General features: G+C 43.7%; 50 protein-coding genes and 1 tRNA gene (1 of these 51 running past the window's edge). 26 read left to right on the top strand and 25 right to left on the bottom strand.

What is annotated here, in order from left to right; all coding sequences use genetic code 11:
- Both V7K97_RS17065 and V7K97_RS17060 read left to right on the top strand, forming a co-directional pair.
- Positions 1-971: the final stretch of an Rne/Rng family ribonuclease gene (locus tag V7K97_RS17065; protein ID WP_334802209.1), read on the top strand. 1,195 nt of this gene lie to the left of the window's left edge; the window shows 971 of its 2,166 coding nt (coding positions 1,196-2,166); its start codon lies off the left edge, out of view; the stop codon is at positions 969-971.
- 8 nt (positions 972-979) lie between these two features.
- Positions 980-1,636: a ribonuclease HII gene (locus V7K97_RS17060; RefSeq protein ID WP_334802208.1), complete on the top strand. Its 657-nt coding sequence runs from the start codon at positions 980-982 to the stop codon at positions 1,634-1,636.
- Positions 1,637-1,644: 8 nt separating this feature from the next.
- On the opposite strand, the gene V7K97_RS17055 is transcribed toward V7K97_RS17060, so the two are convergent.
- Positions 1,645-2,232, bottom strand: a complete 588-nt coding sequence (locus V7K97_RS17055; RefSeq protein WP_334802207.1) for a DUF1997 domain-containing protein — start codon at positions 2,230-2,232, stop codon at positions 1,645-1,647.
- Positions 2,233-2,864: 632 nt separating this feature from the next.
- Between V7K97_RS17055 and pheA the strand changes: the two genes are divergently transcribed.
- Entirely contained in the window at positions 2,865-3,740 is an 876-nt protein-coding gene (pheA, locus tag V7K97_RS17050) for a prephenate dehydratase (RefSeq protein WP_334802206.1), read from the top strand.
- Positions 3,741-3,913: 173 nt separating this feature from the next.
- Here pheA and V7K97_RS17045 read toward each other — a convergent pair whose 3' ends face one another.
- The 10 genes from V7K97_RS17045 to V7K97_RS17000 form a co-directional block, all read right to left on the bottom strand.
- Complete coding sequence (locus V7K97_RS17045) at positions 3,914-4,561, bottom strand: LON peptidase substrate-binding domain-containing protein (RefSeq protein ID WP_099099764.1); 648 nt, start codon at positions 4,559-4,561, stop codon at positions 3,914-3,916.
- Between the two features lie 197 nt (positions 4,562-4,758).
- Positions 4,759-5,076 (bottom strand): 30S ribosomal protein S10, encoded by a 318-nt coding sequence (gene rpsJ / locus V7K97_RS17040; protein ID WP_008232935.1) that lies wholly within the window; start codon positions 5,074-5,076, stop codon positions 4,759-4,761.
- A gap of 169 nt (positions 5,077-5,245) precedes the next feature.
- Entirely contained in the window at positions 5,246-6,475 is a 1,230-nt protein-coding gene (gene tuf / locus V7K97_RS17035) for an elongation factor Tu (protein WP_334802205.1), read from the bottom strand.
- A gap of 23 nt (positions 6,476-6,498) precedes the next feature.
- Positions 6,499-8,577, bottom strand: coding sequence for an elongation factor G (gene fusA, locus V7K97_RS17030; RefSeq protein WP_334802204.1), 2,079 nt, complete (start codon positions 8,575-8,577; stop codon positions 6,499-6,501).
- 137 nt (positions 8,578-8,714) lie between these two features.
- Complete coding sequence (gene rpsG, locus V7K97_RS17025) at positions 8,715-9,185, bottom strand: 30S ribosomal protein S7 (RefSeq protein ID WP_094331156.1); 471 nt, start codon at positions 9,183-9,185, stop codon at positions 8,715-8,717.
- Positions 9,186-9,762: 577 nt separating this feature from the next.
- Positions 9,763-10,146, bottom strand: coding sequence for a 30S ribosomal protein S12 (gene rpsL / locus V7K97_RS17020; RefSeq protein WP_045868172.1), 384 nt, complete (start codon positions 10,144-10,146; stop codon positions 9,763-9,765).
- Positions 10,147-10,254: 108 nt separating this feature from the next.
- Positions 10,255-10,581 (bottom strand): HesB/IscA family protein, encoded by a 327-nt coding sequence (locus tag V7K97_RS17015; RefSeq protein ID WP_334802250.1) that lies wholly within the window; start codon positions 10,579-10,581, stop codon positions 10,255-10,257.
- A gap of 140 nt (positions 10,582-10,721) precedes the next feature.
- Positions 10,722-10,970, bottom strand: coding sequence for a hypothetical protein (locus tag V7K97_RS17010; protein ID WP_334802203.1), 249 nt, complete (start codon positions 10,968-10,970; stop codon positions 10,722-10,724).
- A gap of 70 nt (positions 10,971-11,040) precedes the next feature.
- Positions 11,041-11,460, bottom strand: coding sequence for a cupin domain-containing protein (locus tag V7K97_RS17005; RefSeq protein ID WP_334802202.1), 420 nt, complete (start codon positions 11,458-11,460; stop codon positions 11,041-11,043).
- A 258-nt stretch (positions 11,461-11,718) separates the two neighbouring features.
- Complete coding sequence (locus V7K97_RS17000) at positions 11,719-13,782, bottom strand: phosphodiester glycosidase family protein (protein WP_442936876.1); 2,064 nt, start codon at positions 13,780-13,782, stop codon at positions 11,719-11,721.
- A 779-nt stretch (positions 13,783-14,561) separates the two neighbouring features.
- Between V7K97_RS17000 and V7K97_RS16995 the strand changes: the two genes are divergently transcribed.
- Positions 14,562-19,277, top strand: a complete 4,716-nt coding sequence (locus tag V7K97_RS16995; protein ID WP_334802200.1) for a glutamate synthase-related protein — start codon at positions 14,562-14,564, stop codon at positions 19,275-19,277.
- Between the two features lie 379 nt (positions 19,278-19,656).
- Here the strand turns inward: V7K97_RS16995 and V7K97_RS16990 are convergent, their stop codons facing one another.
- A complete protein-coding gene (locus V7K97_RS16990; RefSeq protein WP_334802199.1) occupies positions 19,657-20,565 on the bottom strand; it encodes a polysaccharide deacetylase family protein in 909 nt (302 codons plus the stop codon).
- A 1,519-nt stretch (positions 20,566-22,084) separates the two neighbouring features.
- Between V7K97_RS16990 and lepB the strand changes: the two genes are divergently transcribed.
- Positions 22,085-22,657: a signal peptidase I gene (gene lepB, locus V7K97_RS16985; protein ID WP_334802198.1), complete on the top strand. Its 573-nt coding sequence runs from the start codon at positions 22,085-22,087 to the stop codon at positions 22,655-22,657.
- 626 nt (positions 22,658-23,283) lie between these two features.
- Positions 23,284-23,445 (top strand): hypothetical protein, encoded by a 162-nt coding sequence (locus V7K97_RS16980; protein ID WP_334800391.1) that lies wholly within the window; start codon positions 23,284-23,286, stop codon positions 23,443-23,445.
- An 80-nt stretch (positions 23,446-23,525) separates the two neighbouring features.
- On the opposite strand, the gene V7K97_RS16975 is transcribed toward V7K97_RS16980, so the two are convergent.
- Both V7K97_RS16975 and V7K97_RS16970 read right to left on the bottom strand, forming a co-directional pair.
- Complete coding sequence (locus V7K97_RS16975) at positions 23,526-24,059, bottom strand: ComEA family DNA-binding protein (RefSeq protein ID WP_334802197.1); 534 nt, start codon at positions 24,057-24,059, stop codon at positions 23,526-23,528.
- Positions 24,060-24,073: 14 nt separating this feature from the next.
- On the bottom strand, positions 24,074-24,448 hold the full coding sequence (locus V7K97_RS16970) for an NINE protein (RefSeq protein ID WP_334802196.1): 375 nt from the start codon (positions 24,446-24,448) through the stop codon (positions 24,074-24,076).
- Positions 24,449-24,721: 273 nt separating this feature from the next.
- On the opposite strand from V7K97_RS16970, the gene V7K97_RS16965 reads away from it, so the two are divergent.
- Together V7K97_RS16965 and V7K97_RS16960 are read left to right on the top strand one after the other, a co-directional pair.
- Positions 24,722-25,654, top strand: coding sequence for a J domain-containing protein (locus V7K97_RS16965; protein ID WP_334802195.1), 933 nt, complete (start codon positions 24,722-24,724; stop codon positions 25,652-25,654).
- A 126-nt stretch (positions 25,655-25,780) separates the two neighbouring features.
- Positions 25,781-26,104: a DUF1825 family protein gene (locus V7K97_RS16960; protein WP_334802194.1), complete on the top strand. Its 324-nt coding sequence runs from the start codon at positions 25,781-25,783 to the stop codon at positions 26,102-26,104.
- 61 nt (positions 26,105-26,165) lie between these two features.
- Here the strand turns inward: V7K97_RS16960 and V7K97_RS16955 are convergent, their stop codons facing one another.
- Entirely contained in the window at positions 26,166-28,091 is a 1,926-nt protein-coding gene (locus V7K97_RS16955) for a transglycosylase domain-containing protein (RefSeq protein WP_334802193.1), read from the bottom strand.
- Between the two features lie 173 nt (positions 28,092-28,264).
- On the opposite strand from V7K97_RS16955, the gene tyrS reads away from it, so the two are divergent.
- From tyrS to gmk, 5 genes are all read left to right on the top strand, one after another.
- A complete protein-coding gene (gene tyrS / locus V7K97_RS16950) occupies positions 28,265-29,455 on the top strand; it encodes a tyrosine--tRNA ligase (RefSeq protein ID WP_334802192.1) in 1,191 nt (396 codons plus the stop codon).
- Between the two features lie 21 nt (positions 29,456-29,476).
- Complete coding sequence (gene pyrF / locus V7K97_RS16945; RefSeq protein WP_334802191.1) at positions 29,477-30,208, top strand: orotidine-5'-phosphate decarboxylase; 732 nt, start codon at positions 29,477-29,479, stop codon at positions 30,206-30,208.
- Positions 30,205-30,924 carry a hypothetical protein gene (locus V7K97_RS16940; RefSeq protein ID WP_334802190.1) on the top strand — a complete coding sequence of 240 codons (720 nt, stop codon included), beginning with the start codon at positions 30,205-30,207 and terminating at the stop codon, positions 30,922-30,924. Before pyrF ends, V7K97_RS16940 begins: the two co-directional genes overlap by 4 nt.
- A 426-nt stretch (positions 30,925-31,350) precedes the next feature.
- Positions 31,351-31,617 carry an extracellular matrix/biofilm regulator RemA gene (remA, locus tag V7K97_RS16935; RefSeq protein WP_334802189.1) on the top strand — a complete coding sequence of 89 codons (267 nt, stop codon included), beginning with the start codon at positions 31,351-31,353 and terminating at the stop codon, positions 31,615-31,617.
- Positions 31,618-31,787: 170 nt separating this feature from the next.
- Complete coding sequence (gmk, locus tag V7K97_RS16930) at positions 31,788-32,387, top strand: guanylate kinase (RefSeq protein ID WP_334802188.1); 600 nt, start codon at positions 31,788-31,790, stop codon at positions 32,385-32,387.
- Between the two features lie 59 nt (positions 32,388-32,446).
- Here the strand turns inward: gmk and V7K97_RS16925 are convergent, their stop codons facing one another.
- The 3 genes from V7K97_RS16925 to V7K97_RS16915 form a co-directional block, all read right to left on the bottom strand.
- Positions 32,447-32,968, bottom strand: a complete 522-nt coding sequence (locus V7K97_RS16925; RefSeq protein ID WP_334802187.1) for a photosystem I reaction center protein subunit XI — start codon at positions 32,966-32,968, stop codon at positions 32,447-32,449.
- A 434-nt stretch (positions 32,969-33,402) separates the two neighbouring features.
- Positions 33,403-33,552: a photosystem I reaction center subunit IX gene (psaJ, locus tag V7K97_RS16920; protein ID WP_334802186.1), complete on the bottom strand. Its 150-nt coding sequence runs from the start codon at positions 33,550-33,552 to the stop codon at positions 33,403-33,405.
- A 39-nt stretch (positions 33,553-33,591) separates the two neighbouring features.
- Complete coding sequence (locus tag V7K97_RS16915) at positions 33,592-34,086, bottom strand: Photosystem I reaction center subunit III (RefSeq protein WP_334802185.1); 495 nt, start codon at positions 34,084-34,086, stop codon at positions 33,592-33,594.
- Between the two features lie 279 nt (positions 34,087-34,365).
- On the opposite strand from V7K97_RS16915, the gene tsaD reads away from it, so the two are divergent.
- Positions 34,366-35,415: a tRNA (adenosine(37)-N6)-threonylcarbamoyltransferase complex transferase subunit TsaD gene (tsaD, locus tag V7K97_RS16910; protein ID WP_334802184.1), complete on the top strand. Its 1,050-nt coding sequence runs from the start codon at positions 34,366-34,368 to the stop codon at positions 35,413-35,415.
- Positions 35,416-35,564: 149 nt separating this feature from the next.
- On the opposite strand, the gene V7K97_RS16905 is transcribed toward tsaD, so the two are convergent.
- A complete protein-coding gene (locus V7K97_RS16905; RefSeq protein WP_334802183.1) occupies positions 35,565-36,476 on the bottom strand; it encodes an alpha/beta fold hydrolase in 912 nt (303 codons plus the stop codon).
- Between the two features lie 88 nt (positions 36,477-36,564).
- Positions 36,565-37,284: a hypothetical protein gene (locus tag V7K97_RS16900; protein ID WP_012410214.1), complete on the bottom strand. Its 720-nt coding sequence runs from the start codon at positions 37,282-37,284 to the stop codon at positions 36,565-36,567.
- Between the two features lie 520 nt (positions 37,285-37,804).
- Here V7K97_RS16900 and V7K97_RS16895 point away from each other — a divergent pair.
- The 12 genes from V7K97_RS16895 (at position 37,805) to V7K97_RS16840 (ending at position 52,296) form a co-directional block, all read left to right on the top strand.
- Entirely contained in the window at positions 37,805-38,356 is a 552-nt protein-coding gene (locus V7K97_RS16895) for a GNAT family N-acetyltransferase (protein WP_334802182.1), read from the top strand.
- A 299-nt stretch (positions 38,357-38,655) separates the two neighbouring features.
- A tRNA-Pro gene (locus V7K97_RS16890) sits at positions 38,656-38,729 on the top strand.
- 485 nt (positions 38,730-39,214) lie between these two features.
- Positions 39,215-40,021: a Tic22 family protein gene (locus V7K97_RS16885; RefSeq protein ID WP_334802181.1), complete on the top strand. Its 807-nt coding sequence runs from the start codon at positions 39,215-39,217 to the stop codon at positions 40,019-40,021.
- A gap of 25 nt (positions 40,022-40,046) precedes the next feature.
- Positions 40,047-40,937, top strand: a complete 891-nt coding sequence (gene prmC / locus V7K97_RS16880; protein WP_334802180.1) for a peptide chain release factor N(5)-glutamine methyltransferase — start codon at positions 40,047-40,049, stop codon at positions 40,935-40,937.
- A gap of 1,054 nt (positions 40,938-41,991) precedes the next feature.
- Positions 41,992-43,356, top strand: a complete 1,365-nt coding sequence (locus V7K97_RS16875) for an aminotransferase class I/II-fold pyridoxal phosphate-dependent enzyme (RefSeq protein WP_334802179.1) — start codon at positions 41,992-41,994, stop codon at positions 43,354-43,356.
- Between the two features lie 330 nt (positions 43,357-43,686).
- Positions 43,687-45,573 carry a fatty acyl-AMP ligase gene (locus V7K97_RS16870; protein ID WP_334802178.1) on the top strand — a complete coding sequence of 629 codons (1,887 nt, stop codon included), beginning with the start codon at positions 43,687-43,689 and terminating at the stop codon, positions 45,571-45,573.
- A gap of 124 nt (positions 45,574-45,697) precedes the next feature.
- A complete protein-coding gene (locus V7K97_RS16865; RefSeq protein WP_334802177.1) occupies positions 45,698-47,305 on the top strand; it encodes an acyl-CoA dehydrogenase family protein in 1,608 nt (535 codons plus the stop codon).
- A gap of 32 nt (positions 47,306-47,337) precedes the next feature.
- Positions 47,338-48,297: an acyl-CoA desaturase gene (locus V7K97_RS16860; RefSeq protein ID WP_334802176.1), complete on the top strand. Its 960-nt coding sequence runs from the start codon at positions 47,338-47,340 to the stop codon at positions 48,295-48,297.
- A 25-nt stretch (positions 48,298-48,322) separates the two neighbouring features.
- A complete protein-coding gene (locus tag V7K97_RS16855) occupies positions 48,323-48,583 on the top strand; it encodes an acyl carrier protein (RefSeq protein ID WP_334802175.1) in 261 nt (86 codons plus the stop codon).
- A gap of 202 nt (positions 48,584-48,785) precedes the next feature.
- Positions 48,786-50,021, top strand: a complete 1,236-nt coding sequence (locus V7K97_RS16850; RefSeq protein WP_334802174.1) for an acyl-CoA dehydrogenase family protein — start codon at positions 48,786-48,788, stop codon at positions 50,019-50,021.
- A gap of 626 nt (positions 50,022-50,647) precedes the next feature.
- The gene (locus tag V7K97_RS16845) at positions 50,648-51,256 is read left to right on the top strand and encodes an L-threonylcarbamoyladenylate synthase (RefSeq protein ID WP_334802173.1); all 609 of its coding nucleotides are present in this window, start codon (positions 50,648-50,650) and stop codon (positions 51,254-51,256) included.
- A gap of 98 nt (positions 51,257-51,354) precedes the next feature.
- Positions 51,355-52,296 (top strand): sensor histidine kinase, encoded by a 942-nt coding sequence (locus V7K97_RS16840; RefSeq protein WP_334802172.1) that lies wholly within the window; start codon positions 51,355-51,357, stop codon positions 52,294-52,296.
- Here the strand turns inward: V7K97_RS16840 and V7K97_RS16835 are convergent.
- From V7K97_RS16835 to V7K97_RS16815, 5 genes are all read right to left on the bottom strand, one after another.
- Entirely contained in the window at positions 52,259-52,753 is a 495-nt protein-coding gene (locus V7K97_RS16835; protein WP_334802171.1) for a GNAT family N-acetyltransferase, read from the bottom strand. The genes V7K97_RS16840 and V7K97_RS16835 overlap by 38 nt on opposite strands.
- A gap of 49 nt (positions 52,754-52,802) precedes the next feature.
- Positions 52,803-53,216 (bottom strand): hypothetical protein, encoded by a 414-nt coding sequence (locus V7K97_RS16830; protein ID WP_334802170.1) that lies wholly within the window; start codon positions 53,214-53,216, stop codon positions 52,803-52,805.
- Positions 53,217-53,290: 74 nt separating this feature from the next.
- Entirely contained in the window at positions 53,291-54,268 is a 978-nt protein-coding gene (gene secF, locus V7K97_RS16825; protein ID WP_334802169.1) for a protein translocase subunit SecF, read from the bottom strand.
- Positions 54,265-55,683, bottom strand: a complete 1,419-nt coding sequence (gene secD / locus V7K97_RS16820; protein WP_334802249.1) for a protein translocase subunit SecD — start codon at positions 55,681-55,683, stop codon at positions 54,265-54,267. Before secD ends, secF begins: the two co-directional genes overlap by 4 nt.
- A gap of 246 nt (positions 55,684-55,929) precedes the next feature.
- Positions 55,930-56,913: an alpha-ketoacid dehydrogenase subunit beta gene (locus tag V7K97_RS16815; RefSeq protein ID WP_334802168.1), complete on the bottom strand. Its 984-nt coding sequence runs from the start codon at positions 56,911-56,913 to the stop codon at positions 55,930-55,932.
- Positions 56,914-57,671 lie beyond the last annotated feature (758 nt).

The raw sequence follows: 57,671 nt of genomic DNA, 5'->3' as shown, positions 1-57,671 counted from the left end.
CCTGTGGCGGTTTAGGACATACTGTGCGTCTGCCTGGAGAAATCGAAAACCGATTACCAATACCAGCAGAGACACCAGACCGTGAGCGTTTTGTATCCCTACCTCACCGAGAACCACGTCAGCCATCTGCCCGTACCCCCGAACCACGAGAAACTTATGATGGATTTGGGGAAGCATTTGATGGCGACCCGGAATTGAGTAACCTAAATCTGATCAATCATCCTAGTTATCAAGAGCTTAATGATAAGCGTCGTACCCGCACTCGCCGCAGTCGAATTGGTGTCAATGGCTTAAATGGGAAAGATGAAACTCGGATTGTTCCCAATCCCCTGACTTTTGTCAATGAGCCAGATTTAGATATTGATGTAGAACCAGAAATAGGAGTTGCACCAGAGATCCCCTCACCAACCCTTGGTAAACCAGGTTGGAGTGAAAGAGCAGAGCGCACTAAAGTTATCAAGGCAGAGCCAATCAAACCAGTGGTAGAACCACCGGAAATTAGAACTGTAGAAATGAGCCTCCAAGAACAGGATATGTTTGCCTTGATGGGAATATCTCCCTTGGTGAAGTTAGAGCAAGAGGTTAAAAATACCAAGTCTGTGATTATTAATGTGATTCAGCCTGGTCAATTGCCAACTACCCCAGCAGAATCAACTATTGTCCAAAAAGCAATACCTGAAATAACCCCTATTGTCCAAAAAGCAATACCTGAAATAACCACTATTGCTCAAAAAGCAATACCTGAAATAACTGTAAGCAAAATACTCACACCAAAAGTTATTGAACCAGAACAAAAATCTTTGCTCGAAGAGACAACCGAAGCATCGGAGTTGACTGTGAATCCTTCGGGACGCTTGGCGGCAAAAGCCGTCGCCAACGAGATCGCCGATGAAAGTGAAGCTGAAGCTAATAGCAGCGCTACAGCCAGCCGTCGCCGTCGTCGTCGTTCCTCTGCGATCGAGGATAATTAATTTGCTTTATGGTAGAAACATCGCCAACGCCTTTGGAACAATCTAGTTGGCTGGAGTTTTCTACCTTGTCAGGGATTCCAGGATTGGTTGCAGGTGTGGATGAAGTCGGGCGAGGTGCTTTATTTGGTCCGGTGGTAGCGGCAGCAGTGATCCTACCAGATCGCGCTTTGCCAATACTAATGGCAGCTAAAATTAAAGACAGTAAAAAGTTGTCTAGTTCTCGTAGAACTCAGCTAGCGCAGCAAATTTGTGAGCTAGCTATAGACTGGAAAATTGGGTTTGCTTCCACTGCCGAAATTGACAAGATAAATATTTTGCAAGCGACGCTGTTAGCAATGAAGCGGGCTGTGCTGAAGTTAAAGGTACAGCCTGCCCTCTGTTTGATTGATGGCAATCAGTTAATCAAAGACTTGCTATTGCCACAACAAACAATAGTTAAAGGAGATGAGCGATCGCTCGCTATTGCCTCTGCTAGTATTGTCGCTAAGGTTTGGCGTGACGATCTAGTAATGCGTTTAGCATTAAAATACCCTATGTACAACCTGGAGTTTAACAAGGGTTATGGTAGCCAGCAGCATTTACTGGCTTTGCAACAATACGGGTCTTCGCCCTTACATCGTCAGTCTTTTCGTCCTTGCCAAATCAAACGTCTGAGTGTTGAGTGATGAAATAATTACTCAGCATTCAGGATTGGGAATTCAGTACTATCACCGTCAAGTCCTCTATCTTTGGTTTGTGATATCACCCAGTAGCGATAATCCGCCAAAAGTTGATTTAATAACCTTTGTTTAACTGACAACAGTACGCTTTTGAGCAAACCATTGCCAGTAGCTTCTAAAATTGGCTTAGGAGTGAAGGAAAATGGCGGGGGGAAATCTACCAGCACTTCTAAATCAGCCCTTCCTTGCAGGCGAGTGCCAGTACTAAACTCTTTTGGAGACAAATACCCTTTTAAATTGAGAGTAAAGCGCTGGTTAATATACTCGAAACCCAGAATTTCACAGCCTAGCGATCGCAAATAAATTATTCCATTTGATTCTGCCCAGACTCTCATATCCACAGTAGGTTGAATACTTAGTGACATAAAAGTTAGCGGACGCATTTTCAAGCGAAATACTTCCTCAGAAAGCTGCTGAATCCGGCTATTCTCAACTAAAGCCTTAACCAGACGTTGAGGCTGACGCAAATAGTGCTGAATGGGAATAGGCTGCTCTGGAACAGCGATTTCAACCGATTGAGAGGCAGTAAACCGGGTAGCCATGAGCGGATAAAAATATCTGTTTCTTAATTTTAATATTTTTTAACAACTTAGTTCTGATTATTAGAAAAGTACGAAATTTATCGACCATAAAAATGATTGTTGCTGATCAGGTATACATCATTGGCAAAAAGTTGGTACGCTCATTACTATATTTATGGAACTAAATATAGATTAGGATTCTCTACTTGACATAAAAACAAAAATATGATTTTTATCTAGGTAGAAACTAATAGAAATCTTCAGGAGAAGATAGCAAAAAACTGCCAATAAATCTATCTGATAAAAGATTGATTTGCATAACTTATTTTTTTGGATACATATTTTGGTCTATTTGTTTAGTGCGTAAATTTTATACCGGGAGCATCCACTTTTGGCGGATCGCCCTCAGACTAGAAGTCTGGGGCTATACAAACTAAACCCGCCTGCGCGGGTTTCAGAGAGTCCGCGTAGGCGGACTTCGTTTGTGTAGCCGCGATTTCCAATCGCCCGGTGTTTCTTCCAAAGGTGGATGCTCCCTTTTACATCTAACAGTGTTAACAGTGTCTAGTAGGATTAGATATTGGATATATTCGCCAAGACCAAAATATCATACCTCTGTTTACCGATTAAACTCAGAACTCAAGGCTAAAAGCATGACTATATCCATCGCACATTTAGGACCTCCCGGCACTTACACAGAACAAGCAGCTGTTTTTTATGTCAACTGGCTAACTAAAAGTACGGGAGTTGAAGCTAGGTTATGCCCCTATCCCAGCATTTCCCAATCGCTGCACGCCGTTGCTAACGGTTTAGCCCAGTTAGCTGTTGTGCCAGTGGAAAATTCTATTGAAGGGAGTGTTACCACAACACTGGATACACTTTGGCAATTGGACAGTTTGCAAATTCAGTTAGCTTTAATATTACCCATTGCCCATACGTTAATTTCCTGCGCGTCTAGCTTAGACAGGATAAAAAATGTTTACTCTCACCCGCAAGCTTTGGCACAATGCCAGGGATGGTTAGAGCGGTTTCTCCCAACTGTACAAATTATTCCCAGCAATTCCACAACGGAAGCACTACAGGGATTAGAGCAAGAGACAACAGCAGCAGCGATCGCTTCTAGTAGAGCTGCTCAACTATACAACCTGCCGATACTTGCTAGTGGGATCAACGACAATCCAGAAAACTTTACCCGTTTTTGGGTAGTAAGTCAGGGTGAAGTGAAGGCTGGATATCAGGCATCAACAACACGTACCAGTCATACATCGTTGGCTTTTAGTATGCCTGCCAACACACCCGGAGCATTAGTCAAACCTTTGCAAATATTTGCTCAATTAGGGATTAACCTCAGCCGGATTGAATCTCGTCCGACGAAGCGATCGCTAGGCGAATACTTATTTTTCATGGATTTAGAAGCGGATGCCAAAGAAGCACAAATGCAATCTGCTTTAGCAGAGTTAACTATCCACACAGAGATTTTAAAGATTCTTGGCGCTTACAATGTTTTGCGGATTAGCGCTATTACTTGATAAGTTAGGAGTTAATAATTATCAGTTAGGATTTACGAGTTATCAGTTATTAGCTAGGGAATATAAATTATAAGTTGTAAATCTTTTATTTTTTGTTTTTTCTTCCTAACCCCTAACTCCTAACTCTTGTACAGACGCGATTAATCGCGTCTCTACTCCTAACTCCTAACCCCTCACTTTTCACTAAATGTGTCTTTGAGAACAGCGCGAGCCGCCAAGTGATTCCGAGTAGAAGTTAAAATTTCTGCTTCCCGCTCTAGACGAGTTACAGTATCTTGCATTTCTAGCAATAATTGCTGCTCTGCGGCGACACCATAAAGATTACTAGCTACCCAATAAGATAACTCTGTTGGTAGATCAGGCAAATCTTCTGGCAATTCGATATTTTGTTCGGTTAATTTAGCTGACAGACGCACAACATCTCGCAGTAGTTGTTCTACTTCAGAAGATAAAGGTCGTAAATCTTTAGTTGGTGGTTGGTCTTCAATCCACTCCACTAAGCCAACGCGGTATGGCTTTTCACGAACATACTCTAATACACGAAATCTTTGCTGCCCTAAAGTCATCATCTTGATCCGATCATCTGGCAGCCTTTGGTGATGAATGATTTCGGCACAGCAACCAGTGTTTGCAATTGTACCTTTAACTGGATCGAACATCAAAACACCGAACCTGCGATCGCTCTCCAAAATCGTGTTCATCATGATTCGGTAGCGAAATTCAAAGATGTGCAGGGGTAATGGCCTGGTAGGAAACAGAACTACTTCGGGTAACGGGAACAGAGGGAGTTCACGAACTGCAATTTTAGAAGATGATGTCATTGTTACTTTGGTATAAACTTAATCTTAAAAAATAATTTTTCTCTGCTTTTCCCGCACTTTATCTATATTCTATCATTTGTTTCCTAGCTAAATAAAAGCCCTGAGATATATTTCTTCAGGGCTATGTAAATATTCATACTAACGTCATTTGTCATTTATCCTTTGTTAATGACCAATGACTAATGACTAATAACTAATTAAAGTTTGACTTCAATATCTACACCCGATGGTAGATCCAATTTCATCAGGGCATCTATAGTCTTAGAAGAGGGCTGGTAAATGTCAATAATCCGGCGATGAGTACGGGTTTCAAAGTGTTCCCGTGAATCTTTATCTACGTGAGGCGATCGCAACACACAATAGATCCGGCGTTTTGTTGGTAAAGGAATTGGACCTATGGCTGTAGCGTTGGTGCGGTTAGCTGTGTCTACAATCTTCTCGCAAGATGTATCTAATAAGCGTCTGTCAAAGGCTTGTAAGCGAATTCTAATCTTTTGCTGCTGTAGAGTTGCCATCTTTAATTTTCCAGGTTCTGCGTAATTAGGGGAGTATTTAGAGGTTAAAGGTTACAGAAAACTATTACCTGTCCCCTGTAACCTATTACCTTATTTATAGAGGGAAGAGAAAGGAGCAGAGAGGCACAATCAAGACCATCTCTGCTCCTTTGTTATGAGCGAAAAGGTGCTACTTGATAATTTTGGAGACGACACCAGCACCGATGGTGCGACCACCTTCGCGGATAGCGAAGCGCATTCCTTGTTCAATAGCGATCGCGTTGATCAATTCTACTGTCATCTTGATGCGATCGCCTGGCATTACCATTTCTACTTCTTTACCTTCATCAGAGGTATAGGCTTTGATGGTACCAGTTACATCCGTTGTCCGTACATAGAACTGGGGACGGTAGCCAGCGAAAAATGGAGTCTTGCGACCACCTTCTTTTTCTGTTAGGACGTATACTTCACCTTCAAATTCCAGGTGAGGTTTAATTGAACCTGGTTTGGCAATTACCATACCGCGTTCAATATCAGCCTTCTGGATACCCCGGAGTAGTACGCCAGCGTTATCTCCAGCCATACCTTGGTCAAGACTCTTCTTGAACATTTCAATACCAGTTACGGTAGTGGCGCGAGTATCTCTGATACCCACTAGTTCAACGTTATCGCCAACTTTGACAACACCCCGCTCAATCCGACCAGTGGCGACAGTACCACGACCTGTAATTGAGAATACGTCTTCTACAGCCATCAGGAAGGGTTTATCAACATCCCGCTCAGGAGTGGGGATGTAAGAATCTACAGCATCCATCAGTTCATAGATTTTGTCTACCCAGGGATTTTCACCGCGTTTGGTTTTGGGATTCTTGGTCATTGCTTCCAGAGCTTGCAGACCAGAGCCTTTGACGATGGGGATGTCGTCACCAGGAAAATCGTAGCTGCTTAACAGTTCTCTAAGTTCTAGTTCTACCAGTTCCAAGAGTTCTGGGTCATCCATCAAGTCTTCTTTGTTCAAGAAGACAACCAGACTAGGAACGCCAACCTGTTTTGCTAACAGAATGTGTTCGCGGGTTTGGGGCATAGGTCCATCGGTAGCAGCAACTACGAGGATACCTCCGTCCATCTGGGCAGCACCGGTGATCATGTTCTTCACATAGTCAGCGTGTCCTGGACAGTCTACGTGAGCATAGTGCCGACTTTCGGTTTCATACTCTACGTGAGCGGTATTGATGGTAATACCCCGTGCCTTTTCTTCTGGGGCATTATCAATTTGGTCGTAGCCCTTAGCTACAGCCTGACCCATAGCTGCCAAGGTCATGGTGATGGCTGCTGTCAAGGTAGTTTTACCGTGGTCAACGTGGCCAACTGTACCGATATTAATGTGGGGTTTATTCCTTTCAAACTTTGCGCGTGCCATGAATGCTCATTTCCTTATTTTAACTAAGCGTTCCCTTTGCTTTTTGCAATGATAGTTTCAGCTACGCTGCGAGGCACCTCTTCGTAGTGGCTGAACTCCATCGTGAAGATACCCCGACCTTGCGTTTTTGACCGAATATCAGTGGCGTAGCCAAACATGGTCGCCAGTGGAACTTTGGATGCGACCTTAGCAAGTCCCTGTTCGGTGCTTTGGCTTTCAATCTGACCTCGGCGGGAGATGAGGTCGCCAATGACGTTCCCGATATAGTCTTCAGGAACTTCAACTTCAACTTTCATCATAGGCTCTAAGAGGACGGGTGAAGCTTTCAGCACAGCCTCTTTCATCGCCATTGAGCCAGCGATTTTAAAAGCCATTTCCGAAGAGTCTACATCGTGGTATGACCCATCAATTAACGTCGCTTTGACATCAATCAACGGATATCCAGCTAGAACACCGGATTCGCAGCTTTCTTTCATTCCTTGTTCTGCGGGGCCAACGTACTCTTTAGGTACTGTACCGCCGGCAATTTTGGAAACGAATTCAAAGCCAGTACCGGGTTCTCCAGGCTCCAAATTGATCACAACGTGACCATATTGACCTTTACCACCACTCTGGCGGATGAATTTGCCCTCAACTTTGTTTACAGCTTTCCGAATTGTTTCTCGGTAAGCTACTTGTGGCGCACCTACGTTTGCTTCCACCTTGAATTCTCGTAACATCCGGTCTACTAGAATTTCTAGGTGTAGCTCTCCCATCCCCGCGATCACGGTTTGGTTGGTTTCGGGATCGACGCGGACACGGAAGGTGGGGTCTTCTTCTGAGAGAGATTGCAGAGCCTTGGATAGTTTATCCATGTCGTTCTTGGTTTTGGGTTCAACCGCCACCGAGATTACAGGCTCAGGAATGAATAGGGATTCCAGAATTACTGGCGATGCATCATCACAGAGCGTGTCACCTGTCAAGGTATCTTTCAATCCCAGAGCCGCTCCCAAATCACCCGCTCGCAGTTCATCGACATCTTGCCGATCATCTGCCTTCATGAGAACTAAGCGGGAAATCCGTTCTTTTTTATTCTTACTAGCGTTGAGAACGTAGCTGCCCTTTTTCAGGACACCAGAATAAACGCGAACAAATGTCAGGCGACCGTAAGGGTCAGCCATAATCTTGAATGCCAGAGCCGCTAGGGGTTCGTTGTCATCAGCCCGCCGCTCAACAGCATCGCCATTGGGTAGTAAGCCTTGAATTGGCGGTACTTCACTTGGCGCTGGCAGGTAATCGACAACGGCATCCAGCATTAATTGCACGCCTTTGTTTTTGAATGCCGAACCGCAAAGTACTGGTACGATTGTCCCCGCAATTGTGCCTTTACGCAGGGCAGTCCTAACTTCCTGTTCTGTAAGTTCTTCGCCCTCGAAGTACTTAGCCATCAGAGCATCATCGGTTTCTGCGGCAGCTTCTATTAGCTTGGTGCGGAATTCGTCTACCTGCGCTTGCAATTCTTCCGGGATATCTGTTTCCTGGATATCGGTTCCTTGGTCATTAGCGTAAATATACGCACGTTGCCGTACTAGGTCAACGATACCTTGGAAGTCATTTTCACTACCAATTGGTAGTTGAATGGCGATCGCATTGGCCCGCAGGCGATCGCGAATTTGCTCGTGAACTCTATAAAAGTTCGCTCCGGTGCGATCCATCTTGTTGATAAAGGCGATCCGAGGAACTTTGTAACGTTCTGCTTGACGCCACACTGTCTCAGACTGCGGTTGCACGCCGCCCACCGAACAAAATACTGCGATTACACCATCCAACACGCGCATGGAACGCTCAACTTCAATTGTGAAGTCTACGTGACCTGGAGTATCGATAATGTTAATTTGATGATCTTTCCAACTGGTACTGATAGCAGCAGCAGTAATGGTAATTCCCCGCTCCCGCTCCTGCTCCATCCAGTCTGTAACGGCAGTTCCTTCATGAACTTCGCCAATTTTATGAATTATCCCAGAGTAAAATAATATTCTCTCTGTTGTTGTTGTTTTGCCCGCATCTATATGCGCCGCAATACCAATGTTGCGTACTTTATCTAGCGGGATCGTGCGTGCCACAGCTACCTCCTATAGTTTTTGCCTCATGATATCTTGTATATTACTCTTTGTTAAGATTCTATACTTTTACGGAAAACCGTCTTTTTTTGTAAATCCACGATATACCGCTTCGGCAAGGCGATATATCGCTTTTCTACTTAATAACGATAGTGTGCAAATGCCTTGTTAGCTTCCGCCATCCGGTGCGTTTCTTCGCGTTTGCGAATGGCATTACCAGTTTCGTTGGCAGCATCCATTAACTCATTTGCCAATTTGCTGGCCATTGTCCGGCCTGGTCTAGACCGGGAATATTGCACTAACCAACGCAGTGCTAGGGTAGTGCCCCGTTCTGTACGCACTTCCATTGGGACTTGGTAGGTTGCTCCACCAACTCGCCGAGCTTTTACTTCTACTAAAGGCGTGGCATTTCGCACTGCTCTTTCAAAGGTTTCCAAAGCACCGTTACCAGTGCGTTCCTCAATAGTTTTTAATGCTTCATAAACAATCCGTGCGGCAAGGGATTTCTTGCCATGACGCATGATCCGTCTGATAATCATGCTCACAAGGCGACTGTTATATACAGAGTCAGACGGAACTGGGCGCCTTTGAATAACACCACGACGAGACATACTTCACCTTTAATTCGGAATTGGCAACGAAATTATATGCTATCAGACACCGGAAACTAAAAGCGGTAGAACCCAACCCTCAGACTTCCTCAATTTTTTTCGACCGTTGCAGCAAGGCTGACTTATTGACTGGCAATTTTTGATTTGGGATTTTTAATTTTGGTGAAGCAGCGCGGTCTTGGGGGTTTCCCCCATGAGCGACTGCTGAACCCGAAGGGATTAAAAGTTTTCGGTATATATTTCGACCACAGGGGTCAGAAAAATCAAAAATCTGTAAGCCTCATCCCTTCTGGGTTCGACCAATCCAAAATTGCAAATCTAAAACCTAAAATTGTTTGACTTGCTACCTGCAACTAAATACTCAAGGCGACAAGATTATAAACTTTAAGGTCCAGATGAGAATTATGCTGTTAGTTACAGCTTTCTCTTCAGAACTTCTACACTTGCTCGCTTAGTGTAGCTTGCTTGATTTTTTTGAAACAGACATAACTGCTGTTAGAACACAGGCGGCGATGGTTTTTCGCAGCGCTTTTAAGGTAGACGATTAATCGTGTTGGCTGCGATTAATCGCCTGATCCTATTTTTTCGCTGCTTTGGGACGCTTGGTTCCATACTTGGAACGGCCTTGTTTGCGGTCTTTGACTCCGGCTGTATCTAGGGTGCCACGGATAATGTGGTATCTCACGCCTGGTAAATCCTTAACCCGACCGCCACGAATCATCACAACTGAGTGTTCTTGTAAGTTGTGACCAATGCCTGGAATGTAAGCTGTAACTTCAAATCCAGAGGTAAGTCTGACTCTTGCTACTTTGCGTAGGGCTGAGTTAGGCTTTTTGGGTGTGGTCGTGTAAACTCTGGTACAAACTCCCCGACGCTGAGGACATTGTTTCAGAGCCGGGGACTTGGTTTTCTGACGCGCTTGTTCGCGCTCATTTCGTATTAGCTGCTGTATTGTTGGCATGAGTTACAGCGCGTAAAGCTGCTTATGGTCTAAGTTTTAACAAATCCTAATTATATCTTTTTTTACGGTTTTATGTCAATTGTTATTTGTCATTTGTGGTTTTTTTGCTCAATGACTTATAGAGAAGGAATTGCCACAGCCACAGGTGGCGATCGCCTGGGGGTTGTGGAAGCGAAAACCACCACCCATTAAGTCTTCTGAATAATCCACCCTCAAACCGTTGAGGTAATTTAAGCTTACGGCATCTATGACTACTTGAATCTCATCTAAATCAAAAACCTGATCGCCAACTTTCATTGCTTCATCGAAGGACATATCATAAAATAACCCGGAACAGCCACCTAGTTTTACTGCCAATCGAAACAATACATTTGGCTGCTGCTTGGACTTTATTCGCCCAATCTCACTTGCTGCTACTTGACTCAGATGAATCATGGAACTCGTTTTCTGCAATTGAATACCCCATCTTTCATTTTACAGATGGGTTGACCCTCGCTTCTGCAAAATTCCAAATCACCGAAGGCATGAGCGCGATCGTTCTTACTACATTTATAACACATAATATGCTTCAGTCCCTACCTTAAGTAAGTAGGGACTTCTGGGGTGCAATGTTTACCAAATACAGTTTGCACAGCCAAAATGTATTCCGTTTTAGAATTAAGGTGAATTCTAGTAATAAATTTACCATAGCCGTTGGTTTCGATAACTCTTGGAGACGCTACGCGTAGCAAGATCCCCGAAGGGGTACGCTCAACCAACTGAGTAGTCGAGAGTTGAGCGACTCGTGCTGAGTGGAGCCGAGGTAAGTCGAAACTCGCCAACATAGGTATTTTTTTTCTAAGAAATCACCTAAAGCCTTTAGAGTTTTACAAATAGCGTTCTTTTGTTTTGGTTTTAATCCTTGGTACGGGCATAGTCATCTTGGTAGCGAATAATATCATCTTCTCCCAAGTATTCGCCATTTTGGACTTCAATCAATACCAAGGGGATTACGCCAGGATTCTCTAAACGATGAGATGTACATTGGGGTACATAAGTTGACTCATTATTGCTCAGTAGTACTTCTTGCTCACCACAAGTTACCCTAGCTGTACCAGAAACAACAATCCAATGTTCACTGCGGTGGTGGTGCATTTGTAGACTGAGGCGGTGTCCGGGCTTAACTTCGATGCGCTTAATTTTGTATCCGCGCCCTTCTTCCAAAACTGTAAAAGCACCCCAAGGACGCAATTCAGTTGCAGCAACGCCCCTGGAAGTTATGTTTGGAGGTAGGTGTAGAGTTTCAGTCTGTGTAGTTTCTTGATATCGAGCCATAGTTACCTCATTTGGAGACATAACAAACCGTTGGTACTCTTAACTATTGATCAAAAATTTGGCGCTATCTTGCAACTTTGAAAATTAGCAATTGTGTTGCACCTTGATAAACATAGCAAAATCAGACGTTATGGTGTAAATCATCACTACTAAAAATACTATGTCTACACCAACTCTTCATCAAGCAAAATGACAGCTTGTTCTAAACTTTAAAGAAGGATTGGGGATTGGATCTTGATAATTAAGAGACTTCCTTCTCTATTCCCTGTTCCCTGATTTTTGCAGGAAAATACCAATTCCGTTATGAACACGAGCTGCTGTACTAGGCAATCGGTCGAGTAGTTGCCCTCCTAAGTAAAGGCTGGTTGAACTACCACCATCCAAATTTAGGGCATCGACACAGCCCATGAGTTGCATCAATTGGGCATGTTCTGCCAAATTAGGCCCATAGCCGCCGACACGATTATGTGTGGCAGTAATCATCAGTGTCCCTGTTGTCGTTGTGCAAATACCGCTACGAATAGCTTTTTCGGCAATAAAGGCATTGCTGAATTTTTCACTTTTGGCATCAAGGACAATTTGACGGTTTTGGACTAATAGGGGACCTGCTCCGATAATGTGGGGATAACGACTAAAATCAGTGGGAGCAGTGGTGCTGGAAATACTGACTGTGCTTCCAATAGATAGTTGTGAGGCAGCACTAACAGCGTTGGCGCGTAAAGTTAGCAGGTAGCCATCCTGGGGAATGGGAACCGCCATACCACCAACTTTACCGCCTGGTAACTGTTCAGTAATTTGGTCTTTCTCTACCACTAGGATAATTTCGTTATCCGTCAGAGGCGTATAAGTTGATCCCCAAGCTGGGGTGTAACGAGCAATACCACTTTGGATGTAGCCACTGTTGAGAAACAGAATTGGTAAGCGCTGGTTATTTGCTGTGATTAAAGTTTCTTCTAAGGTGAGACGACCGAAGTAAAATTGGCCTGAATCATTCCAAGCGATCGCACCTCGATTTAGAATCGGTCCTGATAACCACTGATTATCCCGACGAATCGCACCCAATGGCAATCTATTATTGCGGTTAAAATAACCACCATTAATCCCAGCTACTGCTAAGTAACGTTGTGCTGTTTGAATTAAGGGAGCAGTACCCGCAAGGCCATCAGGACTAGCCCACATAGGTTTCAAAGTTAACCCAAATTTGCGGGGATTAACTTCTAACCAGACCACCGGAAAGCGTTCTGTGCCTAAGTTGATATAATGCTGTCGCCAGCGCAATCCTGGGGCCCAAGTAATATCCCGCTCTTCTAGAGGATCGGGTCGAATATCGATAATCAGGCGATTGGGATTATCTACAGTGCTAACTTGAGGTGATAGACCAAAGGGAACGCTCAGATGAATAATCGTTTGGTTTTTCACCACCTCCACTTGTTGAATCAGTGCTTGGGGGGCTGGTGGTATTGGTTCTGTTGGTGTAACTGGTAATAATTGTTTGAGCAGATTTGGCAGCAATGCTGGTGGTGCTGCTGGTGGCTGCGGGGTATAGCGTTCTATCAAAACGGGATCAGCTATTCCATCCAGGGTAACTGTCCACTCTCGATTTGGCGGTGTAGTGGGTTTGGGAGTTGGCGTATCTGGATCAGAGGATGGAGTTTGGGGTTTGGCGATCGCTGACCCTTGTGCAACTTGCCAGGGTGTTGGATGATTTAAATCTACAAGAATGCGAGCCTGTTGCAAAGGGGCACTCGCGTCTGGAGGTTGCTGGCTCTGAACAATATTTGTGATTTGCGCTTTTGGGGTAGCAATTACCAAGGTGTTGCCATTGGCTTGGATTTGCCATCCAGATGTTTGGGCAAAATTAGTAATATCCAGATAGCGATATGCTCCTAGCAGTCTGGCGGCTAACACCTGTGGCGTTGTCACCGACGAAAACCACTGTATCGGTTGCCTCGCCCAATTACTACTGTTTAAGAAATTTATTCCAATTAATTGTCTGAATGCCCCGTCACTGAGATTAGTTGTCACTTGACCAGATTTTCCCGGTCGCTGTAACCAAGTTCCTGGTAAAGTACGACCATTGAGGGAAATTTGATTACCAGAGGATGCCACACCTGGTAAAGGAGGTGCAAGTGACTGTGAGGTTAACGTGGGTATGAAATTGGTGGTTTTCGGGGACTCCTGGGCGTTGAGAGGATAGGTACTAATTAAGCACAGGGCTGTCAAAAGTATTGGTGACACAGTAGCCCGAAAAAACTTGCGATGCCTGCGGTGGGCGGAGCGATCGTTAATCCCTGATTGGCAACAATTTGGCATTTTTACCATATTTTAGTAGGTAATGAATGAAAACTATCACCCAAGGTATAAACTAACTAATTATTTGGAAATATAAAAATAACATGAGTTTGTTTTTAAATAAATATGGTATTATATATCCTGGCTAGTTGTATCTTTTAAGCATAAACCACCAATTTAGAAGCTAAAGCCATTGCAATAAAGTGTTTTAATCGGCACTAATTCTAACCACAACATACACGGTAGCTTTGGCCATCAAAACTGGATTAAGATATTTAATCCTCACGGAACGTTGCTACTGTCGCTACTTCAGTTAGGTGTAGTTAGTAGTAATATATGTGGCAAGTGGTAAACACCAAAACTCTAGACAACAACAATATTTGGGAATTGTCAAATGGGTATATATTGTAATACGCTGATTTTATTGCTGGATCAGGATGATTTCGGCTTTAAAACATAGTACAGCGTTAAGTTTTAGTTTTTTTGTTTCAGGTGAGCCGAAATAGGCTCTATGAGTAACTAGCGTGCATCTGGAAAAAGGGGATTGAGAAAATACTTAGCTTCACAATATAAAAAAGAAACTGTCAGGGCAAAAATAATGTCTTGGCGGAGGTAAGTTGTCTGAGACCGCATAAATACATAAAGAATACGCAACTATTTTAACACGGGTGAACTAATAAAGTAAAACCGAAGTTAAAATTTTTTTTCCCTAAATTTCGGTGCTTATATATATTATCAACAGCGAAATTTAGAAGTTTTTTCCCGTAAGTAGTGGCAAAATTGGTAACTCGATACTTCAGGAACAGGGTATGAATAATAAACCGATGAATCAAGACCAGAAAATCACGGCGGATATCAACTCAAGAGATACCTATCAGGGGCAAAAGTGGTTAGTAGAGGAACGAGATGCCTGTGGTGTAGGTTTTATTGCTCATCGCCAGAATCATACCAGCCACGAAATTGTCGAAAAAGCCTTAGCTGCTTTAACCTGCTTAGAACACCGGGGAGGTTGTAGCGCCGATCAAGACTCTGGTGATGGTGCTGGAGTATTGACAGCAATACCTTGGGAATTGTTCCAACAAGACTTTGACCAAAGGGGTAAGGAATTTCCATCCACCAATAATATAGCTGTGGGGATGATATTTCTACCACAAGACCAAGAAGCTGCACAAAAAGCTAGGGCGACTGTTGAGCAAGTAGCTGCTGAAGAAAAATTAATTGTACTGGGATGGCGAGTAGTGCCAGTGCAATCTGATTTACTGGGGGTACAAGCCAGAGAAAATCAACCCCAGATTGAACAAGTTTTGTTAGCTTCTGTTGACAAAAGCGGCGATGAATTGGAACGGCAGTTGTACATTACCCGCCGCCGCATTAGTAAAGTTGCAACCAAAATCTCAGAAGAATTTTATATCTGCTCGTTGTCAAGTCGGACAATTGTCTACAAAGGTATGGTGCGTTCCGCCGTCTTGGGCAATTTTTATGACGATTTAAAAAATCCAGCTTATAAAACTGCCTTTGCTGTCTATCACCGCCGTTTTAGTACCAATACAATGCCCAAGTGGCCTCTAGCCCAACCAATGCGGTTTTTGGGTCACAACGGCGAAATCAATACCTTATTGGGTAACATCAACTGGATGATGGCACGAGAAGCTAGTCTGAATCATCCTGTATGGGGCGATCGCATCCAGGAACTTAAGCCATTAGTTCATATTGATAACAGTGACTCAGCTACCCTAGACAATGTAGTGGAATTGCTGGTTTGCTCTGGACGCAGCCCCTTGGAAGCTTTAATGATTATGGTTCCAGAAGCTTACCAAAATCAGCCTTCCTTACGTGAATTTCCAGAAATTGTTGATTTTTACGAATATTACAGTGGTTTGCAAGAAGCTTGGGATGGTCCAGCACTTTTAGTATTCAGCGATGGCAAAAAAGTTGGTGCAACACTAGATCGTAATGGTTTAAGACCAGCTCGTTACTTGATCACCAAAGATGATTACATTGTCGTCGCTTCCGAAGCTGGTGTAGTGGAATTCCCAGAAGCCGATATTGTCGAGAAAGGTAGACTCGGACCAGGGCAAATGATTGCTGTGGATTTAGAAAATCATGAAGTGCTGAAGAATTGGGAAATAAAGGGGCGCATCGCCAAGCAGCACCCTTATGGGGAATGGCTGCGAGAGTACCGTCAAGAACTCAAAGCAATTGTCAGTAGTCAAGATGGTAATGGTAATGGACATCTGGCTGCTGAGAATGGTAACGGCCATAGTACAACTGACAAAATTGACCAGCAAACCTTACTTCAGCGTCAAACTGCCTTTGGTTACACCAAAGAAGATGTAGAAATGGTGATTCATCCAATGGCGATCGCCGGTTCCGAGCCGACTTTCTGCATGGGGGATGATATTCCTTTAGCGGTGCTGTCAACAAAACCCCACCTGCTTTATGACTATTTCAAACAGCGCTTTGCTCAGGTGACTAACCCGGCGATCGATCCCCTGCGGGAAAAGCTGGTAATGTCTCTGAAAGTCGAACTGGGGGAACGGGGTAACTTATTAGAACCCAAGCCAGAATATGCTCGGAGATTGAAGCTGGAATCGCCGGTGTTGACGGATGTTGAATTAGAGGCGATTAAGCTGTCAGGATTTGCCACGGCTGAATTGTCAACCCTATTTGCGATCGCTGATGGACCCGAAGGATTGAAAGCCGCAGTGCAATCTTTACAAGCACAAGCTGCTGAGTCAGTCCGCGCAGGTGCAAAGATTTTAATATTAAGCGACCAGATCCCCCCAACCCCCTTTATTAATGGGGGTAATGAAGGGATCAGTACAGAACATACTTACATTCCTCCCTTGTTAGCAGTGGGTGCCGTGCATCACCATCTGATTCGTGAAGGGTTGCGAATGAAAACATCCCTAATTGTTAATACTGCTCAATGCTGGAGTACCCATCACTTTGCTTGTCTCATTGGCTACGGTGCTGGTGCAGTTTGCGCGTATATGGCTTTAGATACAGTGCGTGAATGGTGGTCTGATCCCAGAACTCAAAAGTTAATGGTTGTGGAGAAAATTCCAACCCTCACCCTAGAACAAGCTTTAGGAAACTATCGCAAAGCAGTAGAGTCAGGTTTGCTAAAAATTCTCTCCAAGATGGGAATTTCTCTGCTCTCCAGCTATCAAGCAGCCCAAATATTTGAAGCTATTGGCATCGGTGGAGATTTAATCGAACTGGGATTCCGTGGTACAACTTCCCGCATCGGTGGTTTGAGTGTGAGTGAACTCGCTGATGAAGTGCTTTCCATCCACAGTAAGGCTTTCCCCGAACTGACGACCACGAAGTTAGAAAACCTGGGCTTTGTGCAGTATCGTCCAGGTGGCGAGTACCATAGCAATAACCCAGAAATGGTTAAGGCGCTGCATAAAGCTCTAGATGGCAAAAACTACGACCACTACGAAGTTTACAAAAAGCACCTCCAAGGCAGGCCAGCAACGGCTTTGCGAGACTTGCTAGACTTCCAAGGTGATGCGCCGCCAGTTCCTCTCGAAGAAGTGGAATCAGTATATGAAATAGTCAAGCGCTTCTGCACTGGTGGGATGTCTTTAGGCGCTTTGTCAAGAGAAGCCCATGAAACTTTAGCGATCGCCATGAACCGCATTGGCGGTAAATCAAATTCTGGAGAAGGCGGGGAAGATCCAGTGCGCTATACAGTTTTAGATGATGTAGACGAGTTTGGTCATTCACCAACCCTACCTCATTTAAAAGGATTGCGGAATGGCGATCAAGCTTATAGTGCCATTAAACAAGTTGCATCGGGACGCTTTGGTGTCACACCAGAATACCTAGTCAACGCCAAACAAATTGAAATCAAAATCGCCCAAGGTGCCAAGCCTGGGGAAGGTGGACAACTACCAGGTCCAAAGGTGAGCCAATACATTGCCATGTTAAGGCGCTCGAAAGCAGGTGTAACGCTGATTTCGCCACCACCGCACCACGATATTTATTCCATTGAAGACTTAGCACAACTAATTTTTGATCTTCACCAAATTAATCCCAAAGCAAAGGTGTCGGTGAAGCTAGTTTCAGAAGTTGGCATTGGCACGATCGCAGCTGGTGTAGCTAAGGCAAACGCTGATATCATCCAAATTTCTGGCCATGATGGTGGTACAGGTGCATCACCACTTAGTTCGATTAAACACGCTGGTTCACCTTGGGAACTTGGCTTAACTGAAGTGCATCGCGTCTTGATGGAAAATAGCTTGCGCGATCGCGTGATTTTACGCGTAGATGGCGGACTCAAGAGTGGCTGGGATGTGGTAATAGGTGCATTGATGGGCGGTGAAGAATTTGGTTTCGGCTCCATCGCCATGATTGCTGAAGGCTGTATCATGGCGCGAGTTTGCCATCTGAATACCTGCCCTGCGGGTGTTGCTACTCAGAAAGAAGAACTCCGTAAGCGGTTTACAGGAATACCAGAACAAGTTGTCAACTTCTTTTACTTCATTGCCGAAGAAGTGCGTAGTTTGTTAGCCCGACTTGGCTACCGTTCTTTGTCAGAAATCATTGGGCGTGCAGATTTGTTAAAACTGCGCCCAGAGGTAAAACTCACCAAAACGCGATCGCTCAATCTCAACTGTTTACTTCAGCTACCAAATAGCAGAGACAATCGTCGCTGGTTGGTGCATGAAGAAGTCCATAGCAACGGCGTGGTTTTAGATGACAAATTCCTTGCCGATCCTGACATTCAGACTGCTATTAGGGATCAGTCCACTGTTACTAAAACTTACCCCATTGTCAATACTGACAGAACAGTGGGTACAAGATTAGCAGGTGCGATCGCTTCCCAATACGGTGATAGTGGCTTTGAGGGACAAATTAATCTCAACTTCACAGGTAGTGTTGGGCAAAGCTTTGGTGCTTTTAATCTCCCCGGCATAATTCTGAGCCTGGAAGGGGAAGCAAACGACTACGTAGGTAAAGGGATGCATGGTGGTGAAATCATCATCAAACCTCCAACTGATGCTACCTATAACGCGTCACAAAACGTGATAGTTGGCAATACCTGCCTCTATGGTGCTACTGGTGGGATGTTATTTGCCAACGGTTTAGCAGGAGAGCGCTTTGCTGTGAGAAACTCCAAAGGCATAGCAGTGATTGAAGGTGCTGGGGATCACTGCTGCGAATACATGACGGGTGGTGTGATTGTCGTCCTCGGCAAAGTAGGACGTAACGTAGCAGCTGGAATGACCGGTGGACTGGCATACTTTTTGGATGAAGACGACTCATTTCGTGAGTTAGTCAACCCGGAAATTGTCAAAATGCAGCGAGTAATTACAGAAGTAGGTGCAAAGCAACTGCAAGAGTTAATCCAAACTCATGCGGAACGCACTGGTTCACCAAAGGCGAAGAAAATTCTGCAAAACTGGCAAGAATTTTTGCCGAAATTCTGGCAGTTAGTTCCACCTTCTGAAGCTGATAGTCCAGAAGCTAATCCTGAAAAAACAACTGAGTTGAGTTTAGTGACTAGTCATTAGTGAGTTTAATGTAATTCGTAATTGAATTAATTGGGGTCTAAATCCCCAACTAATTCAAGCTCAAAGTTTGACACTTTAGTGGCGGACTTAAACCCAATAATTACGAATTACGAATTAGTTCAATGAGGGTATCTTTACTAACCGAACGTGAATTCGATGAACCTCTCCCTCCCAGCCTCCCTCTCCGAAACGGAAAGGGAGGAGCAACGGAAAATTAGCTTTTTGCTCCCCTCTCCGCATCGGAGAGGGGCTGGGGGAGAGGTCAAATAAGACTTTAGGACTCACGTTAACTGATTCAGAAATAACCTATTCTAAGCAAAAAAGATAATTTTAGTTTTTAGCGAATTACTATTAACTAATTACCCATAATTAATAATTATTACTTTTTGTTAGCAAGCAACTTTTGCTCTGTATCTTGAATTTCTAAAAGTTCTGGAATAGTGACAAAGCGATAGCCTTGCTTTCTAAAGTTGCTAATAATTTCTGGTAAAGCTTGCACAGTTCTAGAACGGTTCCCACCACCATCATGCATTAGCACAATCCCACCAGGTTTTGAATCTTGAATCACATTATTGATCAACTTTGGTACAGCTGGCTGCTTGTAGTCTGTGGAGTCAGCTGACCACATCACCACAGCATATTTTTGGCCTTTAGCATAAGCAACTAATCCATTGTGCAGGAAGCCACCAGGTGGTCGAAAGAGATTTGTTTTAACACCTGTAACTTGATAAATTAGGTCTTCTGTGCGATCTATTTCAAAAGCAGCTGCTTGTGGATTCAAGAAATGATACCAGTGATGCCAAGTATGGTTGGCAATGACGTGACCTTGAGCGACAATCTGCTTTCCTAACTCTGGATAATTTTTTAGGTTCTGCCCGACGACAAAAAATGTCCCTTTGATATTATTTGATTTCAGGATATCTAGCACTTGCTCTGTGGTTTGAGGCCAAGGGCCATCATCAAAGGTGAGAGCAATGACTTTCTCACCTTGAGTGAGTTTTGCCGATTCAATTATTGCCCCTTGAAAACGTGATGGTAGAGCGTAGGCTAGACCTTTTGTTTGCGCTTCTTGCTGCCAACTTGTAAGCATCGCCGCCTTTAATTTTTCAATGCGCTGCTGAGTTCCTACATTTGCAGCGACATCCTTGATATTTATACTTTGTCTACTCTGAGCCTCCGAAGCATTTGGCCTTAGAAGCATCATGAAAGCAAGGCTAAAAACACCACCCAAGGCAAGCAGCGCAATTAATATTCCTTCTGGCCAGAGAAACGACTTATTGTTTTCCACCTCATAGCTCCTTCAAAGATCGAACCGTCACTAAGGTTATGACGGTACGTTATACCACATTTTTTTATATATTTAGATACCAGTTACTTTCTGGTAATCATGAAAATTGGAATTGGGACTAACGGAAATTCAGAATCGAGAAGAGAGACTATTTGCTTTAACTGAAATCTATCCACTCTAGATTTGAGCGATGTTTAATATCAACCCACTCATAAGAGGCAAGGTCTGCACTTTCACATTCTTGCCGCTAGCTCTAAGAAGGAGCGCAATCAGATAATTAACCACACCCCACAATCCTCTTAATAGCAGTTCTGAATTAGTTGCTGTTTTTCGGTTTACCGCGAAAGCAGCATTATCCTTTCAAGTCTTATCGCTTTGCAAATAAGATGAACTAAGATATCGCGCTGACAATTTGCACTTTTCGCAGGCTGAAGTTTTCATCATCAGACTTTCTCAAAGGAAAGTTGTATAATTTACAACCTAGTGAGTTATTTGATTAACATACAAAACTACTTAGAAGGGGTGGGGTATCTTTCAAAAAAGAGTTTAGAGTTTAGTAAACTATTAATTCTATTCTTGATAAGATATATTCTACTGCCTGCTGCCATTGCTTCCTTTTTAAGAAAAAGTTAAATCTTCAACTGACAGAATGTGACCTTGTACCTTCTATGAAATAGACCAGACGAAAATTGATTCAATATAGTTTCTCATTGCCAAGGGGCACTTATTCGTTAATCTAGATACTTTTGACTCATTCAGCAAAAATAGTTTTATCGCCAGTTTAGTTCTCTTTTAGATGCTGATACTTTAGCCTAAATTGCTAGTAGTTTTCTGTCTGTTAATGTTTTTATCGATGATTAAGGAGATTTATATCTTAATTAATAGTACAATTATATATGCGCCGTCACCGTGTAATTACGGAAGTTAATTCCATATATATAGGAAAATTTTAAAATTCCATTGCAATAGTATGGCATCTCTCTATTGAACCATTAAATTCTACATTCAAATGTGATATTTTTTACTAATTATAGTTAATTCAGGCAAATTATGTATCTAAAGCTACATTTGTATAGCGGTTAATTTTATGTAATGTTACTTAATAATACATATCAAAATATATTTTCTTTCAACTCAGCCTCCAGCAAGACTGCCCTCTGCCTTTTTTCGGTAAAGTGAAGCAGATATTGTCAGATATGGGGTAACTTATTTTGACACTCAATGACCAATTTTTTGCTCAAAGAAAAAATCGACTGACTGGATGACTCCACTACTCGGTAACTAGCTTTTTTAGCAGGAAGAAGCAAAACTGAAAACTATCTTATAACTTGCCTTATAATTACAGCAATTAGAATTAGGTTTATTTGCGGTACTTTTGCTTATCTTTAGTAGATGCAATAAGTGTATTATTTAATATCTGTATGAGTTTGGCGCTAAACCCATCTTTCGTATTAATATACCTTTGGAGTCAAAATAATCAAGGTATTTGTCTCACTTCTTAAACTGGGTAGAAACTTTTATGATTCCTGACGAAAGTGATGCAAAAGAAGAGCGTGCATCGTTAAAAGTATGGCGTAATTGGCAGGAAAATCTGATTTTAATTGCGATCGCATTGTGTTTGGCATTCCTAATCAGGACTTTTATCGCCGAACCCCGCTATATACCTTCTGACTCGATGTTACCCACCTTACATACAGGCGATCGCTTGGTAGTTGAAAAAATCTCTTACCATTTTCATCCTCCCATAACTGGCGATATTGTTGTTTTTCAGCCACCCGCAGAACTACAACGTCGTGGATATCCCAAAGACCAAGCCTTCATCAAGCGAGTTATTGGCAAGCCTGGTGAGGTAATTAGTGTTGATTCTGGCAAAGTCTACCTCAACGGTCAACCCTTGGCAGAAGACTACATCGCTGAACCCCCAAATCAGCCATATCCACCAGTGAAAGTCCCAGAAAACGAATTGTTTGTCATGGGAGATAATCGCAACGATAGTAATGACTCTCGCTATTGGGGCTTTTTACCCAGAAAAAATGTCATCGGTCGGGCAACGTTTCGCTTTTGGCCTCTCGATCGCATTGGGTTCATTTAATTAGTTAGGAGTTTGGAGAGACGCGATTAATCGCGTCTGTACGTTAGGAGTTAGGAGTTTGGAGTTGAGTCTAATAGAGACCTAACCCCCAACCCCAACCCTTGTAGCGTTGGGGAGTAAGATTCAAAGCCTCTATTCTTTTAGGAGAGAGGAATGGAAGTGAGGTCAAAGTGTATTGCATACAAATAAGAAGCCCTACAGTTAGTAACGTGAAGTACCCCAACTTGCCTTCGGCTGAAGTAGTTGCTCTCCCAAATTCAACTAGTACAAGGACGGTCTTATTCGTCTTCGGAGTTTCCCGTCTCAACCGCCCTGGCCACGTTAGGAATTTCACTTTTGGTGAAGTTCGGGACTAAACCCGATGATGGTCTGACAAAGCGTCCACAGGCAGCCGCCCGTCTACCACAGGCGGTTTGATTTTTATTCGCACAACACCGCTTGGATTCACGACAATAGTCAACCAGCTAACAGTGTTCTTTCCCCGATCTACCGATTTTTCTGCGGCAAGTATCTGACTACTACTTTGAAGTTAGCCTGTCTGTTCAATACGGTCGGGCGGGTCAACGACCATTTATATCATAACATAGATGTATTGCTAATATATATACATCATGAAAGAAAAATCGATGATGATCAGACTTTCTCAGAAGCGTTACGACAAACTCAAGCTCTATGCTCGAAGCAAAGAAAAAACAGTTACACAGTTGGCTGAGGATTGGATCGACAGGCTACCTAGCCCATCTATTGACGACGAAAGCACCCCACTCCCTAATCAACCTAACAGTTGATATCGGTCGGAGGTGATGAAAGTCGTCGTCCGGCTATCCATCCCCGCCCTGTAGAGGGACGGGGAATTCCGCCGAATCAGTTAAAACGTTAAATAATACATGATCTGAGCGATCGCATCACCAGTTAACTCTAACCGTCGTTGAAAATCAGCCAAGTTGCGGTAAAATCCCCCTGATTGCCGATTTTGCACCACTGCTTGCGCCAAAGACAAATCGATAAATGGAATTTGTGCTAATTTTTCAACGGTTGCTGTATTCGGGTTGACTAAATGCGTAGGATTTTCTAAAGATTCGTGGTCATAGTAAATAAAATTCAGCAGAGGCTTTAATGGCTCTAAGCGCGGCGCGGGCATACCCAAAGCCGCAGCAATATCTTCAATACAGTAAAATTTAACACCCGAACGTGAAAGTTCCACAAGCGATCGCGCTTGGTGAATTGACAAACCTGGTAGGCGTAACCAATCATCTACAGTCGCTTGATTGGCATCAATGCGGATACCTAATTTGGCCGCTATCTGAATTTCTTCCCCAGATTGGAGGCGATAGTAAGGATCGTTGAGGAGCTTGGCACGGAGTTTTTGCAGCCTGGAGTTTAAAGGTAGCCAGTTATTCATGATTGTCGCTCACCTCAAGAAATCTGGTCTAACAATTGACGGCGCTTTTGCTCAAATTCATACTCTGAAATCAGTCCATCCTGGCGCAGAGCATCTAATTCACGCATTGCATCAGCGATCGCCCCTACCTGATTATTTACCCGTTGTGAGTTCTTTGCTGCTGACTTCCCTAGATTAAAATTGCGATCGAAAGCTTCTTCATCTTGGGCTAAATACCAAACTCCCTCAATCGCACTAGCTACCTTGGGGATAGGTGTCCAGGAAAGTAACACATACAAAACACCCCAAAGTGGCTGTCCCAAATAGAATTTATGTAATCCTGAAATTGTCAGCGTCCCAGAAAAAGCTAAAACAGCAGCAACACTTCGACTTTTGCGCTTAGTCAACATATTTATAACAAATATACCAATACCACAGTTCCTACAATCAGACAGTCAACTACCCTGCCTTGCCCTTCAGATATTTACAGTACTTACGCAAACAATAGCTAAAACCCTGATTTTTAGGTAGGGGCAATTCATGAATTGCCCCTACAGCGTGCAGTTAGTTTTGCGTAAGTCCTAATTTAGATGTGAAATCCCACAGAAAATTGGGTAAGTTTCACATGACTGTGCATTGAGCTTTGATGCTAATTTTAAGTTTTTAACAGCCTTATTACTACTATGTCACAGACCTTGCTACCACCAAAATGGGTTGAAAAGCTTTGTGATCCTTACGCTGTGCTAGGAATTTCTGTGATTGCTGATGATCGTCAGATTTTCAAACGCTATCACGCTCTAGCAAAGTTGCTACATCCCGATCGCCAGTCCAAAAACTCTAATTCAGACCAACAATTAGCAACGGCAATATTTAGCCATTTAATCAATCCAGCATATGAACAACTGAAACATCGACAGAAGCGCTTGATTGCGATCGCGATGCTGCGATCAGATGGAAGAGTTTTGGAGCAGAAGACTTTATCTTCTCAAAGTGCCATAGCTCAGGAAATTATGGAAATGTCTACACCCCAAGCAGAATTATTTTATGAAGAAGCGATCGCCTGTTATGCAGAAGCTCAATATAAATCACTAGATCAGTTTTATCAGGTGACGCAACAAATTACTATACTGAATTTAGTATACTTACGGTTGCATAAACCAGACCTATTCCTACCGCAAAAAGCTGTTCCCATCATCCCTGAGGGAAAAGTCAAGCCAGTTGGATTGACATTATCTGAACAAACTGATGTCAAACCAGTTTTGACAAACTACGCTCAACGCCACTACCAACGAGCTATTGAGTACGTTAGGGTAGCCAAATGGCCACTAGCTGTGCAAGAACTGCGTGATGCTATCAAGTTAGAGCCAAATAACAGCGACTACTATGCCTTATTAGGTTTGGTACATCTCAAACAGAAATTTACCGGTATGGCTAGGGTTTACATCTATCAAGCATTAAAACTGAACCCGCAAAATTCACTAGCCTTGAAATACGCTCCCGAACTGAAAATTCAACCGAATGAAAACACCAATCCTAAATCAATGGCTAAAGCTGTAAGTATTGCAGCTTTATTAAGTCGGTTTAGATTGGGGAAAAGTCCTCAAGTCAAGTGTTGAAATTTCGGTAACAAACCGTACTAAAACCGAAGCTTTGTCATTAAACTACTCACCTAGACTAAAATAATAAATAGAAGTAAAACTATTAAGCTACTGAGTCTGGGCGCTCAGTTTAATATAAGCAATATGGGATTCTTCGATTCTGAAATAGTTCAGCAAGAAGCAAAACAGCTGTTTGAGGATTATCAAGCGCTGATTCAGCTTGGCAACGGCTACGGCAAATTCGACCGCGAGGGCAAAAAGCTGTTTATTGAGCAAATGGAAACCATGATGGATCGATACCGCATCTTTATGAAGCGCTTCGAGTTATCAGAAGATTTCATGGCACAAATGACAGTAGAGCAACTGAAAACACAATTAGGTCAGTTCGGTATCACCCCGCAACAAATGTTTGACCAAATGCACCTCACTTTAGAACGGATGAAAGCCGAGCTAGAAAAACAAACCTAATAAAAGTTAGGAGTTGGGAGTTATGAGTTCTGAATAAACTCATAACTTATCACTCCTAACTTTAATTTGACTTGGGGCGAGAAAACTCCGAAGTTGGTTTGAATTTTTCTACTGGTACGTTCTTAAGTGCTTTCTCCATAAAATCTTTCCAAATGGGAGCGACCATAACACCGCCTGTTGCATGGTCAGCTAGTTGTCTGTTGTCGTCTCTCCCTACCCAGACAGCAGTTGTTAACTGTGGCACAGTGCCCACAAACCAAATATCCTTTTCTGATGATGTTGTTCCCGTCTTCCCGGCGGCTGGGCGGCCGATGGCAGCACCTTTACCAGTACCTTCATTGATTACCGATTGCATCACATCTAAAATTGCTGCTGATGCCCAAGGATCGAGAACTAGCTGCGGTTTAGGGGTGTTATCTAGCAACACATTACCACTACTATCAGTAACACGGGCAATTACAGTTGGTGGAGATTGCCAGCCATAATTAGCAAAGGTAGCATAGGCACTAGCCATTTCCAGAGGGGTGACACCAATTGCCCCAAGTGGCAAAGAAGACACAGGTTCCATCGGACTCGTAATCCCCAAGGTACGGCAGGTTTCGATCACTCTATTCATCCCCACAGCCTTACCAACCTTGATTACAGGAATGTTTCGTGATTGGGCTATCGCTGTGCGGATTGGCATTGATCCCCTAAAAGTATTATCATAATTCCTGGGAGAGTACCAACCGTTACCATCTCGATAGCTGACTGGAGAATCTTCCACCGTTGAATCTGGCGCATATTTACCACTAGCGAAAGCAGTATAATATACAAAGGGTTTAAAAGAAGATCCGGGCTGCCGTTGAGCTTGAGTTGCACGGTTAAATTCACTGGTCTTAGGATCTATTCCGCCCACCAATGCTTTGATAAAATGCGTGCGTGGATCAACTGCTACCAGAGCCATTTGATTCTTAGATAATCCCTCCTCTAAAAGTGTTTTATGCCACTTCGTGACGGTTTCTTCTGCCATCTTTTGGAAGTCGGCATCAACTGTAGTTTGCACCCGCATCCCGCCTTTGAGTAGTGTCTCACGCCCAAACTTCTTAGCTAACTCTTGCGCTACAGTATTGGTTACATAAGGTAAGGCACTACCTTGAAAGGATTTGATTTTACCAAGTTTGATTTCTTGCTTCAGGGCATCATCGTACTCTGACTGGCTGATCCAGTTCAATTCCAGCATCCGTCCCAGCACTTCTTTTTGTTTCTGTTTTGCCAGCTTCATGCTCACAAACGGGCTAAATTCTTCTGGTGCTTGGATCAAACCCGCCATCATTGCCGACTCACCCAAAGTTAAATATTCTGCTGACTTATTAAAGTAACTGCGGGCTGCCGTTTGTACACCATAATTGTTATGACCCCAATAAACTTGATTGAGGTACATTTCTAAAATTTGGTCTTTATTGAGAATTTGCTCTAACCGAATTGCTAGCACCGCTTCTGCTAACTTCCGGGTAAAGGCACGCTTGCGAGACAAAAACAAGTTTTTTACTAATTGCATAGTCACAGTAGAGCCACCCTCTTTGACTCCACCTGCTACAGCATTAACTACTACAGCCCGCCCAACGCCGACGGGGTTAATACCGTGGTGATCGTAAAAGTGGCTATCTTCACTTGCCAATACTGCCCGTTTGAGATTCGGAGAAATTCTATCTAGGGGTACTACTTCTCGGTTGGCTTCCCCGTGAATACTCGTTAAGAGTTTGCCCTTAACGTCATAGATGTAAGTCGTTTCTGAGGGGAAAAAGTTACGTAGCTGTCTGACATCTGGCAAGTTACGGAAACTAATCGCTAAACCAACCAGTCCTCCGGCTACAATGGAACTTGCCAGCATGGTGATTGAGAGCAGAGTACCGCCAGTTACCTGACCAACTCCTTTCAAAAACTCAAAACCTGATGAAGCCTGACGTTGTGGCTGTTTGTTTTCAAAAGTCCTAGACGACGACACGGCGATTTCACTTCCTCACTTATAAATTTAACTGTAATTGATTGGGCGAAGCAAGGCGGTTAATTTTTTGCAATTATAGTAGTTTGGCAGATGAGAAAGTGGATAAATTGCAAGTGTTTATAACCAACTTAACTTCTAGTGTGCAAAACATAGCGAGTAATGAGTCTCTTCAGATGACGCAAGATTTCGCTTGGCTGCGTCGTGGTGTTGTAGAAGTTTTCCCACAATCAGTTGATGTTAACAGTGAAAGCCTAGAAAGGCTCTTACTAACTACAAACCAACCTTTGAGGATCAAATTGGGCATTGACCCTACAGGTACTGATATTCATCTCGGTCATAGCATACCAGTACGTAAACTGCGAGCGTTTCAAGATGCAGGCCATATAGCAGTTCTCATTATTGGCGATTTTACAGCCCGTATTGGCGATCCAACTGGTAAATCTGAAGTGCGTCGTCAGCTTACAGAAGCAGACGTAGCCCAAAATGCTCAGACTTATCTTGATCAAGTACGTCCTATCTTGGATTTTGACACACCAGGAAGATTAGAGGTGCGCTATAACTCCGAATGGCTCTCTGGGCTAAACTTAGAGAAAATTTTGGAGTTACTCTCCACGATGACAGTTGGGCAGATGTTGGCGAAGGAAGGATTTGCCGATCGCTATAAGAAAGAGAATCCGATTTTTATCCATGAGTTCCTGTACCCATTAATGCAAGGTTTTGATTCGGTTGCAGTTGAGGCAGACGTGGAATTAGGTGGCACTGATCAGAAATTTAACATTGCTGTAGGCAGAGATTTACAACGCCATTTTGGTCAAGAGCCACAATTTGGGATGCTGCTGCCAATTTTGATTGGCACAGATGGCGTGCAAAAAATGTCTAAGTCTTTAGGTAATTATATCGGATTGTCAGAACACCCAGGACAAAAGTATCAAAAGTTGCAAGGAGTTCCCGATCAACTGCTGTCACAGTATTTTGAACTGTTGACGGATTTACCTTTGGATAAACTGCCAGAAAATCCCCGCGATCGCCAGACACTCTTAGCTTATGAAGTTGTTAAACAGTACCACGGCGAAACCGCAGCCCAAGAAGCAAAAGTTGCAGCCCAAAGCGGCGGTAAGGAAGGTGCCGTTCCCGAATTTTCTCTTTCTTCTGGGGTGCAGCAGTTCCCTACTAAGTTAGCGTATATTCTCAATGCCACTGGCTTGTGCAAAAGTACGGGGGAAGGAAAGCGGAAAATTCAAGAAGGTGGAGTGCGCTTAGATGGCGATCGCATTACCGATGTGGATACTACTTTTGCTGATGCCACCGAGTTACAAGGTAAGGTTTTACAAGTTGGGAAAAATAAGTTTGTCCGTTTAGTTTAAATGGGGAGTGGGGAGTAGGGAATGGGGAATAGTGAACAGGCAGAACAACGAGTTATTGTGGCTTTGGATGTGCCGGATGAACAAAGTGCGATCGCTCTTTTAGATCAACTTCCGCAAGTGGTTTGGTGGAAAGTCGGCTTAGAGTTGTTTACCAGCACTGGCCCAAAAATGCTGGAAGTGTTAAAGTCTCGACAAAAGCGCATTTTCCTAGATTTAAAGTTTCACGATATCCCTAACACAGTGGCCGGCGCCTGTCGTAGTGCAGCTAAATATGGAGTGGATTTATTGACAATTCATGCTGCATCTGGTAAAGACGCTCTCAAAGCTGCAACAGAGGCGGCACACGAAGGGGCTGCCCAAGGGGGTGTAAAACCGCCTAAGTTAATTGCGATTACTTTGTTAACGAGCATTTCTACTAGACAGTTAGCATTTGATTTGAAGATTCCCCTAGAATTACCAGAATATGCTCTAGAAATGGCATTAATGGCTCAAGAGGCCGGATTGGATGGGGCAGTTTGTTCGCCTCAAGAAGTGGCACAATTGCGGCAAACTTGTGGAGATGACTTTTTACTAGTTTGTCCGGGGGTTAGGCCAACTTGGGCTGATATTGGCGATCAAAAGCGATCGCTCACCCCAGCCCAAGCAATTATTGCAGGTGCAGATTATCTAGTCATTGGCCGTCCCATCACTACTGCTACGGAGCCGGATTTAGCCTGGAAGAGGATTTCTGAGGAGTTAAGCACGGTGACATGAAGCTAGCAGTCAGTGAGAAGCCGGGGGACAGGGTACAGGGTATAGCAAAGAGCAATCTTGTCTCTTCGCTCAAGAAGAAAAATTATAGTTGGCTTTTAGCTTGCAGCTTCTGGATTTTAGTATCAAATAGCCTTGCTTACCCAGCGTTATCGATAAACCTCACCCCTAAACCCTCTGCGATCGCACAAAGAGAAAATATCAACACTGGGGCGAGGTCTTTGTGTTCTGAGCAAAATTTAGAAACATTAACTATACAGCTAGTACAATATTTACCTAGTTATACCAATCGCGCCAGTCAACGCGCCCGTCGCCTCAGCAGAAGCGGTGATGTTTACAGTTATATGCTAGTGGCAGGAAAACCTGAGTTTACTCCTCTGCCCCTTAACCTGGAAGAATATAGTGCAGATGCGCCTAAAAACTCTGCATCAGGAATTGAGCAAGTTTTCTTTACTACCTTGGAGCGGCAGTACATAGGAAAGAAAGCCATAGAATTGGAGCAATTCCATTGGCTGTTGCTGACAAAAACTACAACTGGTTGGCGTTTAGTGATGATGTTTTCTCAAACTGGTTCCCAGTCACCACAGCAGCCACTATCCCCGCCACGTGATAGTAGTAATGGTGCGATCGCCCAAGGGGTTAAAGCTTGGTTACGCGATTGTCAAGCTGGAAGTGTGCGACGGATGCGTACTGTGAACGTGGGTGGTAGACAAAATTGAACTTCGTAGAACTGAAGTTAATTTAGTAATTAACTAGGACTAGCCCTTAGTCGGGTAAACTCTGGGCTTTAAAAGCCCCCACTGTATTAGGTACTTCTAATCAGTGGTGGGTAGTTTACTTCCCTAACAACAGGCAAGGGAGAATGCCACTGTCCCCTTACTGTGGAGCGGAATATGGGTGATCCATTAAGCGGTTTTCGTACAGCAAGCGACAGGTCGAGTGTGTATTTGTATCAGTGGAATTTCACATATATCTTTGGGAAGATTTTCAGGAAGAATAGGTGATAAACAGCTAAAAAAAAGCAGACATTATTTAAAAACACAGACTGGCTTTAATTTAAGCGTTGTAACTCACGTTTTTTGGCGATAACATAAGGATAAGTTTATTTCAAGCTTTTCAAACCGCGTTTAGCGTCAGTTTTTTCTATGGACATTCAGTTAATCAACATCGGCTTTGGTAACATCGTGTCTGCCAACAGAGTAGTTGCCATTGTCAGTCCAGAGTCTGCCCCGATTAAGCGGATTATTACCGAAGCACGGGACAAAAATCAACTCATTGATGCAACTTATGGTCGTCGGACTAGGGCAGTAATTATCACCGATTCCAGTCACGTCATTCTCTCAGCGATTCAGCCGGAAACAGTAGCGAATCGCTTTGTGATTTCCCGCGATCATCAGACTGTAGATAATTGACCACTACAACACAGCGTAAATAAACCACCCATTCCAAATCAATAAAACCCTTACGCTGTATACCTAGTTTGAATTTTAAATTTTGAATTCCGCTCTGCGGTACTAGTCTACTTGGCCAGGAACACAAGACTGATGAATAATATCTATTGATTGATTTATAGGTTTAAGGGATGATGCCAGTTTTACCCATCCAGAATAGTGCTATTACCGAAGAATGCTTACATTTAGGCAAACTAATTGTTTTAACTGGCCCCAGTGGGGTTGGGAAAGGTACTTTAATGCGATCGCTCCTACAACGTCATCCAGAACTCTATTATTCCGTATCTGTAACGACTCGTTCTCCCCGTCCAGGGGAAACCGATGGTAAAAGTTATTACTTTATCAGTCGCAGTAAGTTTGAACAATTAGTTGCTGAAGGTGAATTTTTGGAATCGGCAGAATTTGCTGGTAACTGTTACGGCACACCCCGTGAAGCTGTGCTTAACCAAATTAATTCTGGTAAGTTGGTAGTGCTGGAAATTGAACTAGAAGGAGCAAGACAAATTCGTGCTTCCTTCCCTAGTGCCTTGAGCATCTTCATTTTACCGCCTTCCTTTGATGAATTAGAGAAACGGATACGCTCTCGTGGCCAAGACTCTGAAGAAGCAATCGCCCGTCGTCTACTCCGCGCCCAAGAAGAAATTCAAGCCGCAGACGAATTTAATATTCAAATCGTTAATGACGATTTTGAAACTGCTCTAAATGATATTGAAGCGGTTTTGTTTAAATAAGTTAGGAGTTAAGAGTTAGAAGTTAGGAATTTAAATTCCTAACTTCTAACTCCTACTAATTAACCAAATAGACCTTGAATTAGTGCCAAGTTACTAGTCAAAAAGTAAGCAACTACTGCACCACCAATACCACCAATCAAGAAAGAACTGGCAAAGTTGTTCCAGCTTTCTTTAGAGTTAAAAGCATCTACTGGAGGGTTCGGTACCGTAACACTAGCAAGTGCTTTAGCAGGATTGCTATTGGAATACAGGGATAGACAGGCGGTAAGAACAACAACCAAGCCGATACCTCCCAGTAACCCAGCTAAGTTAGCGTTAGCTGTGTCCCGCAGTGGTCCCAATTTGGCAAAGGGGCCAAATAGCAAGTAACCATGAGCCATACCAACTTCTAAACCACGTCTAGCAGGAGCCAAACCTGGGCGATAGGCAGGTAAGTTATTAATGAACCACTTGATCAAGGGAAGAGAATTAACTGGGGTTTCTAGGTTGCCAATCTGTGGATCGCCGAATGCGGGAAAAACAACTTCCCGATTTCTAGGATCGCTGGGAAGATTTTTTGATGCATCTACTGCTTGTGCCATATTTTATGTTCAGCCTCTAAATTAAAATGGTGGCATTTTTATATTAATAATAATTGTAGCCAAAGATGTCTTTTTGCTAGGAAGTTTAGAAAAATTAATTTAGCTAGTTTTAAAACTGTGAAACTCGCGATCTGTAAACAGAATCACGAGTTTCAAAAAACTATTTTTGCTGCCTATTCTGGTGATAATTCTGCCTAACTAAGCTGAATATACCAACTACACAATATTAGGCAAAAGACAAGACATTCAACTTTCCTAAATCCCATTTGACCAGCAATTTGGGATTTGGGATTTTAGATTAAAAGAATTTTTTGGTTAATGTCCCGCCCCTTCTGGGCAGTGTCCATCCAAAAGACGCTCAGAGACGTTGTTTCCGCATCGTTCGCGGAGCGTCTCGTAGAATCGTAAATCTAAAATCCAAAATCCTTTGACACTTATGGCAGTGGGTGGAAAAGTAGGTCGGGGAAAAAGCGGTTGAATTCAATCAAGATCCCTGCTGTGATGGTCAACCAGATTGTGGCTGCCACGGGCGCGGTGGAAATGAATTTAATCAAATAAGATGCTTGATCTTCTTTGTCTGCCATGAATTTAGTCTCCAAAACGAATGAATTAGTTAAGCTGATTTAGCGTGGGGAAACAGTGATTTCTGAATCCTTGGCTGCTAATTTTCCAGAGAGAAGTTCTTGGACTGCGGCTGCTGGCCAAGCAAAGCCTGACAATATTAGGGGTAGTGCCAAACCAAGATCGATTTGGATTTCTTTGAGTTCAGTGTCAGATTCCTTTTTGATTGCTTGCAGATAGGCACGACCTACCCAACCAATCCAACCAGCAATATATAAAAACAGAATGCTAGGGATCAAAAAGTCACCAGCATGATCTAGACGACTATCAACAATCAAGTGAGGGTATCCCTCAGGACCGCATAGCGCCTGAGAATAACGCTCAAACCGCTTTTTCCCTGATTCGGGGTCAGCAGTGGTATTACGGGCATTAGCTGCTAGCTGTTGAAAAGCGGGATTGTCTTTGCAGGGTGTCAAATTAGCCCCTAAAGCCTGTGCTGGGGGAGCAAAGTTGAACCAAAGACAGATCGCTAACATCAAAGCAAACAATCGTCGCATAGAGTTGTTTCCTTTTATTACAAAACAAGAAGTTTTTTGTACAAAACGAAGCGGCTTGTACAGTTGTTTATTTGCATAACTAGGAAGTCATCATACTCTTGGGTGGGAACCGAGTAAAGTTTAAGTAAATAAAAGTTAAAGCTTCTCAACCAAAATAGAGTGTTGACTGCCCAGGAAGAAGTGCCAACTATAAGAATTGTTGTTGTAGGGTAGTAAAGAAGCAAGATTTTCTCTATCACTCAGGACTCCAGACTCAGCGCCCAGCACTGATTACTCTCAATGACAACCGTTTTAGCAATAGAAACCAGCTGTGATGAAACTGCCGTCGCAATTGTTAACAATCGTAAAGTTTGCAGCAGTGTCGTCGCCTCGCAAATTCCAGTCCATCAGCAGTATGGCGGGGTAGTGCCAGAAGTAGCATCTCGCCAGCACTTGGAAACGATCAATGTTGCGATCGCACAAGCCTTAGAACAAGCCCAACTAGATTGGGGAAAAATTGACGCAATTGCTGCCACTTGTGCCCCTGGACTTGTAGGAGCGCTGTTGGTGGGGTTAACTGCTGCCAAAACCCTGGCAATGGTACACAACAAGCCATTTTTGGGAGTTCATCACCTGGAAGGTCACATTTACGCAACTTACTTGAGTGAATCAACTTTAAATCCCCCTTTCCTTAGCTTACTGGTTTCAGGCGGACATACAAGCTTGATTTATGTCAAAGATTGTGGTAGTTACGAAACCCTGGGACAAACCCGTGATGATGCTGCGGGTGAAGCCTTTGATAAAGTGGCGCGATTGTTAAAGCTGGGTTATCCCGGTGGGCCAGTGATTGACAAATTGGCACAACAGGGGAATCCTCAAGCCTTTGCCCTACCAGAAGGAAGAGTTTCTGTACCCGGCGGCGGGGTTCATCGTTATGATACGAGTTTTAGCGGATTAAAAACGGCTGTATTGCGTTTAGTGCAGCAGTTAGAAAAAGATGGTGGACAAGTGCCAGTGGCAGATGTCGCAGCTAGTTTTCAGGATACCGTAGCGCGATCGCTAACCAAAAGAGCGATCGCCTGTGCCCTAGACTATGGTTTAGACACAATTGCCATTGGTGGCGGCGTAGCAGCTAATAGCGGCTTGAGAAAAAACCTCCAAGCCGCCGCAGTTAAAAATAACCTACGCGTCCTATTCCCACCTCTCAAATTCTGTACAGATAACGCCGCCATGATTGGCTGCGCCGCCGCAGATCATCTATCGCGTGGTCATATATCCACCCTCACACTAGGCGTTGAGTCTAGGTTAGCGCTTACCCAGGTGATGAAATTGTATCAACCTGTAGATTAGTCATTAGTCATTAGTCAGGAGAGAAGAACTTTCTGTTTGCTCCAATGCCCACTTGCCCTGAGCGTACCCCTCCGGAGAAGCAAGCTACGCGTAGCGTCTCCAAGAGTTGCCGTTCGCGTAGCATCTCGTAGAGAAGGGATGCCCAATAATTATTGACTTTTAACTATCGCCCGAATGTGATCAGCCACAGCATCCGGCTGTTCCAACATAGCCAGGTGTCCACAATTAGGGATTTCCAGAACATTATCACCACAATATTGGAACAGTCTGTGAAAACTAGCTAAATGCCGCACATACTTGGGTTCCATAACCTTGTCTTGGGCGCCAGCCAAAAAATAAACTGGCTGCTTCAGTTGAGATACTAGCTCAGGTAAACGATTGATTTCTTCTTCCGTTGTGGAATCTAATAGAGTTCCCAGAGCTGCTTCTGGATCAGCCACAACGAAATCTATTACTCGTTGACGTGCCCAATAGCGCTCCAAAGGACGAGCCACACTCGCTCTAGTAAACAGCAAATCAATCAAAGGCATTTGGGAAAGCCAGCGCGGACGGACTTGTAAAAATTTCTGACCAGCCGAGCGAAACTGCTCAAAGGATTCTTTGAGGTAAATACCACCACCAGCGTTGATACAAATAACACCCTTAACGCACTCAGGTATTTGATCTGCTCCCCAAAGAGCGATCGTCCCACCCAACGAGTGACCAATTAGCCAAGCACTGGTAATATTTAGCTGTTTTAGGAGAATTGCTAAATCCTGAGTATATGCAGCAGGAGTATAAAGAGATTCCATTGGTGAGCCAACCGCACTACTTGAGATGGGCATGAGACTCAGAGACGTTTGTGCTTGACTAAAATCGGTTTTTACCTGAGATTGCGACTCACCAAAACCCCGCAAATCATAGGAAAGGCACTGTAAATCATCTGATAGGCGGGAAATCACGGGTTGCCAATATCCACGGCTATTGAGCCAACCGTGGATAAATACTAAAGCGTGGGGGCAAGAAGTGGGAGCCGTTAGCTCGTATGCGTGTGGAACGCCCAAGATTTCAATAGTTGCCATACTTATATCGTACCCTTAAGGGCGGGTGCGACTAAATGCGAAGAGTTAGGAGTTAGGAGTTAGAAGTTGTTAATTTTTCACCGATAACTCATTTCCCTAACAATCTCTGTCGCACCCCTTCAGCGATTTTGTGACCCAGATATTCAGGAATGAGGCTTTCATTTGGCCCCAGCAAGTAGAGAATTAGCCGTGTACGTCCGCGCCAAACCAATAAATTGGCATTGACTACCAGAAGGTCTTCTTGCCAGATGGCGTACATCACTTTGTAGAATAATCCTGGTTGATTATCAGCTTCAATCACTAGGGCAGGTAGATGAAACACCGGATCAACATAGAACTCAGTTTGTACCTGCTCTAAGCCAGTGTCAAGATTGAATTCTACTGCCAGCATCTCTTCTACCTCAAACCGACCTCCTAAAGCCTCACGAATAGCACGACAGACATTTTCTGCGGTTTTCTCGGTCAAAGCTTTGCTACCACGAGATACCAACAGTTTGATAAAAACTAACATTGGCGGACGGATCTGACCGTATAGACTTAGACCGTGGATAGTCAACCCATAAGCTGCTAGTACACCAAAAATATCGCTGAGAAGAAAAGACTGATTGCGGTAAGCAAAATGCAGGGCACTTTTGCTACCTTCCGGTTTCAGTTCAATCACAGCGCGTCTAGTTTTATAAAGACGGTAAGCTAGCCGCAAATTTTGCAGTTGAATTTCACTGCTGACGAATTGCTCATAAAACTGGGGAAACGCTCGGTTAAAGCGCTTTAGGAGTTCCAGTGTCGAAGATTTTAAACCAGAAGCCATTGTTAAGGGTAAGACTCGCTTGCTTTCGTCACCTGGGGGTTGGGTGTTGGGGATTAGGGATTGGGGATTGGGGATTGGGGATTAGGGACTGGGGGACAAGAGAAGAGTGTTCTCAATACCGATGCCCCATACTTCGACTGCGCTCAGTACAAGTGCCCCATGCCCCATGCCCCATGCCCCATTTCTTGTATACAATACACTCCTAAGCTAACGTGCATTTAAGCACTATACGAGCAATTGCCAGGATTAGGTTTTTCCATTTTGAATTTTGAATTTTGAATTTTGAATTGTTTATATTCTTCCCTTTTTGTGAATTTCTCCTAGCCCAGACAACAAAATGCTAAAGTTGAAAATGATTGGTGTGAAACACGCCCTAAATGGCTGTTACCATTGCAAATCCCGAAAACAACCGAAAAACTTTGAGTGTCAGGGGTAATAAATGGGGGTAGCTATGTTAAACGTGAATCAACACTCCTGAGAGTGGAAACCAATTCAGTTATACTACCCGAACCACGTTGGCATGGGTTTTTGGAAAACTTGGTTTAGCACTCCTGAATCTGTAGGGACAACTAGGACAAACTCTTTTGAAGAGCATAGAGCGGAAACTGCGGGCAATTCTAGCCTCGGTAGCATTAGCGAAGCTTCTTCAAAGGAGACTCGCATCGTCTTCAGCACGGAACGAGACATTGACCTATATGAGCTAGAAGAACTCTGTGATGCAGTTGGTTGGTCGCGTCGTCCGCTAAGAAAAGTGAAAAAAGCTATTGAGCATAGTTTTCTCGTTGCCTCAATGTGGCAGGTGAGAGGAAACCAAAAGCGGCTCATTGGTTTTGCCCGCGCTACCTCAGATCACGCTTTTAATGCCACTATTTGGGATGTGGTGGTTCACCCAGACTTTCAAAGTCAAGGATTGGGCAAGGCGCTGATGAAATACGTTCTCAAAAAACTTAGGAGTGAAGAAATTAGTAATGTCACTCTCTTTGCCGATCCTCATGTTGTAGATTTCTACCGAACTATGGGGTTTATGGCTGATCCAGAAGGCATCAAAGGTATGTTCTGGTATCCTCACTAGCGCTCAATCCAAATAAAACCCGATTCGCACAATAAAATCAGGTATAGTAGTACAAATCTATTATTTTGGTTTGGTTTGACAAGGTTTAGCCGACGAAGGAGCAAGTATATCTCTTGTAAAACTAAGTCGGCAGCAAAACCTTTATCAGTCTAGGATGTAATCTAGCTCAGTCGTTGCAGAAGATAAAAGATATTAGGCATGAGCCGTGTTATATGATATGATTAATTTAACGCTCTTGTGAAAGGGCGATCGCTTTGGTGGTAAGTTAAAATCAAACCAAAAAAGTAGATAAGTCTAACCGGGATGTAGCGCAGCTTGGTAGCGCGCCTGCTTTGGGAGCAGGATGCCGCAGGTTCAAATCCTGTCATCCCGATTTAATTAGTGAAGATATTAAACCAATCGCAGATGGAACGATTGATTAAGCAGTAGCGTCACCCCATATTAGAAAAAGCCGATAAAATGACATTTATCATTTCTAAGCTGGGAAAGCTTTTCACTGTTTGAGAAGACATATAATAGGCATCTACGGCATTTCGCGGTGAATAGCAAAGGGAAATCGGGAAAAACACAAGTCGAGTACAGTCAATTTGGGAAAGCGATACTATAGCAACCCTAAGTAGTTAGGGAATATTGGATTTTGTCCGTTGACCCTCCGGGTGACGCTACCGCTTGCGCTAACGGCAGTGCCAATGCGTTGGAACAACAAGACCGGGCTGCCTCACAGTTAACACTCAACCTCAACGCGCATAATGAATTTTTCACAATTGAAATAGATTGCTATATAACTAAAGCTAGTTGGTGCTGTGCAAATCCAACCATTTGTTTAATTTAATTGGACTATTGATGCGAGGAGCAGTCATGAAATCATTTATTCGCTTGGGCGCAACATTGGGTATAGCTACCAGTGTATTTTTAACGGGGCTTTCAGGAATAGGCAATCTACCAGGGATGGGCAATCTAGAGGCGATCGCATTGCCACAAGATCAGATAGTGAAAAAGCTCCAAGAAGTACCCGTATTCACCCTCACCAATCCTAAAGGCGAATTCGTAGTTCTTTCGAGGAAAAACGAATCCAAGACGATCTCGCAAGTAGGATTTTTTATTAGCAAGCAAGATGCTCAAAAATTCCTTGACAATCGGCTCAAAAAAGAAAATCCCCAGTTGGCAAGTACCCTACAGGTGAGACCTTTGTCTTTGGCAGACTACTTTAAAATAGTGCAAGAAAGCAAAAAGAAACCAGATTCTGTGATTTATACTTTAGTGCCGACGCAAGAACAGGTAGCATCGGCAACTAGTATGCTAAATCAGAATGGTAAAAAAGTGGAGCAATTCAATGGTATTCCCTTGTTTGTACCCAAATTTAAGAAAGATAATAGCTATTTGACCATTCCCCTGGCAAAAGGCAACGAGCGCTACATCCCTTTCTTTTTTGAGAAAGAACAAGCAGTGGCTCTGTTAGACCAATTCAAAAAAGCTGTGCCAAAGGAAGCAGACAACACTGAAATTCAGGTGGTGGATTTGTACGGTGTTCTAGAGGCTCTCAATAGCAGCAACGATCCTAGTATAAATAAAATTGTTCTGTATCCATCGCGGGAGTCGATCAACTTTATTCGCTCCCTTGCGCCAAATCAATCACCAGCTCCTGCGCCGGCTGCGAAAAAATAACGGATAGGCGCTCCAAGGTTGAGGTATGGAAGAGAAACATCTGATAGTTTCTGGTTTACAACTTTGGCAGTGGCGAAATGTAGCTATCCAAGCAGCGATCGCCACTGATGTCCCTCCAAGGGAGGTAGACTGGCTACTTATAGAGGTGGCTGGATTAGACCGCTTGGCACTGCGTTTGGAGTCTTTTAAGAACTGGCCGCAAATTCAGCTGCAATTGCCTCTAGTAGAGTTAGACCAGCTCTGGCAGAGGCGATTAAATGAACGCTTACCAGTGCAGTATATTGCGGGAGTTACACCTTGGCGTAATTTTAAAATCGCAGTGTCGAGTGCAGTTTTGATTCCCAGACCAGAGACAGAGTGCTTAATTGATTTAGCTAAAGCATTGTTCGCAGATGCTTCAGGACATTGGGCGGATTTGGGTACTGGGAGTGGTGCGATCGCCATCGGATTAGCAGATGTCTTGCCAAAAGCAACAATTCATGCAGTTGATTACAGTTTAGCAGCTCTGGCGATCGCCCAAGCCAACGCCGATGATTTGGGTTTTGCTGACCGGATTAAATTTTATCAAGGTTCCTGGTGGGAGCCACTGGCATTGTTAAAAGGTCAGTTCAATGGTATGGTGTCCAACCCTCCTTACATCCCCACCAGCATCTTACCTACTTTGCAGCCAGAAGTAGTTAACCATGAACCGCATCTAGCTTTGGATGGTGGCGCTGATGGCTTAGATTGCATTCGGAATTTGGTAGAAATTTCACCTAGTTATTTGCGATCGGGTGGCGTGTGGCTGATTGAGATGATGGCTGGACAGGCCAATGCAGTGCGAGAACTTTTGCAAAATCAAGGTAATTATTGCAATATTCAAACTCACGCTGATTTAGCTGGAATTGAACGCTTCGCCCTAGCTTATAAAAGTTAGGGTTTCTCTTACTCAATTTGGTTATCTCCATCTGTTTTAGCTATTCCAATATCACTCTAATATTATCAATTGCATCGGCAATTTGTCGTAACAACTTATGTGCTTGTGATATATCTAGTGAGATTCTGTATCTATATCTACCTATATATTTTTATCTAAACATCTTGTTTAACTCATTTTGTTGATTGACAACAAAATCTAAATAGTGGTAGCTTTAATCTCGGATTAAAAATTCACCCTAATCCAGATTTCCAACACATCTAAAAAGATTTAGATATTTGGTACGTTCAGAACAGAGGAAACACTTTTGGTGGTTAATCTTTCATTAGAGAAGAACATTTCTATTTATATGCCTTCTCTTCAAATTAAAATCATGTTTAAAGTTGAAAATTGGGTACAGTATTGGCCAACTGGCACTCCTCGTTAAATTAATATTACACAGCAATCTTAAATGCTTTATAAAAACCGAGAAAAGGTTGATTTTCTCTGATTTTATGATGTTCACACTTCAGATAAGATTGCTCTACATCGAAAGTAATTGATATTTGTTTGCTAATTTCCAGTCTTTAGTGAAATTAGTTTTAGCATTTATCTTGGTGTGCGAGTACTTGGAAAACTACTGCATATATAGCGCTTCTCTGTTGAGTGCAATACAGACCTAACCCCCAGCCCCTTACGCCAGGTGCTTCAAGTCGGCGGAGCCGCCCAACGCACTGGCTCCCCTACTAGCGTTGGGGAGCAAGATTCAAAGCCTCTCTCCTAAAAGGAGAGAGGTTTGGAGAGAGGTCAAAGTGCTAGCAAGATAGCCTTTGCTCAGATGAAAACTGCTTGCTATTCTCAATGCCTTCACCAAGAAAGTAGATATAGCTTTTATCAAAATAATGCAATGAAAGTGTGCGAGTGACTATTAGACAGAACGCATACTCACAAACTAGCGACTTATCTGTTGAGCAGTTCATAATCTGATTCACACAAGAGGTTTATTGCTTAAAAGACTTAAGCGGTTAGTTTGCTGTGCTAAAAACAGAAAAATAAATCTAGGTGAGAGTTCACAATGTTAAGTAAACAGACTAATAAATTCCCAGAAGATGTTAAGAATATATGGGCTGCACCGGATACCAGCAGCCATGCCGAGAATTTTTCCTTCAAAGATTTTTTCCCAACCATTGGTTCATCCTTAGCGGAGCGTGTGAAACCTTGCTCTAATTGGCTGCATACACCAAATCCATCCATCGGTCCCAATGCCTGTATGCTGACCTATTTCCCTCGTGAGGTCGTTGGACCAATTGAAAATCGAACTCTGATCAAAGATCCGCTCACTGGTGATATCAGGTCAATGCTGATGTTCGGATCAAATAATTACCTGGGATTGACCACCCATCCCTATGTTCGAGAAGCAGCAAAGCAAGCCATTGAAGAATTTGGTGTTGGTATGGGTGGGCCACCTCTACTCAATGGGATGAGCAGCATCCATCGCCAACTTGAAGCCCGTATTGCCCAGTTCAAAGGCGCTGAAGATGCTCTGCTTTTTGCGAGTGGATTTCAGGCACAGTTAGGGTGGGTGAATGGTCTGTTACGGGATGATGATGTTTTAATCTGCGACGAGTTAGGCCATGCCAGTCTGTATGATGCCATTAAGCTTGTGTCTATGGGTTCCAGGGTTCGCGCTTTTAACTTCAAGCACAACGATTGTGACGACCTTGAACAGCGTCTGATCAAATGCAAGCAAGTTGGAGGAGCATCAAATCGATTAATCTATGTGGCTGTCGAAGGCGTATATTCGATGGATGGCGATTTAGCTCCACTCCCAGCAATTCGTGAGCTTTGTGACCATTACGGGGCTATTCTTGTCGTGGATGATGCACACGGTACGGGTGTCATGGGTAACAAGGGCGGCGGTACCGATGAACACTTTGGTCTGAAAGGTCGAATTGATGTAACGATGGGGACTTTCAGTAAGGCATTGGGGGTCACAGGCGGCTTTATCGCTGCTAGTCGTGATGTAATCGAGTATCTGCGCTTCTTTGCTCGGTCTTATATGTTCTCAGCATCTTTGCCTGTTCCTGTTGTTGCGGCTGTCTTCGCAGGTCTGGATATCATCGAGCGGGAACCGGAGCGTATCAGTCAGCTTCGAGCCAATAGTGCTTATTTGTTGCAGCAACTCCAAGAGGCGGGATTCCAAGCCAGGAGTGATTCTGCGATCATACCAGTGAGAATCCCGGCGGAGGTCGAAATTCGCACTCTTGCCTGGAGATTTCACCAAGAAGGCATCTTTGTGAATTCGGTGGAGTACCCTGCTGTTCCCCTCAATGCCCAAAGACTCCGAATCAGTGTCATGGCAACCCATACACGTGAAGATTTAGATACATTTATTCACGTTTTCCAAAAGTTGGATCGTGAATTAGGCATCATCCGGTAAATCGTTGACGGTTAGAAAGACGCGATAAATCGCCTAGAGAGACGCGATAAATCGCCTAGAAAGACGCGATAAATCGCCTAGAAAGACGCGATAAATCGCCTAGAGAGACGCGATAAATCGCCTAGAAAGACGCGATAAATCGCCTAGAGAGACGCGATAAATCGCCTAGAGAGACGCGATAAATCGCCTAGAAAGACGCGATAAATCGCCTAGAGAGACGCGATAAATCGCCGTCTCTACAGGGAATTTATCAATTATTTATTGACAGACTCGTAGCTGACAAATCTATACATACACATGACATCACTGTGTAAACCGTGAAATGGGCTTATGACTATTTGTTTGGCTGATCTCCAAAACCCTCTTGACAAATTTTCAAATTTAATAGAATTACTGAGCTACAGAGCTAAAAATCAGCCTGAGAAAACAGCTTATATATTTCTCCGAGATGGAGAAACTGAAGAAAATAGACTGACTTATGGAGAATTAGACCTGCAAGCGCGATCGCTCGCATCCCATCTTCAGTCTCTAGTATCTCCTGGCGAACGGGCTTTGCTGTTGTATCCACCGGGTCTAGAGTTCATTAGCGCCTTCTTTGGCTGTTTATATGCGGGTGTGATCGCCGTTCCCGCTTATCCGCCGCGAGCCAATATGAACTTGTTCAGGTTGCAAGCGATCGTTAAAGATGCCCAAGCAAAGGTAGTCTTGACTACGAAATCCTTGTTAACCAACCTGGAAGGTCAGTTGGTCGAAAATCCAGAATTGGCAACTATGCGCTGGTTAAACAGTGATTACATTGACAGCAATCTCAGTTCAAATTGGCAAAAACCAAAGCTAGAGAGTGACACCCTGGCATTTCTCCAATACACTTCCGGCTCTACGGGAACGCCAAAGGGGGTGATGATCACTCATGGGAATTTGCTGTGCAACCAGAGATCCATCAAGATGGGTTTCGGACATACAGATAAAACAATTTTTGCCGGTTGGTTGCCTTTATTCCACGATATGGGACTGATTGGGAATGTGTTGCAGCCTCTATATCTGGGTATACCGTCTATTTTGATGTCACCAGTAGCTTTCCTTCAGAAGCCTTTTTCCTGGTTGCAAGCTATTTCTCGTTACAAAGCCACTACTAGCGGTGGTCCAGATTTTGCTTATGACCTGTGTGTTCGCAAGATTACTCCCGAACAGCTTTCCAAGCTTGACTTAAGCAGTTGGGAAGTTGCTTTCAATGGAGCCGAACCAGTCCGTGCCGAAACTCTGGAGCTATTTGCTAACTATTTCGCGCCTTGTGGTTTCCGTCGGGAAGCGTTTTACCCATGCTATGGGATGGCTGAAGCGACTTTATTCGTTTCTGGGGGTTTGAAAACAGCTTCCCCCGTTGTGTACCAAGTTGAAGGAGTAGCCCTTGAGGAAAATCGGGTGGTGGCTGCATCTGGGGAAGGGACTAAAACAATTGTCGGCTGCGGTCGCACCTGGTTAGATGAGAAAATCGCCATTGTCGATCGCGAATCTTTAACTCAGTGTCCCCCTGGGAAGGTAGGAGAAATTTGGGTGTCAGGTTCTTCTGTGGCTGCTGGCTATTGGAATCGACCAGAGCAAACTGGGGAAACTTTTCAAGGTTATCTGGCAGATACAGGAGAAAGGCCATTTCTTTGCACGGGTGACTTGGGATTTGTGCAAGATGGCGAACTGTTTGTCACCGGACGACTAAAAGATGTGATTATCATCCGAGGACAAAATCATTATCCCCAGGATATTGAGTTAACAGTTCAAAAAAGTCATCCAGCATTGCGATCGCATTGTGGAGCAGCTTTCACTGTAGAGCAGAAGGGACAACAGCGATTAGTCGTTATTCAAGAGGTAGAACGAACCTATTTGAGGCGGTTGGATATTCAAGAAGTCGTCGGCAATATCACTGAAGCAGTTGTAGATAATCACGGTTTACAAGTGTATGCCACAGTTTTGATTAAACCTGGAAGTATTCCCAAGACATCTAGCGGGAAGATTCAGCGTCATGCGTGTCGGCGTGGGTTTCTAGATGGCAGTTTGAATGTGGTAGCACACTGTAGCGGAAATCTTCAGCATCAAGCCCAGTTTCACAAGTTGGAAGTTGATGTCAACTCACTCTTAGTAAAAGTGCAGCAAGGTAATCCTGATTCTCAAACTGACTTTTCACGTGATATGGAAAAATCAACGCGAAACCTAACCCCCTAGCCCCCTTCCCTACGAGCGTTGGGGGAAAAATCAAAGCCTCTCCCCTTGTAGGGGAGAGGTTTGGAGAGAGGTTTTCTGAGTAAAGATTCTCAAAGAGCGAATATTCAGGAGGACGCAAAAGCTAATGCAGTTTAATAGTCAAAGTCAGTCCTTAGAAAGTTCAAGTCGTCAACGTGCAGAACAAGTCATCCATTGGTTACGTGACTATGCCCAAAGACGAATCAATTCTAGACTGATGGACGAGCGACGGTGTATAACGCCCCATGTCGTTCTAGACTTTGGCAAAAAAGGCTTATTAGGAATGATTGTGCCTCAATCATCCGGGGGTCTGGGCTTAAGTTACAGTGATACGTTGCAAGTGATGGAACAACTTGCAGCTATTGATCTCAACTTAGCTTCATTTGTGGGTGTAAACAACTTTCTGGGAATCTATCCAATTCTTAAATATGGTACACCTCAAATCAAAGAAACCTATCTCCAGAATTTAGCCCAAGGGAGAGATTTAGCAGCCTTTGCGATTACCGAAGCATCCGCCGGATCTAATCCTAGAGGAATCAAAGCTGAAGCGCATCCAGATGGAAGTGGTGGGTGGTTACTTAGCGGCACCAAAATTTGGAGCGGTTCTGCATCTTGGTCAAGCGCGATCAATATTTTTGCTCATGTTGTAGATGAACAAGGCGAATCTTTGGGAATCACAGCATTTACCATCCCTGAAAATGCTCAAGGATTGAAGCAAGGTACTGAAGCTCTGACAATGGGAATGCGAGGTATGGTTCAGAATACTATTCACCTTGAACAAGTAAAAGTCAATCACGAAAATGTTTTAGGCAAAATTGGTTCAGGTTTTGAAATAGCCCAGGACGCAATGCAACTGGCACGATTGGGAATTGCTGCAACCTGTATTGGCGGAATGAAACATTGTGCCCAACTCATGCTTCGTTATGCTAACCGTCGCTCAATTGGTATAGAACGGCTAATAAATCAACAGATTACTTTACAACGTCTGAGTGATTTAACAGCAGCAATTGGTGCAGTTGAGTGCTTGGTTAAAAACATTGCAACATCCCTAGATGAAGGGAAATATGTTCCTTCAGAAGCTTATCTTGTCGCTAAAATTATCGCACCTGAATTAATGTGGCAAGCAGCCGATCATCTTGTTCAACTGTTAGGTGGACGGGGTTATATCGAATCTAATATTGCGCCCCAAATCTTACGGGATGCTCGTTTGTTTCGGATTTTTGAGGGACCGACTGAAACTTTACAGATGCACTTAGGTTTATTAGCTTTATACCAAACACCTCAAGTCTGTTCATCTCTCAATGAGTTTCTGGGAGCGACAAAAATCAGTGAGCAATTGCAACAAACGGCGGAATATTGTGCTTCTTACCTCAAAAATAAAAACCTATCTCGGAGCAGTAATAAGAAATTCAGTAAAATATTATCCCAAAAATTGGGTGATGTAGCTGCATGGGCATTTGTGCTTGCTTGCATACAAAAGTCAGATCAAAGTGAGCCGACAGATGAATTAAAACGTGTCGAAAAGTGGGGTCAAGAATATTTTCAGGCAAAGATAGCTTATGCTCTTGCAGAAAATCTCTATGACCAGACTTTACTAGATACTAATCAGGTGGAGAATTTGATTAATCAGTATGCAGAAAAAATTGGTGATTTCGAGCAAAATTTAGCTGGAGAAGAAGATGATCTGGATGAATATCTCTGTCAGAAAGCCTAAATATCAAAAATTTAATGAGGGTGTAAAAGCTAATGCAGTTAAATAATCAAAGTCCTTCTTTACTTACTTCAAAAAAAGAAGCAAAAATCACAATCAAAAATGATTACTTACAAACAGTCCAAAAGCGGTTTGCCGCAGCCACGATCATAATTCCTTTGATCGGTACACTGATAGCGCTCAAATTCGCTTGGGATTTGGGAATTAATCTCATGGAATTAGAATTGCTTTTGGTTTTCTGGTTTTTAACTATGGTTGGGGGAGTGACTGTAGGTAATCATCGGCTTTTAGCTCACTGTGCTTTTAAAACCCACCCATATATTCGAGTTGCTTTCGCTATTTTGGCTTCTATGGCAGCTCAAGGCCCTGTCATCAATTGGGTTAGCAACCATAGACGGCATCATCAATACAGTGACCAAATAGGAGATACTCATTCTCCCAACCTTCACCAAGGAGAATCTTGGGGAAAGTTAAGGGGAATGTGGCATAGCCATATTGGTTGGATGCTTAGTGGCGAACTCACAAATTCTACAGTTTTTGCGAAGGATTTGTTGCAAGACCCTGTGATGAAAAAAGTCAATCAACAGTACCTAGCTTTCGTTTTTTTGGGTCTTTTGATTCCAGCTATTCTTGGAGGAATATTGTCAGGTACTTGGATAGGTGTAGGGCAAGGATTTTTGTGGGGAGGGCTTGTCAGAATTTTTGTAGTGCATCATTTAACTTGGAGTCTTAACTCCATTGTTCATCTGTATGGTAGTCGCTACTTCAATACTACTGAAAAGAGTACTAATAATGTTTGGCTAGCAATTCCTACAGGAGGAGAAGCTTGGCATAATAATCATCATGCTTTTCCTAACTCATCAAAGTTTGGGTTGCAATGGTGGCAAGTTGATTTAGGGTACTGGTTAATCCGCATTCTTGAAGTATTAGGTTTAGCTTGGGATGTTAAAGTTCCCACGCTAGGAATGATTGAAGCGAAAAAAACTGCTAGCTGATTTTAGTCTAAATTTTGGAGGATGTATGCTTTCTCAAAAAACTGAATCTTTAAAAGTCTCTACTACAGAAATCAAAGAATGGTTGATTTCTTATCTAGCAGATTTGCTAGAAATCGAACCCGAACAAATAAATGTAGAAACCACTTTTGCACGTTATGGTTTAGATTCCTCAGTTGCGGTGGTTTTAACCGGAGATTTAGCAGATTGGCTAGGAAAAGAGCTAGAGCTAAGGGTAGTTTGGGATTATCCGACGATCGCAGACCTTGCACAACATTTAAGCAAATAGTTAGCGAATAGTTTTAGTACTTATATCTTGCACCAGGCGACTGGAAGTCGCGGCTACACAGGCAAAACCCACCTCCGTGGGTTAAAAACCCTTGATTTCCTCTTAGTCCACGGAGGTGGACGAAAGTTTGTATAGCCGCGATTTCTAATCGCTAGGGCTAGGTGCGAGATGTGAGAGTACAGATTTGATGGAGATGCTGGAAATGGTTTTATCTACCTTACAAGAAACAAAAGACTACATTGCTCTAGCTGCCTCATTAGGAAAGGAGTTTGCTAAAACAGCAGTCGAACGAGATGCTAAAGGTGGTAGTCCAACCGCCGAACTAAATCTTCTGCGGGAAAGTGGTCTGCTTAAACTCCTGATCCCAGAAGAATATGGGGGATTTGGTCAAACTTGGGTTACAGCCCTGAAAGTTGTACGAGAAATTGCTAAAGCGGATGGCTCCCTTGGTCAACTTTTGGGTTATCACTATGTCAATTCTGTCATTCCTGAACTAAATGGTACTCGCGAACAAAAAGCCCGATTCTACAGCGAAACTACTCGCAACAACTGGTTTTGGGGTGATGCTGTTAATCCGCGAGATCCTAAATTGGTGCTAACACAAGATGGAAACAATTTCCGGCTCAATGGTACTAAAAACTTTGCCACAGGCAGTACTGGCTCCGACATCATTGTAGTGACAGCCGCACGCGGATATATGGAGAATCTTCCCGTTGCCATTGTTCCCAAGCATCGGGAAGCGGTTGAGAATCTTCCTGTTGCTATTGTTCCCAGCCATCGGGAAGGAGTGATTCTCAATGACGATTGGGATTACATTGGACAGCGACAAACCGATAGCGGTAGTGTCAGTTTTAATAATGTCTTGATTCACCGAGATGAGATTCTGGGCAATCCTGACTCTAAGGATGCGCCTAGCTCCTTTGCCTCATTGGTGACCCCTGCGTTCCAATCTGTCTTTGTCAATTTCTATCTGGGAATTGCACTGGGCGCATTTGAGGAAGGCAAGCAATATACCCTATCTGCAACCCGTCCCTGGATTTTTTCACCTGCCCACACGGCAGCTAAAGATCCTTATATTATTGAGCAATACGGTAATCTCTGGGTGAGTTTGATTTCGACCATCAGCCATGTTGATTATGTCAACTCGGTCTTCCAATCGGCCTGGGAAAAGGGAGAACACCTGACAGCCATCGAACGCGGTGAAACTGCTGTTACTATTAGCACTGCCAAAGTCTTGACTACACGAGTGGCATTAGAAGTAACAAGCAAGATTTTTGAAGTCATGGGAACTCGTGCGGCTGCGACAAAATATCGCTTTGATCGCTTCTGGCGCAACGTCCGTACTCATACTCTGCATGATCCAGTTGCCTACAAAGTCCACGAAGTTGGTGACTGGGTACTCAACGAACAAATCCCACCCTTCACCATTTACACCTAAGCCGAATGGTACGAAGTTAATAGCAAAAAAGAGGCAAGGGGGATAGTTCTCGTGGGGATTCGACCCCGCCTGTAGCTTGCTTCCCCGTCTGACTTTTCACGTTATGTGGAAAAGCCACGAAAAACCTAACCCCCTAACCCCCTTCCCTACGAGGGAAGGGGGAAAATTCCAAGTCTCTCTCCTTTTAGGAGAGAGATTTAGAGAGAGGTTTTCCAGATCCCGTGAAAAGTCAGCTTCCCCGTAGGGGTAAGAGAACCACGCTTTTGAACTAGGGGATTCAGACCCATGTTCCGCTCCGCTCTGTGTCTAGAGGAAGGGTAATTTGGGATTACCCCACACGCATCCCTATCACAACATTTAAGCCAGTAATTGAACTGGGGACTGGGATGGGTATCCTCACCGTCTGATATTCAGGGCGAGGATGCCCACCCCACAAGATGGATAATTTATTTTTTGGAAATCCCTAAAGTCCTATATAGCGGTTATCGGTTGAGTGAGGTAGAAGAACCCCACCCCCAACCCCCTCCCCGCAAGCGAGGAGGGGGCTTAAGATGTACCTCACTAGATTGAGAAACGCTATATTTCTTTATATATATTGAATTGTTCTCGCCGACTTACTTAGCAAGATGACGCAAGTTTCCCTCAAAGACCTAATAGTTGGCGCACGCTCTGGACTGTTAGTAAGCTTTCCCACCGATACTGTTCCTGCACTTGCAGCTATACCAGAAAAAGCAGCATTAATTTTTGCGGCGAAGCAACGTAGTCAAGATAAACCTTTGATTTTGATGGCGGCTAGGGCTGAAGATTTGTGGCTGTATGTCAAAGGTAGTCAGAAGGAGTATAAAGTTTGGCAAGAATTAGCAGATAAATATTGGCCAGGAGGGCTGACGTTAGTTTTGCCAGCGAGTCAACGCCTGCCAAAGGTTATGAACCCTATCGATCCAACAACAATTGGTATTCGAGTACCGAACAGTGCGATCGCTCAATCTATTTTGACTCAAACAGGCCCTCTTGCCACCACTAGCGCTAATTTTTCCGGTCAGCCGCCTTTGCAAACAATGGCAGAAATTGAGACTCAGTTTCCCCAGGTTCTAACTCTAGCAACAACAGAATGCCAGGGTGAAATGCCGGGGATGGGTGTACCTTCCACTGTTGCTAAATGGACAGGGGTAAATTGGGAAATTTTGCGGCAAGGTCGGATCAAGTTAGATATTTCGAGTGATAACCAGATATAGGTAGCTATAATGTTGTCTTCCTGATTTTGACAACAGAGAAATCTGAAACTTTAGTTTGGGCTGTTGTGGTCAATTAACAAGTTAATAATTGCCAAATTATGAATTGGAGCAACTGGATATATCTAGCAGTCGGAATAGCACTAGGTATGGTTTTCCGTCAGTTATTTGGGCGATGGCTATGCCCGGCGCAGGCATCGCCAAATGTTTTATCTAGCTCATCCCCAGTAGCACCATTAGATCAACCGGATATGCCGCCAATATCGCAACAGCTACAGCAAACGCAGCTGGCATACCTGATGGCTAGGGAAATGAGCCTGTTTAAAGCTGGTTTTTTGGCGCGAACTACCCATGAATTGCGATCGCCTCTCAATGGTTTGATTGGCTTACATCAGTTAATTTTGTCAGATTTGTGTGAAGATCCAGCTGAAGAACGAGAATTTATTGCCCAAGCTCATGAGCGAACGCTGAAGTTGCTCAAGCTGATGGATGAAATTCTCAACGTTGCCAGGACTGAACATGGTACCAATAAATTAGATATTCAGCCCAGACCCTTAGCCCAAGTTTTGGAGGAGGTTCATAAATTAACTTATATGCTGGCGGCAAATCGCAATTTTCCCTTGCAATTGTTACCCGCAGACCCAGAAATTTATGTTTTGGTAGATTATCTCTGGCTCCGTCAAATATTGACCAGCTTAATAGATACTGCTATTACTCAAATGGAGGAAGGTAGCATCTGTATTTCCAGTAGCGCCATACCTACAAGTAATTTTGTAAACATTTGGCTGGATGTACCAACCCATGCTATGACTTGGAGCGAGCCGATTGATTTGCTCAAATCTGAAGATCATCTGACCAAGATTGACCAAGAAAACGCTGCTCTTTCCCCAGGAATGAGGCTATTAATCAATCAGACTTTGATGGAAGTTATGGGAGGAAAGTTAGAAATCCTGCCCTCGACCATTGTCAAAGAACCACTTCAGCAGTTTACCAGACTACAAATCTCTATCCCCCTAGTGATTCCTGAAGCTGAACTTCTGTAGCAGCAACGAAAGCACGGTTAGCTAGGTTGTGTAGCACCATCGTCGTGGTAGTGTTGGGTTGAAAACCAATCTTTTCGTAGAAACCCTGTTGGTGAGTAGTCATCAGATAAACGCGCTCAACGGACCTCATGCGGGGATGATTCAAAAGGGTTTCTAGTAAATTGCTTCCCAACCCACTATGTTGATAATCTGGATGAATCACAACATCCCAAATTGTGGCGCGATATATGCCATCGGATGTTGCTCTCGCAAAGCCAATGAGTCGATCGCGATCGCACACAGAAATCACTGGTTCACTGTTGGCAATGGCTATACCTAAATCCTCAACACTGCGTCCCTTTGCCCAGAAAGCTGAAACATTTAACAGTTCTTGGAGTTGGTAAAGGTCAATTTCAGACTGGCGTTCGCCTTTGGCGCAGCGAAGCTGTTCGCTAAATTGAATCTGAGGCTCGTTCATCTCTAGAAATTGCTGTACGTGTATATGTATATGCAACGAGAAAGAAAATTTAATGACAAACCCACTTCCACAGAGGATGAGTTGCTCCCTGTTGACGAATCCGATAAACTTGTTTTTCTAAACGTTGTTTTTCCGGCTCTGGTAATCCGAATAGAATATTTCGACTTTGCCAAACTAAAACAGCAGCAGTCATGCCCAGACAAAAGGCTAAACCAAAGGTAGATAGTGGATGGTAGAAGAGTCCAAATCTCACTGCCACCCAGGTAAAATATTGTTGCCACAAAGAAATTTCTGCACGTAGACCCCACAAGGAAACAGGTGCAATGGTCAGCCATAAACAGCCCACAAACAGCCATCGGCCATATACTGTCAGCTGATGTAACCTTTGTACTTGTTGGGCAAAGTCTGGGTCAGATTTGTCAAAGTCTGGGACAGTAGTTAATGGTTCTTCCGGTTGATCCATAAATGGGAATAAAATTTCAAAGTATAGGTGAGCAATTTAAAATGCTTTCACCCAATTGTGAAATATACACAAGTTTAACTATCCTGAGAACTAGTAGGTGTATCAATTGACCCAGCACCTTCTACCACGATAGTTTGACCTTTGCGCTCTCGCCACCAAGCTAGGAGAGTACTGGCGATGAAAATACTTGAATAAGCACCCATCGTGAAGCCAATAATCAAAGCTAGGGAAAAGTTTCTCAGTGTTTCTCCACCAAATAGGAATAGGGAAAACAAGGTTAGCAAAACGGTTAACGTGGTATTGATTGAGCGCGTTAAAGTTTGATTGATGGCATCATCAACAACTTTGTCAATGTGATCGTTAGGATGTAGAGTCAGTATTTCTCGAATGCGATCGTAGATAACTACGGTATCTGTCACCGAGAAACCAGTAATAGTCAAAATAGCAACGACGAAAAGACTATCAACTTCAATACCTGCGACTAATCCCAAGATGGAGAAAGCACCCAGCGTAATCAAAACATCATGGAACAATGCAAGAATTGCGATTACGGCATAGTCTATCTGGAAGCGCACACTCAAATAAATAACGATCGCAGCAAAGGAGACAAGCAGAGCTAATAACCCTTGGGAAAGTAGTTGACGGCCAAGTGTCGGACCAACGGTGTCAATTTGGGTGGCTTTCGGGTCAAAGGCTCCAATTTTTTCACTCAAAGCTGTTTGCAACTGGGTGCGTTGCTCAACATCTAATGTCTTTGTGCGAATGGATATTCCCTGTTGGTTTTTACCAACAACTTGGATGCTACTATTATTTAGCTTCTGAGCGTCAACGACTTCCCTGACGTTAGAGATATCAATGGGTTGAGTGCAGTTGTTTGATTGTGTACAATCGCGTTCAAATTGTAGTCGCGTACCACCAATAAAATCTAAGCTGGGACGTAGTGGTGCGCCGAGTTGTTGCCAAGAAATCACCATCCCCACGATGCTAACGATCATCAGGGTAGCAGAAATTGTCCACCATAATCCTCGCTGTTTGATGACACTAAATTTCATAACTGCACCTCCGCACCAGATTTAATTGACGTTGAGAGATTGGGACAAAACAACTCTGGCTTACGCAAGTTGGGAAATTGCAATGATAAGAACAGCAGTGTGCGGCTACAAGTAATGGCAGTAAACAAATTCACCAATAACCCTAGCGCCAATGTCAAAGCAAAGCCTTTAACTAAACCTGCTCCTAAGAAAAACAGTGCAGCACAAGAAATTAATGATGTGACATGACTATCTAAAATGCTAGACCAAGCTCGGTAGAATCCTGACTCTACAGAACGATATAAACTTTTGCCAGCGCGTAGTTCTTCACGGGTGCGTTCAAAAATCAATACGTTAGCATCAACTGCCATACCGATACTGAGAATAAATCCAGCAATACCGGGGAGAGTTAATGTCACACCTAGCAAAGCGAAGGTGGCATAAGTCAATACCGCATAGATAATCAAGGCAAAGTCGGCAATTAATCCTGGTAGTCGGTAGTAAACTAACATGAAAATTAATACTAACAGCAATCCGCCAGCACCAGCGTAAATACTGCGTTGAATACTATCTTTCCCTAATGTTGCTCCAACAGTGCGGTTTTCGACGATTTGCACTGGTAAGGGTAAAGCACCCCCCCGGAGCTGCACACCTAAGTTGTTAGCTTCTTCGGCGGTAAACCTACCTGTAATCACAGCAGCACCACCAGTAATACCAGTAGCGGCAAATTCTGGCCCGACACTGGGAGCGCTGATCAGTTCATTGTCTAGGAAAATACCAATACTGCGTCCTGTCCCGGCAAGTTTTTTCGTCAGTTCGGCAAACAGTTCACCACCCTTTTGATCGAAGCGAATGGCAACATTCCAATTGTTGCCTTGAGAGGGTTCACCGGCTGCCTCTTTCAGAAATTTCCCTGCGAGTGGGGGGTTTGTGCTTTCAAACAATTCAGCGATCGCTTGATTATTTTTCTGTAAATCTTGCTGATTTTTGACAATTTCTGCTTGATTGTTACTCTTTCTCAAATCTTGCTGCTTGGATTTATATTCAGCTCTGGATGCTTGGAAAGCAAGCAGTTGGGTTTCTGTATTTGGTTTTTGTGTCCGAAATTCTAACTGTGCTGTACCCCCTAGCACCCGTTCAGCTTGTTGTGGATCGCTGACTCCGGGCAATTGCACTAGGATTTGATCTTTCCCTACAGTTTGCACCACTGGTTCAGAAACGCCAAGACCGTTAATGCGGCCTTCGACTACTTTTTTCACGGCTTCCAATTCGCGATCGGTGATTTGCTTAATCTCCGGTGTTGTTTTCACTTGAATTGTGAGCTGTGAGCCTCCGCGCAAGTCCAGTCCTAACGGAATCGAAATTGTGGTAATCACCGCTATAGCGGCGATTACCAGGACTACAATTAAAATTAAAAGCGATCGCTGTCTTTGCATACCATAACTCGCAACTGACAAAGGCTATAATAGCGCTCTTTTAGAGGAGTTAGGGCATTGGGCATTGGGCATTGGGAAAGAGGAGGCAGGAGGCAGGAATAAATAAATTCTTGAATTTTGAATTTTGTTAGCGCAGCGTTAGCGAGTCCGCGTTCGCTTTTAGCGTCTCGTAGAGAGCGTCATTTTGAATTTTGAATTGATTTCTCCCTCATCTCCCTCATCTCCCCAGTCCCTAATCCCTACTCCCTAGACTCGCAACGCTACCATTTTTTCCACAGCTTCGACTATTTGCTCTGGTTGGACGATTGTCAGTCGTTCCAGATTGCCGTTATAGGGTGTGGGAATATCTTGGGAAGAAAGCCGCAATACTGGCGCATCCAATTCATCGAATAAGCGATCGTTTATTGAGGCGATGACTTCTGCTCCAATACCCGCAGTTCGCATGGATTCTTCCACAACAATGACTTTATGGGTTTTACGTATTGATGCCCCAATTGTATCAAAATCTAATGGCTTGAGGGATATCAGGTCGATAATTTCTGGATCATATCCTTGTTTTTCAAGAGTTTTTACTGCTTGCACCACATGATGGCGCATCCGCGAGTAAGTAATAATGGTTACATCTTTTCCTTCACGCACAATTTCGGCTTTATCCAGAGGTAACAAATATTCTTCTTCTGGTAAATCTTCTTTCAAGTTGTAAAGCAGAACGTGTTCAAAGAACAACACGGGATTATCATTGCGGATAGCGGATTTCAGTAGTCCTTTAGCGTTTCTTGGTGTGGAGCAGGCAACAATTTTTAATCCTGGCACAGCTTGAAAGTAGGTTTCTAGTCGCTGGGAATGTTCTGCGCCTAGCTGTCGTCCCACACCTCCAGGGCCGCGAATTACCATCGGAATTTTAAAGTTACCGCCAGAAGTATAGCGCAACATCCCAGCATTGTTGGCTATTTGGTTGAAGGCGAGTAGTAAAAAGCCCATATTCATCCCTTCGATGATGGGACGTAACCCAGTCATTGCGGCTCCCACAGCCATGCCAGTAAAGCTATTTTCGGCAATGGGGGTGTCTAAAACGCGGAGTTCGCCATATTTTTGGTACAGGTCTTTGGTAACTTTATAGGAACCGCCGTAGTGTCCGACATCTTCACCGAGAACGAATACGCTGGAGTCACGCGCCATTTCTTCATCAATGGCTTCCCGTAAGGCGTTGAAGAATAGTGTTTCTGCCATTTAGACCTTTTAGTACGATTATGGTTTTAGAATTTTATCGTGCTGCTGTCGCAAATACGGTGAGCGATCGCACTAGTTAGAGTTTAGGTTGTTTAAATGAACCGTCCATAGCATACAGCGAGTAATTGCCATAACTATATCAAAGCGGGATCAACGCGATTTGGTGAGATGGGATAAAAAGGTGCGATGCCAACTCTTACGAGACGCTACGCGTAGCTTGCTTCTCCCTAGGAGTACGGCGGGCTACGCCTACGGTAAAAATTATATTTAAGTATAAAGTGGCTTGATTTGCCATTATTATACTGATTCACAGGAAAATTTTTCTTGATGAAATATCTCAAAAAGATTACTAGCAAGCTACGTGCAGCATCTCGTAAGAGTTGGACGCAAAGAGCGGGAAGGGAAGAGGTTGTTTGAAAAGTTTTTTTTAGACGCCTATAGCGGTTCCCATTCAGATGCGGTACAACATTATATCGCTAGGTGTAGGGGCACGGCAGTGCCGTGCCCTTACGGGTGTACCTAACTAGGTCGAGAAACGCTATAACCCTTGGAGATCCCCCTAAATCCACGCCACGTGCTTCAAGTCGGGGAACCCGCCCAACGCAGTGGCTCCCCGATAAATTGGCGGACTTTGATTCCGGTTCCCCCCTTTTTAAGGGGGGTTAGGGCAGGGCTGTTTCATTCGTTCAGATCAGAATTTTGTCAAGAGTATCAACCAGAAAATTTAGTGAGTTGGTAATCGAAAAATTACTGTTTCA

The organism is Nostoc sp. (assembly GCF_036917815.1).
GTDB lineage: Bacteria > Cyanobacteriota > Cyanobacteriia > Cyanobacteriales > Nostocaceae > Nostoc.
Note: the sequence above shows the minus strand (reverse complement) of the source record. Positions and strands in the feature narration are given on the sequence as shown.

Excerpts from the sequence above, each read along its gene's own strand:
- V7K97_RS16835 (WP_334802171.1), bottom strand. The coding sequence starts at position 52,753 with ATGAACGAGCCTCAGATTCAATTTAGCGAACAGCTTCGCTGCGCCAAA.
- V7K97_RS16845 (WP_334802173.1), top strand. The coding sequence starts at position 50,648 with ATGACGCAAGTTTCCCTCAAAGACCTAATAGTTGGCGCACGCTCTGGA.
- V7K97_RS16885 (WP_334802181.1), top strand. The coding sequence starts at position 39,215 with ATGAAATCATTTATTCGCTTGGGCGCAACATTGGGTATAGCTACCAGT.
- V7K97_RS16875 (WP_334802179.1), top strand. The coding sequence starts at position 41,992 with ATGTTAAGTAAACAGACTAATAAATTCCCAGAAGATGTTAAGAATATA.
- V7K97_RS16840 (WP_334802172.1), top strand. The coding sequence starts at position 51,355 with ATGAATTGGAGCAACTGGATATATCTAGCAGTCGGAATAGCACTAGGT.
- remA (WP_334802189.1), top strand. The coding sequence starts at position 31,351 with ATGGACATTCAGTTAATCAACATCGGCTTTGGTAACATCGTGTCTGCC.
- V7K97_RS16865 (WP_334802177.1), top strand. The coding sequence starts at position 45,698 with ATGCAGTTTAATAGTCAAAGTCAGTCCTTAGAAAGTTCAAGTCGTCAA.
- V7K97_RS17015 (WP_334802250.1), bottom strand. The coding sequence starts at position 10,581 with ATGATTCATCTGAGTCAAGTAGCAGCAAGTGAGATTGGGCGAATAAAG.
- lepB (WP_334802198.1), top strand. The coding sequence starts at position 22,085 with ATGATTCCTGACGAAAGTGATGCAAAAGAAGAGCGTGCATCGTTAAAA.
- secD (WP_334802249.1), bottom strand. The coding sequence starts at position 55,683 with ATGCAAAGACAGCGATCGCTTTTAATTTTAATTGTAGTCCTGGTAATC.
- V7K97_RS16860 (WP_334802176.1), top strand. The coding sequence starts at position 47,338 with ATGCAGTTAAATAATCAAAGTCCTTCTTTACTTACTTCAAAAAAAGAA.
- secF (WP_334802169.1), bottom strand. The coding sequence starts at position 54,268 with ATGAAATTTAGTGTCATCAAACAGCGAGGATTATGGTGGACAATTTCT.
- V7K97_RS16975 (WP_334802197.1), bottom strand. The coding sequence starts at position 24,059 with ATGAATAACTGGCTACCTTTAAACTCCAGGCTGCAAAAACTCCGTGCC.
- V7K97_RS17010 (WP_334802203.1), bottom strand. The coding sequence starts at position 10,970 with ATGTTGGCGAGTTTCGACTTACCTCGGCTCCACTCAGCACGAGTCGCT.
- V7K97_RS16855 (WP_334802175.1), top strand. The coding sequence starts at position 48,323 with ATGCTTTCTCAAAAAACTGAATCTTTAAAAGTCTCTACTACAGAAATC.
- rpsJ (WP_008232935.1), bottom strand. The coding sequence starts at position 5,076 with ATGGCAACTCTACAGCAGCAAAAGATTAGAATTCGCTTACAAGCCTTT.
- V7K97_RS16830 (WP_334802170.1), bottom strand. The coding sequence starts at position 53,216 with ATGGATCAACCGGAAGAACCATTAACTACTGTCCCAGACTTTGACAAA.
- V7K97_RS17000 (WP_442936876.1), bottom strand. The coding sequence starts at position 13,782 with ATGGTAAAAATGCCAAATTGTTGCCAATCAGGGATTAACGATCGCTCC.
- pheA (WP_334802206.1), top strand. The coding sequence starts at position 2,865 with ATGACTATATCCATCGCACATTTAGGACCTCCCGGCACTTACACAGAA.
- V7K97_RS16960 (WP_334802194.1), top strand. The coding sequence starts at position 25,781 with ATGGGATTCTTCGATTCTGAAATAGTTCAGCAAGAAGCAAAACAGCTG.
- V7K97_RS16900 (WP_012410214.1), bottom strand. The coding sequence starts at position 37,284 with ATGGCTTCTGGTTTAAAATCTTCGACACTGGAACTCCTAAAGCGCTTT.
- V7K97_RS16925 (WP_334802187.1), bottom strand. The coding sequence starts at position 32,968 with ATGGCACAAGCAGTAGATGCATCAAAAAATCTTCCCAGCGATCCTAGA.
- V7K97_RS17055 (WP_334802207.1), bottom strand. The coding sequence starts at position 2,232 with ATGGCTACCCGGTTTACTGCCTCTCAATCGGTTGAAATCGCTGTTCCA.
- V7K97_RS16815 (WP_334802168.1), bottom strand. The coding sequence starts at position 56,913 with ATGGCAGAAACACTATTCTTCAACGCCTTACGGGAAGCCATTGATGAA.
- V7K97_RS16940 (WP_334802190.1), top strand. The coding sequence starts at position 30,205 with ATGAAGCTAGCAGTCAGTGAGAAGCCGGGGGACAGGGTACAGGGTATA.
- tsaD (WP_334802184.1), top strand. The coding sequence starts at position 34,366 with ATGACAACCGTTTTAGCAATAGAAACCAGCTGTGATGAAACTGCCGTC.
- psaJ (WP_334802186.1), bottom strand. The coding sequence starts at position 33,552 with ATGGCAGACAAAGAAGATCAAGCATCTTATTTGATTAAATTCATTTCC.
- V7K97_RS16895 (WP_334802182.1), top strand. The coding sequence starts at position 37,805 with ATGGGTTTTTGGAAAACTTGGTTTAGCACTCCTGAATCTGTAGGGACA.
- V7K97_RS16980 (WP_334800391.1), top strand. The coding sequence starts at position 23,284 with ATGATGATCAGACTTTCTCAGAAGCGTTACGACAAACTCAAGCTCTAT.
- V7K97_RS16995 (WP_334802200.1), top strand. The coding sequence starts at position 14,562 with ATGAATAATAAACCGATGAATCAAGACCAGAAAATCACGGCGGATATC.
- V7K97_RS17060 (WP_334802208.1), top strand. The coding sequence starts at position 980 with ATGGTAGAAACATCGCCAACGCCTTTGGAACAATCTAGTTGGCTGGAG.
- rpsL (WP_045868172.1), bottom strand. The coding sequence starts at position 10,146 with ATGCCAACAATACAGCAGCTAATACGAAATGAGCGCGAACAAGCGCGT.
- V7K97_RS16905 (WP_334802183.1), bottom strand. The coding sequence starts at position 36,476 with ATGGCAACTATTGAAATCTTGGGCGTTCCACACGCATACGAGCTAACG.
- V7K97_RS16915 (WP_334802185.1), bottom strand. The coding sequence starts at position 34,086 with ATGCGACGATTGTTTGCTTTGATGTTAGCGATCTGTCTTTGGTTCAAC.
- V7K97_RS16965 (WP_334802195.1), top strand. The coding sequence starts at position 24,722 with ATGTCACAGACCTTGCTACCACCAAAATGGGTTGAAAAGCTTTGTGAT.
- V7K97_RS17005 (WP_334802202.1), bottom strand. The coding sequence starts at position 11,460 with ATGGCTCGATATCAAGAAACTACACAGACTGAAACTCTACACCTACCT.
- V7K97_RS16870 (WP_334802178.1), top strand. The coding sequence starts at position 43,687 with ATGACTATTTGTTTGGCTGATCTCCAAAACCCTCTTGACAAATTTTCA.
- V7K97_RS16850 (WP_334802174.1), top strand. The coding sequence starts at position 48,786 with ATGGTTTTATCTACCTTACAAGAAACAAAAGACTACATTGCTCTAGCT.
- rpsG (WP_094331156.1), bottom strand. The coding sequence starts at position 9,185 with ATGTCTCGTCGTGGTGTTATTCAAAGGCGCCCAGTTCCGTCTGACTCT.
- prmC (WP_334802180.1), top strand. The coding sequence starts at position 40,047 with ATGGAAGAGAAACATCTGATAGTTTCTGGTTTACAACTTTGGCAGTGG.
- pyrF (WP_334802191.1), top strand. The coding sequence starts at position 29,477 with ATGGGGAATAGTGAACAGGCAGAACAACGAGTTATTGTGGCTTTGGAT.
- V7K97_RS16970 (WP_334802196.1), bottom strand. The coding sequence starts at position 24,448 with ATGTTGACTAAGCGCAAAAGTCGAAGTGTTGCTGCTGTTTTAGCTTTT.
- tyrS (WP_334802192.1), top strand. The coding sequence starts at position 28,265 with ATGACGCAAGATTTCGCTTGGCTGCGTCGTGGTGTTGTAGAAGTTTTC.
- V7K97_RS17045 (WP_099099764.1), bottom strand. The coding sequence starts at position 4,561 with ATGACATCATCTTCTAAAATTGCAGTTCGTGAACTCCCTCTGTTCCCG.
- gmk (WP_334802188.1), top strand. The coding sequence starts at position 31,788 with ATGATGCCAGTTTTACCCATCCAGAATAGTGCTATTACCGAAGAATGC.
- tuf (WP_334802205.1), bottom strand. The coding sequence starts at position 6,475 with ATGGCACGCGCAAAGTTTGAAAGGAATAAACCCCACATTAATATCGGT.